This window comes from Achromobacter sp. 1012554356 (genome assembly GCF_059760815.1).
The window spans coordinates 56,226-103,235 of sequence record NZ_JCBANC010000019.1; the positions used below are offsets into that span (position 1 = coordinate 56,226).

Below are 47,010 nucleotides of genomic sequence, written 5' to 3' on the forward strand. Positions count from 1 at the left end.
TCCCGCGCCGGGAGACATGATCACGCAGTCGAAGGTGCAAGCCATCAAGATCAACGTCACGACGTTTGATGAAATGGTCCGCGACTTTGGCCCGCCCCGCACGCAGGACATCAACAAGCAGGGTCTGCGGACGGCGTCGTGGTTCTATTTCAACAACAGCGAGTTCGGCGCCATGCAGGATCAGCGCACCCTGACGGTGACCTACAACAAGGACGGCACGGTCAAGGAATACCTGAACGCGTCCGCGGGCGAAAGGGACGGCGCGCAAAAGGCGCGATAGCGCGTTCGTCGCGAAGGCGCGCGGCTCCGGTCACGATACTTGGCGATTGGCAGCGCACCATCTCGGAAAGCGGCACGCGGCACGAACACTGAATCACTGCTGCGGCGCCGCCTTCAACGCATTCGCCCGAATCTGCTCCGATCGCTGACGCTGTTCGTTCCGAATCGGGATGCAGTCCACCACCAGCACCTCTTCGCCGGTCCGCAGGTCGATGACCTTGGTGGCGCGGTACAGGTTGCTGGGCGGGCCGCGGTCCAGGCAGGCGCGCTTGGCGCCGGAGCTTGCCCGGAACAGCTCGGGCACACCTTCGTAATGCGGGTTCGGCACGCTCCATTTGCCGCTCATGTCCTGGGTCCGCACCACATACTGGCCAAAGGCCGGACCGCTGCACAGCAGGATGGCCAACGCGCAGGCGGCGCCAATGGCGGTTCTCATGGCGGACGATCCTTTAAGGACGACGGGTAGGGCAGCGTAGCAGCGCGCCGCCGCCTTCGCCGTCCGCCATATGGATGAGGATTACCTCACCAGCTGTACGCCGATCACGATCATCAGGATGCCGACGCACGCATCCAGCACACGCCACGCGGCGGCATTGGCGAAGACGGGCCGAAGCAGGCGCGCGCCGTATCCCAACGCGAAGAAAAAGCAGAACGACGCGCAGATTGCCCCCGCAGCAAAGGCCAGCTTGCGGCCTTCGTACTGGCTGGATATGGAGCCCAGCAGGACCACGGTGTCCAGATAGACATGCGGGTTCAACCACGTGAGTGCAAGGCACGTCGCCAGCGCGGCGTATGGGCTATTCGCCTGACGGGACGAGGGCGACAAATGGGCGTGCTGCGTGCGAAACGCCGAATGCAGGCTGCGCGCCGCGTAAACAAAGAGAAATAGGGCGCCGCCATAACGCATGGCCGGTTCCAGCCAGGGCAGCAGGCCGACCGCGATGCCAAAGCCCGCCACGCCCGCCGCGATCAAGATGGCGTCGGACAGCGCGCAGGTCAGGCAGATCACGAAGACGTGTTCCTTGCGCAAGCCCTGTCGCAGCACAAAGGCGTTCTGCGCGCCGATTGCGACGATGAGGCTGAGGCCAAGGAGAAATCCGGGGATGAAAGCGGTGGTCATGCTGCAACGTCTGGCAAGGCACAAGGGGCGCTCAGACTAGCGCTAGCCGCGTGATTAGAAAAACTAAATATCCTAATCTTTGATTAGTACAGCTAATTGAACGAGCCTGCCCGCATCTCGTCCATGCGCTTCCCGAAGCCTCGCTCGTGCCAACGCCAGTTCACGACGCACTGCTCGCGCCCGCCGCCACCAGATGATCCAGCAGCAACGCTGCGGCCGCAGGCAGCGCCGATGCGTTGCGCATGCAGATCGCGAAGCGCCGCCGGCTCCAGGCGTCCTTCAGCGGCAGCACCCGCAGCCCGTGCGCCAATGCATAGGGCGTGGCGACTTCGATGGGCGCCACGCTGATGGCCAATCCCGCCAGCACGACGCGAAAGGCCGAATCGAAGTTGCTGACCGTGACGCGGTGCCGCAGCGCCTTGCCGCTGTCGTTGGCGGCCGTTTGCAGCATGCGCAGGACGGCGCCGGCGGCGGGCATGCTCACATGCTCGTATTCCAATGCGTCTTCAAAGAAGACGGCTTCGCGGTCGGCGAGCGGATGGCCCGGCGCGGTGACGATCGCCAGGCGGTCGCCCCGGTACGGACGCCGTTCCAGTCCATGAAAGTCCGCTGCATCCCAGCAGATGCCCAGGCTGGCGATGCCTTCCCGGACGCCGCGCACGACCTCCTGGCTGACGCGTTCCTCCATGTCGACCCGAATGTTGCGGTGGGGCGCGGCCTGAAGGAAGGCCGCGATGTCCTCGGCCAGGGATTCGGCGAGGACCGATGCGGTGGCCAGGATCCGCACCTGTCCCTTTACGCCGCTGGCGTAGGCGGACATGTCGCGTTCGATGCGCTCGGAGCTGGCGAGGATGGCGCGCGCGTGCTCCAGCAGCGTTTCGCCGGCTTCGGTGGGCTCGACCCCCCGGCGCTTGCGCGTGAGCAGTTTGGCGCCTACGGTGTCCTCAAGCTGCGCGAGCCGCTTGCTGATGGCCGACCCCACGATGTTGGCGCGCTGGCCGGCGCGGGCAATGTTGCCGGTCTCGCAGACGGAGATGAAGAGACGCAGGGTGGTGATGTCGAGGTCGCGCATGGCGGTCGCCCAGGTTGATATTCCGAAACGGAATTTTAAGCGTTCCAAAATACTGCTTGTGGGCGGATTGAGAATATCTAAACTGGGGTTTCTCTTCTCATCGCCGAATTGCCATGCCCCTCCAAGAACCCTCCTGTCGCCCGTCGGCCGTCACGATCCGTGAAGTGGGGCTACGCGATGGCCTGCAGAGCCTGTCCGTCGTGATGCCTACGCAGACCAAACTCGACTGGATCGACGCGGCCTACGCGGCGGGCCAGCGCGAGATCGAAGTGGGCTCCTTTGTGCCCGCCCGCCTGCTGCCGCAATTGGCGGACACGGCGGAACTGATCGCCCATGCCACGCGGCTTTCCGGCCTGTCGGTGTCCGTGCTGGTGCCCAACCTGAAGGGCGCCGAACTGGCGCTGGCCAGCGGTGCTCACCTGATGCTGGTGCCGCTCTCGGCCAGCCACGCGCACAGCCTGGCGAACCTGCGCAAGACCCCCGAGGAGGTGGTGACGATGGTCGGCCAGATGCGCGCGGCGCGCGACGCGGCGGGCTCGTCCATGCTGATCGAGGGCGGCGTCGGAACGGCTTTTGGCTGCACCTTGCAGGGTGAAGTGCGCCAGGACGAAGTGCTGCGGCTCATGCAGGCGCTGCTGGATGCCGGCGCCGACCGCGTCAGTCTGGCCGATACGGTGGGATATGCCGATCCGGCGTCGGTGGGGCGATTGTTCGAAGCCGCGCGCCGCATCGCGGGCGATCGTTTGTGCTGCGCCCACTTTCACGACACACGCGGGCTGGGGCTGGCGAATGTGCTGGCCGCGCTGGACACCGGGGTGGCGCGGTTTGACGCCTGCCTGGCGGGCATCGGCGGCTGTCCGCACGCGCCGGGCGCCAGCGGCAACGTCAGCACGGAGGATCTGGTGTTCATGCTGCAAAGCATGGGCATCGAGACCGGCATCGACTTGCCCCGCCTGCTGGACTTGCGCGAAGCCGCCGCTGGCTGGCTGCCCGACCAGCCGCTGCACGGCGCGCTGTGGCGCGCCGGCCTGCCCAAGACCTATCCTGCACGCAGCGGCCAGCCGGCCTGAGCGTGCGCATTACGCATCAACATCGAGCCTTTCCATGCAAAACGCCGCCACTCCCCCGTCCTCCCGTCCCTTGCCCCTTGCCGGCCTGCGCGTCGTGGAGTTCACCCACATGGTCATGGGGCCCACCTGTGGGATGGTGCTGGCCGATCTGGGCGCCGAAGTCATCAAGGTCGAACCCGTGCGAGGCGACCGCACGCGTCATCTGCTGGGCGTGGGCGCGGGATTCTTTCCGATGTTCAACCGGAACAAGAAGAGCATCGCGCTGGACATCCAGAGTCCGGCGGGCGCCGAGGTGGCGCGCAAGCTGGCCGCCAGCGCCGACGTGGTGGCGGAAAACTTCCGGCCCGGCACGATGGCAAAATTCGGCCTGGACTACACCTCGCTGTCCAAAGAGAATCCGCGCCTCATCTACGTCAGCCACAAGGGGTTTCTGCCGGGCCCTTATGCGATGCGCACGGCCCTGGACGAGGTCGTGCAGATGATGGGCGGGCTGGCCTACATGACCGGACGGCCGGGCGATCCGGTGCGCGCCGGCACCAGTGTGAACGACATCATGGGCGGCATGTTTGGCGCCATCGGCGCGATGGCGGCACTGATCCAGCGCGGCATCACCGGGCGCGGCCAGGAGGTGCAGTCGGCGCTGTTCGAGAACAACGTGTTTCTCGTGGGCCAGCACATGCTGCAGTACGCGATCACGGGCCAGCCGTCCGCGCCGATGCCCGAGCGGGTATCGGCCTGGGCGCTCTATGACGTCTTCACGGTCAAGGACGGCGAGCAGATCTTCCTGGCGGCGGTGAGCGACGCGCAGTGGGTGACGTTCTGCGATGCCTTCGGATTCGACGATCTGAAAAACGACCCGGCGATGGCCACGAACAATGACCGGGTGCTGCTGCGGCCCACGCTGCTGGCGGATCTGCGCAAGCGGCTGGTGCATTACCGCGCGGCGGAGCTCGCAGCCGTGTTCGAACGCATCGGCCTGCCGTTCGCCCCCATCGTCAAGCCGGAGGAGCTGTACGACGATCCGCACCTGCGCGCCACCGGTGGGCTGGCCGACATCCGTTTACCTGACGGCGAGCGGGCCGGCCAGACCGCGGGCGCCGCCCTGTTTCCGCTGATGATGGACGGGCATCGCCTTGGCGTGCGGCGCGATCCGCCTGTGCTGGGCGCGGACACCGACGCGCTCCTGCAAGGGTTGGGGTACGACGCCGGACAGATCGAAGCGTTGCGCGCGCAGGGCGCCGCAGCGTGAGGTGGTGGCGCGCGCGTCAGGTTTGCAGCATGCCGCGCCGCGCCTGAGCAGTTGATAAAGCCGTTGCAGTAAACGGCCGCGCAAGTCGGCCGATACAAAAACCATCAGGAGACAGACATGGGCAATCAACGTGCGGGCGGGCGCTGGAGCCGCCGCCAGGTGCTGGGCGCGCTGGGCGCCGCCGTGCTGGGTGTGCCCGGCGTGACGTGGGCGCAGTCGGACCGGCCGGTGAAATTCATCCTGCCTGTGGGCGTGGGATCCGGGGTGGACACGATCACCCGGGCGGCGGGACCTGCCTTGTCCACCGCGTTGGGCCATACCGTCGTGGTCGAAAACCAGCCTGGCGCGGGCGGCATCGTGGGCACCTCGGCACTGGTGCGGTCGGCGCCTGACGGCTACACGCTCAGCATGGTGTCGAACAACCATGTGATCTTCCCGAGCGTCTACAAGAGCCTGCCCTTCGACCCGCTGGCCGACATCACGCCGATCAGCATGGTGGGCATGACGCCGTTCCTGGTGGTCGCCAATCCGCAGAAGATTGCCGCGAACGACATCAAGGGGCTGACTGCGCTCTTGAAAAGTCAGCCTGGCCGCTACAACTACGCGTCGTCGGGCAATGGCACGATCCTGCACCTGGCCGCGGAAATGTATGTGCAGCAGGCGGAGGTGAAGGCGCGGCATATCCCGTATAAGGGCGTGGGACCGATGATGGCCGATCTGATCGGCGGGCAGGTCGACTTCGGCGTGCTGTCGCTGCCGTCCGTCCTGCCGCAGATCAAGAGTGGCGCGCTCAAGGCGCTGGGCGCCTGTGGCGCAGAGCGCATGGCGGCGCTGCCCGACCTGCCGACGCTGCGCGAGCAGGGTCTGGCGGACTACGAAATCGGCGGGTGGTTCGCGGCGGTCGGACCGGCGAAGCTGCCGCAGGCGGACGTGCGCCGCATCTTTGACGCGTTGGGCCGCGCCTTCAATTCGCCGGAGGTGAAGCAGGCGATGGCGACCCAGAACAACCGTATCGTCCTGATGCCGCCGGAGCAGACGGTGGCGTACTTCCGTTCGGAAATGACGAAGTACGCGTCCGTCGTCAAAGGCGCGGGCCTGGAACTGATGTAGCCCGCGACCAGCGGCAGGTCAGCTGCCGTTGCTCTTGCCGTGGCCGTTTGGGTCGGCCGCGCGCAGCAGGCCGTACAGCTTGTCTTTCAGGTGCAGTTTTTCTTTTTTAAGCACCTCGATCGCGGCGCCCGAGGACGGCTTGATGCCGTCCTCCATGTTCTGGATTTCCTGATCCAGATCGTTATGCCGCTGGAACAGCGCCGAAAAGTGAGCGTTTTCGGACTTGAGTTGGGTAATCAGCTCGCGGTATTCAGGGAACATAAAGGCCTCTTGAGGAACCGGTTGACGGGACCGACGATGCGCCTGGCTCGACGCGATCATCAGCGTCAAAGCCCATGACACGCCAACGCCATCGCCTTGTCAACCTTGCGGACCAAACCGCCGCTGGCTGCCGTTGACCCTGCGCAAGGCGGGCAAGAAATGAGCCATTCTGTCGTGCGCGTTCACGTTTCTTTACAGAATGGTCTGTCCCCGGCGATACACTCGCTTCCCCTTGGACTGTCCCAGATCCCCAATGAACAAGCGCGCACCGGTCTATCGCAGAGTGATGGATCTTTTCAAGCAGGACGGCCGGATCCATCCCGGCACGGGAATGATGAGCGGCGTGATTGCGCTGTTTCTGGCCATTCTGTCAGTGCTGGGTGTGCTGGCGTTTCACTTTCCCGCTTACCTGACCACGCCCGAGCTGCGCAGCTTCTACTCGGTGGAAGCGATGCGCACGCTGCTGTTCGGCGCGCTGCTGGTGTCGGGCTCGATTGCGCTGGCCAACACCGTGCTGGGACGGCAGCGCTGGCTCAACATTGCGGCGTTCGTGCTGGTGTGCTGCGCGGTCGCTGCAGGCGGCAGCCAAGTGGCCGTTAGCGCCACCAATACTGGCGGCCATCCGTATCTTGGGCTTGATTGGTTCATTCTGGACTTGCTGGCGTCAAGCACCGTCTTCATCATTTTCGAGAAGCTGACGCCGCTGTACCCGGGCCAGCCGGTGTTTCGCGGCGAATGGCAGGTGGACATGAAGCACTTCCTGTTCAATCACCTGTCGGTGGGCGCGGTGCTGCTCTGCATCAACTTCTTCATTCACCGCCTGTTTTCATGGGCGGCGTACGAGCCGCTGCAACAGGCCATCCAGTCGATGCCGTATCTGCTGGAGCTGTTCGTGGCGGTGCTGGTGGCGGACCTGGCGCAATACGCCGCGCACCGCATTTATCACGAGGTGCCGTTCATGTGGCGCTTCCATGCCGTGCACCACAGCACGCGCACGCTGGATTGGCTGGCCGGCTCGCGCCTGCACATCGTTGAACTGCTGATCACGCGCGTGGCCGTGCTGGGCGTGCTGTTCGTCCTGGGCTTTTCGAAGGCCGTGCTCGATGCCTACATCATCATCGTGGGATTCCAGGCGGTGCTGATCCATTCCAACGTGAAGCTGCCGTGGGGCTGGCTGCGCTACATCATCGTGACGCCGGACTTCCATCACTGGCATCACTCGTCCGATACCGAGGCGATCGACAAGAACTACGCCGCGCACTTTTCATTTATCGACTATCTGTTCGGCACCGCGGTGCGCGGGGCGGGAAACCGGCTGCCGCAGAACTACGGGATCCTGGACAACGACATGCCAGGAACATTCCTGGCGCAGCAGGCGTATCCCTTCGCCCGCAAGCAGAAGTGACAAAGGCCCAGGCAAATGCCTGGGCCTTTTTTCATCGCTGTCTCAGCGTGGTCTGGCCGGCAAGCCGGCCGCGCAACCTTACTTGGCCGCCTTGAAGGCCGAGTACGAGGCCATCAGATTGCGGTAGTCGGGGATGTGGTTGGCGAACAGGGTGCCCAGGCCTTCCACGTCGTTGCGCCAGTCGCGGTGCAGTTCGCAAGCCACGCCGAACCACGACATCAGTTGCGCGCCGGCCTGTTCCATGCGGCGCCATGCGGCGTCACGCGTCACTTCGTTGAAGGTGCCCGAGGCATCGGTCACCACGAACACGTCAAAACCTTCTTCGATGGCCGACAGCACGGGGAAGGCGACGCAGACTTCGGTGACGACGCCGGCGATGATCAGTTGCTTCTTGCCGGTGGCCTTGACGGCCTTGACGAAGTCTTCGTTGTCCCAGGCGTTGATGTTGCCGGGGCGGGCGATGTAGGGGGCGTCGGGGAATTTGTCCTTCAGTTCCTGGACCAGCGGGCCGTTGGGGCCGTCTTCGAAACTGGTGGTCAGGATGGTCGGGAGCTTGAAGTATTCGGCCAGGTCGGCCAGGGCCAGCACATTGTTCTTGAATTGGTCGGGCTGGAAGTCGCGCACCAGGGACAGGAGGCCGGCTTGGTGATCCACCAGCAGAACGGCGGCTTGGGACTTGTCGAGCTTCACGTAGGGGCGGGTCATGGCTGATTCCTTGGTCAATTCAGGTTTTGCGCGGTGTTGCGCGGTGGTTTGGGCAACGCTGAGTGCGTAGGAAGGATATTAATTTCAGGACGACCGCGCCGGTAGACGGGAATTTCGACTCTCAGCGTTCTATTTATCGGACAATGTATGGACGGGTTGTAGGGTGGGGATGCCGTGGCGCGTCTGCGTTGCGGCTTCGCAGCGCGCGTTTTCACGATACGCGTCTCCCATGAAATCCAACAGCTCACGGACGGCAGGCAGAAGGCCACGCCGCGACGGAAACACGGCATGGACACTGCCGGGCTCGGGTTGCCAGGGCGCGCCCACGGGCACAAGGGTGCCCGCATCAAGTTCCTCGCGAATCATCAGGAGGGGCAGGGCGACGACGCCCACGCCCCGCAGTGCGGCCTGCTTCAGCGCCAGCATGTCGTCCGTGACGAGGCGGGGCATGAAAGGCACCGCCAGGCGCGCGTTCTCCGGTCCCATCAGGCGCCATTGGCATTCCCGCTGCTCGGTCCCGAGCGCCATCGTCGGCTGCCGGCTGATGCGCTGCAGGTCGCCGGGATCGGGCAGTGTGCGCGCCAGGGCGGGGCTGGCGACCAGGCTCTGGCAGCTCAAGCCCAGGTTTTTCATGACCAGGTCGCTGCTTTCGATGGGGCCGAAGCGCACCCGTACCGCCAGGTCGAAGCCTTCTCGCAGCACGTCCACCGGCCGGCTGAAGCTCTTCAGGTAGATGTTCACCTTGGGGCACTTTTCCATGAAACGCGCCACCACGTCACCGAGGAAGTAGTAGATGAGCGCAGGCGGCGCGGCGATGCGGATGGTGCCTTGCGGTTCGGCGTGCGTGCGGTCGATGACATCCTGCGCCGCTTCGGCGCCCGCCAGCATCGCCAGGCACTGGTCGTAGTATTCCTGGCCCAGTTCCGTCACCGCGAAGGTACGGGTGGAGCGCTGGATCAGGCGCACGCCAAGGCGTTCCTCCAGCAGCGCGATGCGGCGGCTGAGGCGCGACTTCGGGATATCCAGCGCCCGCCCGGCTGGCGCGAAACCGCCATGTTTGACGACCTCCACGAAGTAATAAAGGTCATTCAGGTCGTGCATGCAAATTCCTCGTGGGTTGTCGGTGGGCCGGTCGAGCATATTACGGCGCGCGGCGCCGATTCCCTATAAAGTCGCCATTACCCACAGGAAGTAGGGAGGAGACGCCATGTCCATCGATCCGCTCGCGCTTGCGCGGGAAATGAAGGCGGCGCAGGACCATGCCACGCCGATTGCGCCCCTGACGGCAAGGCACGCCGGCTTTGGCCTGGCGCAGGCCTACGATGTGGCGGCCAAAGTCCACGAGATGCGCGTGGCGCAAGGCGCGCAGCAAGTCGGCCGCAAGATCGGTTTCACCAATCCGGCGATGTGGGCGGCGTTGGGCGTGGACTTTCCGGTCTGGGGGCGCGTCTACGCGCACACCCTGGTGCAGGCCGACGGCGGCGAGGTCCGCTGCCAGCTCGCTGCGTACGCAGAGCCGCGCATCGAACCCGAGATCGTGCTGCACTTTCATACCGCACCGCCGCAAACGCGCGACCTGACGCAGATTCTGGCCTGCGTGGACTGGATCGCACATGGGTTCGAACTGGTCCAATCGCATTTCCCCGCCTGGCAGTTCCAGGCGGCCGATACGGTGGCGGACAACGCGCTGCACGCCGCGCTTTTCATTGGGGCGCGCGCCGAACCCGCTGAACTCGGGCCCGACTTGCTCGACCGGTTGCAGCGTTTCCAGGTGGCGTTGTCCTGCAATGGCCAGCTGCGCGAGACCGGCAGCGGCGCGAACGTGCTGGGGAACCCGGTGGCCGCGCTGGCGCATCTGATTGATGTGGTCGCGGACCGAGCGGCAACCGACGCAATCCAGGCCGGGGAACTGGTCACGACCGGCACGCTGACGCGCGCCTACCCCGTTCACGCCGGCGAGACCTGGAGCACCGAGCTCGACGGGCTTAGCCTGCCAGGCATGCGGATCGTCTTCGAGGCGTAGAACAATCCGCCGAGGCGGGCGGATGGCTGAGTCTTCAGGCGGCCAGCGCCGTTTCGTCCTTCCAGCGCTGCTTGTCGCGCAGCGGCGGCGCGCCGAACAGACGGCTGTACTCGCGGCTGAACTGCGATGAGCTCTCGTAGCCCACGGCATGCGCGGCCAGCGCCACGCCGGCATCGTCCGTCAGCATCAGCCGCCGCGCCTCTTGCAGCCGCAGGTGCTTCTGGTATTGCAGCGGGCTCATGGCGGTAGCCTGCTTGAAGTGGTGGTGCAGCGACGACACGCTCATGTGGACGTCGCGCGCGATTTCTTCGACTCGCAGCGGCTGCGCGAAGTTGTCGCGCAGGATGCGGATCGCCTTGGCCACGCGGTTGAGCTGGCTGTCCTGCAGCACCGTCTGGCGCAGTACGACGCCCTGGCCGTTCATCAGCAGGCGGTACAACAGTTCGCGCTTGATCATCGGCGCCAGGATCGGAATGTCCCGCGGCGTGTCCAGCAGCCGCAGCAGCCGCAGCACCACGTCCAGCAGGGTGCTGCCCAGCGGATTGATGCAAAGCGCGCGCGAGGCTTCGGCGGGCACCAGCGGCGGCAGGTTTTCGTCGCTGATCAGCGCGGTGATCTCCTCGGGGTTCAAATCCAGCCGCAAGCCCAGATAGGGCAGCGTCGGGCTGGCGACCGACACCTTGGCCACCACGGGCAGATCCACCGACGAGATCAGGAAATGGAAGGGATCGTATTCGTAGGTCTCGTCGCCGATGAACAGGCGCTTCGATCCCTGCGCAATGACCGCCAGCGCCGCCTTCTGCAGGCCCGGTTTGGCGCCCGACGGCTGCGACAGCCGGTGCAGGTACAGGCCCTCGATCGGCGTATCCAGCGCCCCTTCCAGGGTGCCGGTCATGCGCTCGAGCGTACAGAGCAGCTCGGACCGCCCCAGTTCGCAGGCGGCGTCCTGGGCGGCGCTGGCGGACGCAAGGGATCGGGCAGAATTCAGAGACATCGAGGGGCTCCCGGGGCGCGCCGCCCGTAAACCAGATGGGCGATGGCGGCAGAGGATTGGGTGTCCGCCAGTGTATTGCCATCTTGCGCGGTTCGCGGTGGCCGGTACAGGGGAATGGAGGATTAGGCAGGAATCCCGGAGAAAACGACGGGTCGCGCCGCATCGGCCGCCTCGCCGGAGAATCAGGCAAAAAAAGGGCAGGATCAAGCAGCGTGCGCGCAGCTCGCCGGACGCATACTGTCCGCACCCCGGCAGGCTGCCGCAGCGGTCCCACTCCGGGATCCGGCGCGCCGGCCAGCCCCTGAAGGAGCACACATGCGATACAAGAAATTCGGCAGCACGGGCCTGTTCGTTTCGGAGCTTTGCCTGGGCACCATGACCTTCGGCGGCGAAGGCGAACTCTGGAGCAAGATCGGCAGCCTGCAACAGGAAGACGCCAACCGGCTGGTCGGCCGCGCGCTGGACGCGGGCGTCAATTTCATCGACACGGCGGATGTGTACTCCGAAGGCCGTTCGGAGATCATCACCGGCCAGGCCTTGCGCGACCTGAAGGTCCCGCGCGAAGACGTCGTGATCGCCACCAAGGTCTTCGGGCAGACGGGCGCGGGCGTCAATGCCCGCGGCAATTCGCGCGTGCACATCCTGGATGGCGTCAAGAAGAGCCTGTCGCGCTTGCAGCTCGACCATATCGACCTGTATCAGATCCACGGCTTCGACCCCGCCACGCCCGTCGAGGAAACCATGCGGGCGCTGGACACGCTGGTGCAGCATGGCCACGTGCGCTATATCGGCGTGTCGAACTGGGCCGCCTGGCAGATCATGAAGGCGCTTGGCATTGCGCAACGCCTGGGACTGGCGCGCTTCGAGTCGCTGCAGGCGTACTACACGATCGCCGGCCGCGATCTGGAGCGGGAACTGGTTCCCATGCTGCAGAGCGAGGGCGTCGGGCTGATGGTGTGGAGCCCGCTGGCCGGCGGCCTGCTCAGCGGCAAGTACAGCCGCGATGGCGAGGCCGAGGCCGGTAGCCGACGCGTTGCGTTCGATTTTCCGCCCGTGGACCGGGAGCGCGCCTACGACAGCATCGACGCGCTGCGGCAAATTGCAGACGCACGCGGCGTCTCGGTCGCGCAGGTGGCGCTGGCCTGGCTGCTGCACCAGCAGGTCGTCACCAGCGTCATCATCGGCGCCAAGCGCGTGGATCAACTGGAGGACAATCTGGCCGCCACGGACATCCGGCTGACGCAGGACGAGCTGGCTGCGCTGGACAAGGTCAGCGCACTGCCGCCGGAGTACCCGGGCTGGATGCACGTGCGCCAGGGCGAATACCGGCGCCAGCAGTTGCGCGAGTCGGGTGCGGCCTGACGCGAGGCGCGATCAACGATGGACCGGCGAGCCAGCGCCGGTCCGCATCCGCTGGACGTCATGCTTTCTCGTGTGGAAGGCCAAGGGCAAACTCCGTACATCAACGGCGGTCGGCCATCTTAGGGTGGCGGTTCTTCACCCCCCGGCTAGTAAAATCGCACCGGTCTCCATCCTTGAAGTTTCAACATGAGCGAGTTTTTCACGTCCGGCGAACTGCTGGCGTTGCGTGAGCACGGCATTGCGGTGTTTGCCGACCGCCTGCTGATCGATGTGCAGCCGCCGATTTCCGACGCCCGCATTGCGGAAATCCAGGCCGTTTGCGAGGGGCCGCTTCCGCCAGCGCTGCTCGACCTGTGGCGGCTCACCGCCGGGGGCGAGCTGGCCTACGATCTGCGCGCGCAGATGGACGGCAACGAAGAGGCCCTGAGCTGGTCCGAGCTGTTCTACGACGGCAGCGACCAGTACCGCGACCTGCAAGGTTGGATCGAGCACGAGCAGGAGTGCGCCGAGGAAGCCGCCGCCGAGGACGGCGCGACGTGGAACGGAAAGCTGCGCTATCTGCCGATAGGCGGCTTCGAATACTGCGACCGCATCTACGTCGCCGTCGAACCTGGGCCGCGCGCAGGCAGCGTGGTCGCATGGAAGCAGGGCCTGCCGGGCTGGACGCATGCCTTGCAGCAGGACGGCATCGCGACCATCGCGCCGGACCTGCACGCCGCGTTTGCCGCGCTGTGCCTGGAAACCGATCCCGAGGAAGACAAGGACAGCACGGGCTTGCGCGTATTGGAGTATCTGGATGAGCGCGTGTCGGATCATGGCATGCCTCAGCCGCTGGCGGACCGCGTGGCCGCCTTCCATCGGCGGGCGTTGGTGGACTGGCGCGGCCCTCTGGAGGACGGAACGCTGGCCGCCAAGCCTGGTCTGGCCGCGCTGGCCTTGCAGCATGCGTTGTCGCACGACGACGCGGCCCTCGTGCGGCGTCTGTCGGCGCAGGGCGTGCGCCTCGATGCGCCGCTGCGCGGCAGCGCCCAGGCGCTGGACGTGGCCTTGATGCAGCACGCGCATGCTGCGGCGCAGGCGCTGCTGGATGCGGGCGCGCCGGTCAGTCCCACCGCCATTCACCGCTTCGATCGCGAACCGCCCGCCGCACTGGTCGCCGCGCTGCTGGCGCGCGGCGCCGAAGCCGATGCGCTGGGTGTCGCGCGCTGCGTCGCGTGCGGATCCCCCGAGGCGGCGCGTCTCATTGCCCACGCCTGCGGTGACGGCATTGCCGAGGCGTACGCCCAGGTGCGCGATTCCATGGCCACCCGTTACCAGGAAGACCTCAAGCGCGTGCGCGCCGGCAAGCTGGGGCACTACCTGGGCGAGGACGGCCTGGCGGCGCGTGTCGCCAACCTGCGGGCGTTTTCGCTATGAATCGCCTGGCCGCCGGGATGATGCTGTGCGTCGTGCAGTGCAGTCCGGCGGCTTGGGCTGCAAGCAAGCCGTCGTTCGACTGCGCCAAGGCCCGGACGGCGGTCGAGAAGGCGATCTGCGCGGATGGCGGGCTGGCCGAACAGGATGCCAGCATTGCAAGACACTTCAGCAAGGCCAGAATGACTTTCGACCCGGCAACGGGCAAGGCGCTGACGGAAGATCAGCGCTGGTTTGTCAAGGTGCGGGACGAGGCCTACGCGTCACCGCCCGGCGGCGACGCGCCGCAAAAGGAACTGGCCGACCGGTTGAAGTATCGCGACGCCTTCATGACATCGCTGGTGCTCAAGCGGCGTCAGGGCTTTGAAGGTGATTGGGAAAACCTGGCGGGCGGCATTTCAATCAAACGGCAGCCGGATGGCAGCTTGGCGTTCGACGGCTCTGCGGCGCATCCCGAAAATGGCCGCTGGGTGTGCGATGTCCGCGGCGTGGGCGCGGTCAAGAACAACGCGCTGGTCGTCGAGACGGTCGATGCCGAGGGCTGGTCCCTGACGTTGTCGCGCAAGGGGTACGGCCTTGTGCTGGCCGAAATCCCGCCGGCAGGCGCCGCTGACGCGGCCGGCCGGCCGTATTGCGGTCTTAACGGCGCGCTGGGCGGCGTTTACTATCCCGTCTCAAGGCCCTGATCGGCGCGGCACCACCGCGTCTAGAATGGCATTCCGAATCGCAGTGAACACGTTCTTGTTTTGAAAGGACAGGCGTGACCATCCCGTATCTGCGCCGGCTGACCGCGGTCAGCCGCAGCCCGCAAGCCAACCGCCATCTTGCCTATCTGCTGACCTTTACCGCCGGCGCCGTCAACGCGGGCGGCTTCCTGGCGGTCCAGCAGTACACCTCCCATATGTCCGGCATCGTGTCCATGATGGCCGACCACATGGCGCTCGGCGGGGTGATCGTGGTGCTGCAAGGTCTGGCGGCGCTGTTGTCGTTCATGGCGGGGGCGGCCAGCTCTGCCTTCCTGATCAACTTCGGACGCAGATCTCGGCTGGCCAGCGAATACGCGATGCCGCTGCTGCTCGAGGCCGTGCTGCTGCTCATCTTTGGCCTGCTGGGCGCAAACCTTGAGACCTTGCGCTGGTTCTACGTACCCGGCACGGTGATGCTGCTCTGCTACATCATGGGCCTGCAGAACGCGATGATCACCAAGGTATCCCGGTCCGAAATCCGCACCACGCACGTGACGGGCATGGTGACCGACATCGGCATCGAGCTCGGCAAGCTCTTCTACTGGAACGTTGCCAAGGGCGACCCGCAGGCCATGCCGCGGGTGCTGGCCGACCGCGGCAAGCTTATCGTGCTGAGCCTGATGGTGACCTTGTTCTTCGTGGGTGGCGTGACGGGCGCGTATTCGTTTTTCAACTTCGGCTTCGGCTCCACGTGGCCGCTGGCGCTATTGCTGATGCTGCTGGCAGCGGTGCCGATCCTGGACGACATTCGCAGCTTCATGCACCGTGCGTAGCGGTCTCCTCGTTACCGCTTCGATTTGACCGCAGCGGAATGGCTCAGAAACACCTGCAGCGCCGCCAGCGTTTCATAGTGCAGGCGTTCGAAACGGGCGTCCTTGGCTGGGTCGTTAATGGCGTGACCCTTGGCGTCCAGCGAATAGGGTTCGCCCAGCAATCGGCCGATGTCGACCTGGTAGTAACTGGATACTCCATACGGACGCTTGCCGTCGATGTAGGGCATGGGCCAGAAGCGGTCCCCTTCGCGCAAAACCGCGCCCAGCGCCTGATCATCCACTTCGCGCCAGACTGCGGCGCGCAGCAGAATCAGATGCTCCTTGCGCAGATTGAACGTCCCCTTCGCATCCACGCCGCTTTCCGGAAAATCGAAGGCCTCGCGCATCTCAGCCGGCACTTCATAGCGGCCGGGTTGCAGCCTGCCGACCGATTGCACATAGCGCGGGACCAGACGGCAGACTTCAGCCAGCCGCCGGATGACCAGCGCATCGTCGGCCGTCTTCAGGGCGCTGCGTGCAGTGGCAAGCGTATCGGCGCCGCCGAGCAGCGGTTGCTCGAAATCGATGCCGGGCGCGCCGGATTCGACCGGCATCCATTGCACACGCAGCAGGCGCACCAAAGCGGCATGCTGTGGGGTGTAAGCCAGGCCGGCCTCTGGCGCCGCATATACCTGGCGAATGATGGCATCGCGGCCAGGCGATGCCAGGGCGCGCAACGGCGCGGCGATCAGGCTGCCAAGCATCAGCAGCAGGGGACGACGGTTCATGGGGTCTCCGGGCGCAACGGCCCTATTGCGGCAGGCTTGCCAATTGTGTTTCGGTGAATGCGTAGCCCGGCTGCACCCGTAGCGCGGCTTCGTAGGAATTGCGGGCGTCGGCCAGGCGGCCAAGCCGGCGCTGAAGGTTGCCCTGGTTCGTCAGAATCAGGGCGCTGGCCGGCTTGGCGCGTACCGCTTTTTCATAGGCGTCCAGCGCTTCGTCGTGGCGGTTCATTGAATCCAGTAGCGACGCCTGCAGGTTGTAGCCAATGCTCCAGTCAGGAAATCTTGCGATCAGCGCCTGCGTGGTCACCAGCGCGTTGGGCAGGTCCGCGCGTTCGGCCTGGGCACCCGCCTTGTTGATGTACGCCCACTTATTGCCGGGATCCAGCGCGATCGACTGCTCGAACAGTGCGAGGGCCGCCGCCATGTTGCCTTGCTGACCTTGCAGCTTTCCCAGGAACAGCCTGATGTCGGCGTTGGCCGGTTCCAGCCGCGCCATGTCTTCGGCGATGCGCTGCGCCTCCTGGCGATTGCCGGCCCGCAGCGCCGCGGAAACTTGCGAGTTCTGCGCCTGCAGGGCAGGGGGCCACTGCTGGATGCGCGCACGCAGCGCGTCGTTCTCCGTCCGCAGCGCCGTGAGGTAGGCGTCGTCCAACTGCGACGCGTCCTGGGCATGGGCCGGCGGGCTCGCCAGAACGCTGGCGAGTAGCAACGATGAGAAGAGACGGATGCGAAGCGCTGCAAGCATGAGAAGGTCCGCGGGACGTCATGTCGGGTCCATACGATACCGGAACCTTCACGGGCGAAGGACTGGCAGGGCGGCCGCGCCCGTCATTTCAGACCGGCACTACAATGCCCGAGCGCGCATTGCGTGCGATCAAGCGCCCCGGCAAGGGTGGCGGGTACGCTGATCCCGGTGCCGTCCGGGTGCGAAACATCACGGTGCAATTGCGACACGTACTCATAGGAGGAGCAGACAAGTCATGGACGCGGAATTCTGGCTGGAACGTTGGCGCGAAGGGCGCACGCATTTTCATCAGGCTCGGATCACGCCGCTATTGCAGAAATATTGGCCAACGCTCGACGTCGCCGCAGGCGGCAAGGTGCTGGTCCCGCTGTGCGGCAAGTCGCTGGACATGGTGTGGCTGGCCGCGCAGGGCCATCAGGTGCTGGGCGCGGAGCTGTCGCAGCTTGCGGTGGAGCAGTTCTTCACAGAAAACGAACTGCGGCCGGTCAAGCACGAATCGGCATATGGCACGCATTACGTCGCCGGCAACATCGAGATCGTCTGCGGAGACATCTTCAAGATGGACGCGCAGGTGCTGTCGCATTGCGTGGGCGTGTATGACCGCGCGGCGCTCGTCGCGCTGCCGGACGCGATGCGGGCAAACTACGTGCGCCACGTTTACGGGCAATTGTCGCCGTCGTACCGCGGCCTGCTTATTACCCTGGACTATCCCCAAGACGAGATGGCTGGCCCCCCGTTTTCCGTGGTGGACAGCGAAGTGCAGGCGATCTTCTCAAGCGTGTCGCCCGCCGTCATCATCGACCGCCGCGACATCCTCGATAAGGAACCCAAGTTTCAGTCCGCCGGCGTCAGCCGCCTGGACACGGTGGTTTACCGATTGGGCGTGCAGGCCTGACGCTCTGCGTTACCGCCGTGAAAAAGCCCGTTCAATCGAACGGGCTCTTTTTTTCGTGAGCGTTTTACGGGCTAGGTCATCAACCAGCCACCGGCCACGTCCAGCACCTGCCCGGTCACGAACCTGGCCTGATCGGACGCGAAGAACAGGCACGCGTCCGCCACTTCCTCGGGCGTGCCCAGGCGCCGCAGCGCGGTCACGGCCGCCACCGCGTCGTTGATTTCCTGCGGCACGCTTTTCAGCAGGGGCGTGCTGATCCGGCCCGGCGCCAGCGCATTCACGGTCACCTGATGCTCGCCCAGCTCGGCTGCCCAGTGCCGCGTCAACCCGATCAGCCCCGCCTTGGTGGCCGCATAATGCGCCGCCACGATATCGCAGTACGCCCGGCCGGCCACCGACGACATATTGATGACGCGGCCCTGCCGCGCCTGCACCATATGTGGCGTGGCCAGGCGCGTCATGTAGAACACGCTGTTCAGGTTTACCGCGACGACATTGTTCCACTCCGCGGGCGGCATTTCCCAGACCTTCAGCGCGCGGCCGTTTGTCTTGGGCGAGATGCCGACGTTGTTGACCAGGATGGTCGCGGCGCCCAGCTCACGCGTGATGCGGTCATAGGCGGCCTGGCACTGATCGAAATGCGCGACATCGGTGGGCACGAAGCACACGTCGTGGCCGCGTTTCTGAAGTTCCTTCTCAAAGGCCTGGCCGGCCTGCGCGTTGAAGTCGATGAGACCCACGCGGCCGCCTTCGGCCAGGAACGCGTCGACGATGGCCGACCCGATGCCGCCCACCGCGCCCGTGACGATGATGGTCTGGCCGGTAAAGCGCGCGCTCATGGCTGCACCTGCAGCATGATCTTGCCGATGTGTTTGCTGCTTTCCATCAGCGCGTGAGCGCGAGCGGCCTCGGCCAGCGGAAAGACCTTGTGGATCAAGGGCAGGCACTGTCCCTGCTCCATGAGCGGCAGCACCTTCTGCGCCAGCGCCTGTGCGATGGCGCCCTTGTCCTCGTCGGAACGCGGGCGCAGCGTGGATCCGGTGAATTGCAGCCGCTTGGTCATGATGGGCAGGGCGTCGATCTCGGCCTTGCTGCCTTCCAGGAACGCGATCTGCACCAGCCGCCCGTTCAGGGCCAGCAGCCGCAGGTTCTTGTTGATGTAGGCGCCGCCCACCATGTCCAGGATCACGTCGACGCCGGCTTTGCCCGTGCCTTCGTTCACGGCGGCCTCGAAGTCCGCGTCACGGTGTTGCACGGCATGATGTGCGCCGGCCTTCAGGCAGGCATCCGCCTTTTGCGCGTTGCCCACGGTGGTCCAGACCTCTGCACCGAATGCGCGCGCGAGCTGGATCGCCGTCAATCCGATGCCGCTCGAGCCGCCGTGGACGAGAAACCTTTCGCCCGCGGCCAGGCGTGCGCGGTCAAACACGTTGGTCCAGACGGTGAAGTAGTTTTCGGGAATGGCCGCCGCGGTCAGCAGGTCCAGCCCGCGCGGCACCGGCAGGCAATGGCGCTCGTCGGCCAGGCAATACTGGGCATACCCGCCGCCCGGCGTCAGTGCGCAGACCTGGTCGCCCACCTTCCAGTCCCGCACGTCGGGACCGGCCGCCACGATGGTGCCGGAGACTTCCAGGCCCAGATAGGGCGAGGCGCCCGCGGGCGGGGGATAGGACCCCGAGCGCTGCAGCACGTCCGGGCGGTTGACGCCCGCGTAGGCCACTTCGATCAGCACCTGGCGGCGCGTGGGCGTTTCCATGTCGCGTTCGGCGATGCGCATGCAATCGGGCGCGCCGCCCTTGCCATGGTCGATGAATGTGCAGCGTAAAGACATGAGACGTTTGTCCTTGGATTTCAGTGGCCCAGATAGGCCTTCTTGACGTGAGGGTCGCTGAGCAGCTCCGCGCCCGTGCCCGTGCGCACGATTGCGCCGTTTTCCAGCACATAGCCGCGATCCGCCAGCCGCAGCGTGCGAAACACGTTCTGCTCCACCAGCAGCACCGTCACGCCATGCGAGGTGACGTCGCGGATGATGTCGAACATCTGTTGCACCAGCAGCGGCGACAGCCCCAGCGACGGTTCGTCGAACACCAGCAGTTTCGGGTCCGCCATCATGCCGCGCGCTTGTACGACCCCATCAGCAGGTTGTCCCGCACGGTGAAGTGCGGAAAGAGCTGGCGTCCTTCGGGAATCATGGTGATCCCGGCATCCACGATGTCGTAGGGTTCGCGGTTCGTCAGGTCCTGGCCTTCGAATTCCACCTTGCCCTGCGTGGCGGCGATCACGCCGCACAGCGTCTTGAGCGTGGTCGTCTTGCCCGCCCCGTTGGCGCCGATCAGCGTGACGATCTCGCCTGCGTTAACCTCGAAATTCAGGCCGGTGAGCACCTGGCTCTTGCCATAGCCCGACGTCAGATTCGACACCTTAAGCATCCTGATACTCCTTGCCCAGATAGGCTTCGATGACGGCCGGGTTCTCAACCACGTCCTTGGGGGAGCCGCTGACCAGCACGCCCCCTTCGTTCAGGACGATGATGCGGTCGGACAGCGCCATCGTGGCCTGCATCATGTGTTCGATCAGCAGCACTGAAACACCCGAATCGCGGATGCGCCGGATCATCTGGATGGATTTCTCGATGTCCGTGGGATTCAGGCCCGCCATCACTTCATCCAGCAGCAGGATGCGCGGCTTGATCGCCAGCGCACGCGCCACTTCCAGACGCTTCATCCCGCCCACGGTGAGGCTGCGCGCCTCGGTGTTCAGGTACTTCACAAGGTCGGTCTGCTCAGCCACCTTCAGCGCGATCTGCTCGGCTTCGTCGCGGTCTGATGTGTGGATGAACGCGCCCAGCATGATGTTTTCCAGCACCGTCAGCCCCGTGAACGGCTTGGCGATCTGGAACGTGCGGCCCAGGCCCTTGTGCGCGAAGGCGTCGGGCGTCTTGCAGGTGACCCAGTTGCCTTGCTCGTCGCGCATCGTGATGTCGCCCTTGTCCGGCGACAGAAAGCCCGACAGCAGGTTGAACACCGTGGTCTTGCCGGCGCCGTTCGGCCCGATCATGCCCAGGATTTCGTGCTGGTTGAGCGTCAGCGATACGTCGTTGGTGGCGCGCAGGCCGCCGAAGCTCTTGAACAGCCCCTCCGCCTTCAAGACGGGCTGCTCCGTGCGAGTGGCGTTGCGGATGCGGATCTCGTCGGCCAGCTTACGTTTGGCGGGCGGCGTGCCCAGATAAGGCAGGCGCGCCAGCATGCGCTCGATGAAGGGGCCGAATGCGCCCGCCAGACCGCGCGGGATGGTCAGCACCACCGCGACCAGGATCAGGCCGTAGATCAGCCCGTGCATGCCATTGCCCACGCTGCTGAGCCAGCCGCGCGCCAGTTCCGCGATCGGCAGCACCAGGAAGGTGCCCGCGATCGGACCCGATACCGTGCCCAGCCCGCCGATCAGCGCAAACATCGCGACCTGGATGGACAGCTCCAGCGAAAACGCGGAACTGGGATCGACGAAGGTCAGGTAGGTGATGTGGAACGTGCCGATGATGCTGGTCAGGACGGCGGACACCACGGCGGCGATGATCTTCACACGCACGGTGTGGATGCCCACTGCCAGCGCGGCATCTTCGCGCTCGCGGATTGCGATCAGATAATGACCGATGCGCGACTTGCGGATGTACCACGAGACCCACGTCACCATCACGAACAAACCGAACGCAATGATGACGTAGTTGATCTTCTCGCGGAACACGATCCACGCCCAGCCGATGTTCAAGGGCAGGCTGATGCCGCTTGAACCGCCGGTCCAGCTTTCCTCGTGGATGACCAAGAGGCGCACCACTTCCAGGATGGCAATGGTTGCCAGCGCAAAGAAGGGCCCCCGCAGGCGCAGCGTGGGATAGCTGATCAGGATGGCAACGGCCGCGGAAATGGCCGCACCCGCGAACATGCCGATCCACGGCGAGATGCCGAAGTTCTGCGTCAGCAGGGTGGCCGTGTAGCCGCCGATGCCATAGAACACCGCGTGGCCGAGGGACAACTGGCCGGCGTAGCCGCCCACGATGTTCCAGGCGACCGACAGCGCGGAAAACACGAACAGCAAAACAAAGAGGTTGGTCCAGAAGGGCGTACCCATGACGACGGGCACGAGGAACATCGTGATCAGCAGGATGAGGCTGACGTAGGCTTTGGGGTGTCGAAAGTCGGGAAACACGTCTTGCTCCTTGTTGTTCTGGTCACTCTGTACCGACACCGAACAGACCGTTCGGCTTCAGGACAAGGATTAAGAGGAAGATCCCGAAATAGACGACCTCCTTCAGGTCGGGCGCAATATAGAAGCCCGCCAGCGTGTCGACGATGCCGATGATCATGGAGCCGGCGACGGCGCCGTACAGGCTTCCCAGGCCGCCCAGCACCACGATCACGAACGCCGTCAGCACGAAGTAGGTGCCCACCGTGGGGAACACCGGGTACTGCGGCGCCAGCAACCCCGCGGCGATGCCGACGAATGCCGTGCCCAGCCCGAAGGCGATGGCGTAGACGTTGTTGACGTTCACGCCCATCAGGGTGGCGGCATAGCGGTGCTGCGCCACGGCCCGCAGCGCGCGGCCCAGGTAGGTGCGGTGCATGAACAGGTGCAGCAGCACGGCCAGCGTCAGCCCGATGACAAACGTGACGAGTTGGCCCGTGACCATCGAGAACGGACCGACTTCGATGGCGTTGGTGCCCAGTTCGACCGGCGCGCGATAGACGTTGGCGCCAAAGATCACCAGCGCGAGGTTCAGCAGGATGGTGGACACGCCCACCGTGGCGAAGATCTGGATGTGTTGATCAGCATGAAGCAGCGGCTGGATGATGCCCTTCTGCGTCAGCGCACCCAGCGCGAACAGAATGACGGCGACCGGAATCAGACCCGCGTAGGGATGGACGCCGAACTGCGCCGCGATCAGATAGACCATGTACATGCCGATCATCAGGAACTCGCCGTGCGCAAAGTTCACGACGCGCACGACGCCGAAAATGAGCGTCAGCCCCAGGCTGATGATCGTGTATGCGCCGCCCAGCAACAGGCCGTTGATGACCAGTTGAATGAATAATTCCATTGTGCAACCTCTAAGTGCGGGAAGCGCCCCGTCCCTGTCCCGCAGCGTCCAGGGGCGGGGCGCTCAGGCCCCGGGTATGACCGGCCGCGCCGGGAGCGTGAGGCTCCGGCGCCCGGCCGCTGGCATCGCGCTCTATTTTTTGAAGATGGGCTTGCCGAGAGCGAGGTTTTCCGGGCCGATGGTGACGAGCTTGCCGTCTTGCCACTGCATCACGTAGAAGGTCGAGGCGTTGTTCTGCCCGTCTTCGCCGAAGTCGAAGCCCCAGCCGTTGGCCGTCTGGCCGGCGGGCTTCTTGTAGGCCAGCACCGCGGCGCGGATCTTGTCCTTGTCCGTGGACTTGGCGTTGCCGATGGCTTCAAAGAAAGCCTTGGCGCCCACGTAGTTGGTCAGGCTGTGGCCGGATTGCGGATCGCTCTTGTAGGTGGACTTGTAGGCTTCGAGGAACTTGTCCAGGCCCGGCGCGCCGGCCGGATTGATGGACGATTGCGGGAAGTCCAGGTCGAACACGCCGTTCATGTCGGCGCCCACGGCCTTGGCGGTGTCGGCCAGCGAATAGCCGCCGCCCGCGCCGATCACGACCTTGGGCTTGAAGGCCGCCGCGCGCGCCTGGCTGAAGAACAGGATGGCGTCGTTCTGGTAGGCCGTCTGCAACACCACGTCGGCCTTCGCGCCCTTCAGGCGCAGGATCAGCGAAGACAGGTCGACGGTCTTGGCCGAGTAGGGCAGAACCTCCACCACGTTGTAGCCAAGTTCCTGCGCGCGCTTCTTTTCGGTGGCCGCCACGTCGGTGCCATACGGGCCGTCTTCGTGGATGATGCCGATCTTGATGTCCTTCGGGTTCAGGCCCATGCCCGGCGCGATGGTGTCATGCAACGCGTTCACCACCGACACGCCGTACAGCGCGGTGTTGGGGTTGCTGCGGAACAAATACTTGTAGTTGCGCGTGGTGATCTTGTGCGCGGTGGCCCCCAGCTCGAAATAGGGCACGCCCGCCAGCTCCGTCACGGGCGAGGCCGCGTACGAAATGCCGGACGCGTAACTGCCGAACACCCCGACCACGTTGGCCGAGATCAGGCGCTTGGTCTCGGACACCGCCTGGGTCGGGTCGACAGCGTCGGCCTTGATGATTTCGATCTTCTCGCCGTTGATCCCCCCGGCGGCGTTGATCTCGTTAACGGCCAATTCCAGACCGCGATAGCTTTCCTGTCCAAGCAGCGCAAGCGCGCCGCTGAACGGGAAGAGGGCGCCCACCTTCATGTCGGCCGCTGCGGTGCCGCTTGCCAGCGCGCCGCACACACCCAGCGCCAAAACAATTTTGTTGAACTTGAACACTGTCTACGCTCCTTTGTCGGTATGGAATGCGGACTGGATACTAAGTTCCGTCCGTCTTTTGCTATATATGATATATGTGCCGGCGGGGCGAGAAACCCTCGCCTTGGATTCTAGTGGCGGTCGCTGCATGCCGAATCAGGGAATTCCCTGAAACCGCATGAATAAAGCCTTAGCGGCCGATACTAGGGAAAAATGCACACATGATTCCGCCAGGCGAACGGCGCTTTTTGGACGACGCCGCAGCCGCGTGACGGATCACAGGATAGCTGGTTTTATCATATATCGTATATGATGATCCGCACTTATAAGAAGGATCCTAGGAGACAAGCGCATGTTTGAGGAAGTGGATTTCACCGGCAAGAAAGTGCTCATCACGGCCGGCGCCGACGGGCTCGGCCTGGAAATGGCCAAGGTTTTTCACCACGCGGGCGCCACCGTGTTCGTGTGCGACGTCAACGAGGAACGGCTGGCTGCTGTGCCCACGGAACTGCCCGGTGTGCAGGTGGCGCGGGCCGACGTTTCCGACGAAGCGAGTGTGGAACAGCTCTTTGCCGCTGTCCGCCAAACGCTCGGCGGCCTGGATATCCTGATCAACAACGCTGGCGTTGCCGGACCCACGGGTTTCGTCGAAACGCTTTCCAAGGCTGATTGGGACCGCACCCTTGCTGTCAACATCACGGGCCAGTTCCTGTGCGCGCGCAAGGCCATTGCCCTGCTCAAGGAATCGAAGGCCGGCGTGATGATCAACCTGTCTTCGGCGGCAGGGCATCTCGGCTTTGCCGGCCGGTCGGTCTATTCCGCATCCAAATGGGCGGTGATCGGGTTCACCAAGTCGCTCGCGATCGAACTCGGCGGTTATGGCATTCGCGTCAATGCCATCCTGCCCGGCGCGGTCGAAGGCCCCCGGATCCGCGCGGTCATCGCTGCCAAAGCCGATACGCTGGGCCGGCCGGTCGAAGAGATCGCCGCGCAGTACGAAAATCAGGCTGTGCTCGGCCGCATGGTCACCGCGCGGGACATCGCCAACATGGTGCTGTTCAACGCCAGCGAAGCGGCGCGCAGCGTCACCGGCCAGGCGATTGTCGTGGACGGCTTTACGCAGAAGCTGTACTGATGGGCGCGGACATCACGCCGCGGCGTGCCGCCATCATCGGAACGGGGCTGATCGGGCAGGGGTGGGCCATCGTTTTTGCGCGCATGGGCTGGGAGGTGCGGCTTCATGATGTGAACGCCGCCATGCTTGCCGAGGCGCGCGCGCTCATCCTGCAGCAGCTTCGCGTGCTGGAAACGCAGGGCCTGCTCGACGACGCGGACGCCATCGTCGACCGTGTGCAGATATCGGCCAGCCTGCATGAGGCATTGCAGGGAGCCAGCTACGTCCAGGAGAATTCCCCGGAAAACGTCGAGATCAAGCGCGCGCTGTTTTCCGAACTGGACGCCCTGGCCGAACCGCACGCCATCATTGGCAGCTCCACGTCCAGCATCCCGGCCAGCCAGTTCACCGAGCATCTCGCGGGCAGGCACCGGTGCCTCGTGGCGCATCCGGTCAATCCGCCGTACCTGATCCCGGTGGTCGAGCTGTGTCCGGCGCCTTGGACCAGCCCCGAAGCGCTGTCCGGCGCGCGCGACGTGATGGCGGGCATCGGCCAGAAGCCCGTGCTGGTGCGGCGCGAAATCGAAGGCTTCATTCTGAACCGCCTGCAAGGCGCGCTGCTGCAGGAAGCCTTCCGGCTGGCAAGCCAGGGTATCGCCAGCGCCGAAGACATCGACACCACGGTCAAGGACGGCCTGGGTCTGCGCTGGTCCTTCATGGGTCCCTTTGAAACCATCGACCTGAACGCGCCGGGCGGCCTCGCGGATTACTGCCGCCGATACGGCGGGCTCTATCAGTCGATTGGCGCAAGCCAAGGCGATTGCGTGGTCTGGGAAGGCGCGCTGGTCGACGCGCTGTCGGACGAGCGGCGGGCCTTGCTGCCCGAGGAAGAACTTGCGTCGCGCCGCTTCTGGCGCGACGAAAAGCTGATGCGCCTCATGCGTCACAAACAACACGGAGACAACAATGGCTAAGCCCAAACAGAAAGTCGTCATCACTTGCGCCGTGACGGGCGCCATCCACACGCCCAGCATGTCGCCGCACCTGCCGGTCACCGCCGACGAGATCGCCGAGGCGGCCATTGGTGCGGCAAAGGCCGGCGCCGCCGTCCTGCACCTGCATGCGCGCGATCCGCAGACGGGCAAGCCTTCGCAGGATCCGGCGCTGTTCAAGCCTTTCCTTGAGCGCATCAAACGCGAGACCGACGCCATCATCAACATCACCACCGGCGGCAGTCCGCACATGACGGTGGAGGAGCGCATGCGGCCGGCCACGACGTTCCAGCCGGAGCTGGCGTCGCTGAACATGGGTTCCATGAACTTTGGCCTCTTTCCGATGCTGGACCGATTCTCGGAGTTCAAGCACGACTGGGAGCGCGAGCATCTGGAAAACAGCCGCTCGCTGATCTTCCGCAACACGTATCAGGACATTGAATCCATCCTGACGCTGGGCAACGCCAACGGCACGCGTTTCGAGTTCGAGTGCTACGACATCAGCCATCTCTACAACCTGGCCCATTTCGTGGACCGCGGCCTGGTCAAGTCTCCGCCCTTCATCCAATCGGTGTTCGGCATCCTGGGCGGCATCGGCCCGCACCCGGAAGACCTGATGCACATGAAGCGCACGGCGGACCGCCTCTTTGGCAACGACTATGAATGGTCGATCCTGGGCGCCGGCCGCAATCAGATGCCGCTGGCAACCATCGGCGCGGCCATGGGGTCCAACGTGCGGGTGGGCCTTGAAGACTCGCTGTGGATCGGACCGGGGCAACTGGCCGAATCCAATCGCGTGCAGGTGGAGCGCATCCGCGGCATTCTCGAGGCGCTGAATCTCGAGGTCGCCACGCCGGACGAAGCGCGCGCCAAGCTGGGATTGAAGGGCAAGGACAACGTCGCGTTCTGATGCCGCGGGCGGGCAGGGCGGCTGGCGGGCGTCAAACCCGCCAGCGCCTGCCGGCTGCAGAGGGTGTCAGGCGTGACGGCGCAGCGCGGCGGCCAGCGTGGTCACATCCAGCGTGCGGTCAAAGTTGGCGGCATGGCGCGCCTTCAGGCTGAGGTCCGCCGCCAGCGACAGTTCCGCATCGGACGGATCGCCGGCCGCGCCAAGTTCGCGCAGCGTGACCGGCAGACCGACCTGGGCGTACCACTGCTTCAGATCGGCCAGCATGCCGTCGTTGCGGTTCTCCAGGTCGAGCTGCACCAGTAAGCCCACCGCCACCTGCAGGCCGTGCAACGCCGTTGCGATGCCGTCGATCTTTGGCAGTCCGCGCGTCAAGGCGTGGGCAATGGACAGGCCGCCGCTTTCAAATCCAAGACCGCTCATGAGGATCATCGCTTCCACCACGCGCTCGAAGGCGGGCGTGGGCTGGCCGGTTCCGGCCACGGCCACGGCGTCCGCGCCGTCCGCCAGCAGCGTGCGCAGGCACCCGTCGGCGATGAGCTGGGCCGTCAATAGCGGCGCCGCGTCGTACATGTTCTTGCCGCCATTGCGCTGGCACTGCTCGGCTTCGAACTTCTTGGAGATCGCGTCGCCCAGTCCTGCCCGGAAAAAATGCACCGGCGCGGTCGCGACGATGGCGGTGTCGACCAGCACGATGGTGGGATTGAACAGCATGTGCTCGACGGCCAGGAGGTTGTGATGCGCATCGTAAAGCACGTAATTCTTGCTGGTGGGCGCGTCGTTGGATGCCACAGTCGGGACGGTGATCAGGTGGCAATGCGACGACTTGGCCACGGCCTTGCCGGCATCCAGCGACTTGCCCCCGCCCACCGCAATCACCATGTCGATGTTCGCGGGCGCAGCCTGCGCGCGCAATCCGTCGATGACTTCCGGTGTCAGGTCGCCTTCGACGATCAGCGGCGCAAGCGCCACGCCATGCTGGGCGCACAGCGCCTCGATTCTCGGACCCAACACGCCATGGACATAGCTGTCGATGACCAGCGCAGCGCGCGTTCCGAACAGCGCCGCGTATTGTCCCAGCGCGTCCAGGGCGCCCGACCCCTGGATGTAGCGGCTGGGCGCTCCGAAAATCTTCAGCATGGCGTCTCCCTATTTGCGTGCCCCGGGGGGGCGGTAGTCGAGTTCTTTTTCCCGTTCGACCAGCCAGTCGATCATGATCTTTCCGCCCCAGACCAGATCGGCCTGGATGGCGTTGCGTGCGGCTTCCGAATCACGCGCTTCCAGGGCCTCGATGACGGCCTCGTGTCGGTGCTCGTTTTCGGAATAGTCCAGGCCCGCGGTCTTGACGTGAAATACCTTGAGGATGGGGCCGGTGATGACCCAGAACGACTCAACGGTGTTGCGCAGGATGGGCTTGTTGCTGGCTTCCAGGATGGCGAAGTGGAACTTGCGGTTCAGGTAGCTGGCGCGCTTGGGATCGGTGGACGTGCACGAGATGAAATCCCGCTGCAGCGCGATCAGGTTGTCGAGTTGCTTGCGCGTGATGTTTTGCGCGGCCTCGGCGGCGCCCATGCCTTCAAGGTGGAAGCGGATCTGCTGGATCTCCCGCAGCTTTTCCGAGTTGACGTACGGCACGTATACCGCCGTGGCCGCCTGCATCTCCAGTCCTTGCTCGCTGATGAGCCGGAAGATGGCCTCGCGCACCGGCGTGATGGACACGCCCATTTCCTGCGCCAGCTCACCAATGATCAGGCGCTCGCCAGGTTCGTACTGCCCGTTGATCAGGGCGTTACGGATTTCGTTGTAGACCCTGACGGAAAGGTTCTCTTTTTTGACCGGTTTGAGGCTGGGCATGGCGTTTCTGGCTTGCTGTATGGAAGGTGCGGGTGAATCCAGGAGCGATTCTAGCCCGCCGTAGCAAATTCGAGCGCAATGGGTATATTATATATCATATATCCATACAACAGGAGGAGGCGCGATGCGCAAGGATCAGGAGGCCCCTACCGCAGGGGAAGTCGCGATGCTGCGGGAGAAGGCCCGCCATATCAGGTTGGAGACAATCCGCCTCATCGAAATCGCCAAGGTCGGACACTACAGTTCTGTGTTCTCGTGCGCCGAGATCTTCGCGGCGCTTTACTACGACGTGATGCGCCTGCGCCCGGGCGAGCCGCAGTGGCCGGATCGCGACCGCTTCCTCATGGGCAAGGGTCACGCTGCCGTCGGCCTGTTCCCCGTGCTGGCCGATCTGGGCTTTATCGATCATGCGCTGCTGGACGGCTACACGCGGTTGGGCAGCCCCCTGGGTGATCACCCCGACATGAGCAAGGTGCCGGGCGTCGACTTCAGCTCGGGTTCCATCGGTCACGCGCTGTCCAATGGCGTGGGCATGGCGGTGGGCGGCCGGATGAACAAGCGTGACTTCAGCGTCTTCGTCATGCTGGGCGACGGCGAAATGCAGGAAGGGCAGGTATGGGAAGCCGCGCTTTTCGCCGCGCACAACCGCTTGTCCCGCCTCATCGCCATCATCGACCGCAACGGCTATCAGCTCGACGGCAAGGTCGACGACGTCATGGGAGTGGAGTCGTTGAAGGAAAAGTGGCTGGCGTTCGGCTGGGAGGTCCACGAAGTCGATGGCCACAACCTTTCCGAACTCACCGCAGTGCTGCGCCGCCTGCGCGCCGACGATGCGCGCGCCAAGCCCGCATGCGTGATCGCCCGCACCATCAAGGGCAAGGGTGTGTCCTATATGGAAACCGAGCCGGGCTGGCACCTGGGCTACCTGGCCCCGCAAGATGCGCAAAGCGCTGTCGAAGAAATCCTCTCCCGCGAGATCTGAATGGCACAGGCACAAGTACTCTCTCCCGATTCCTGGCAGTACCGCGCTCTCAACGCGGTGAACCCGGGGCTGTCCTATCTCTCCGACGGGTTGATCGAACTGGTGAAGGCCGGCCATCCGGTCGTCGCCGGATCGGCCGACCTGCAATATTCGAACGGGTTGAACCGTTTCGCCGAGGCCTATCCCGACCGCTACGTGCAGTTCGGCATCTCTGAGCAGAACATGGTGTCGGCGGCGGCCGGGCTTGCCACGACAGGCATGATGCCGTTCGTCGCCACGTTCGCGTCGTTCCTCGGGTTGCTGTGCTGCGAACAGATCCGGATGGACGTCGCCTACACGCGCCTTCCGGTCCGCCTGATCGGCCATCACACCGGCATCAGCCTGGGTTTCTACGGCACCTCGCACCACGCCACCGAAGACATCTCCACCATGCGCGCGCTGGCTGGCCTGACCGTGGTGTCCCCCGCGGACGGCCCGCAGCTGGCGGCTGCCATCAAGGCATCCGCCAACTGGCCCGAGCCCATCTATTTCCGTATCGGCCGCGGGCGCGATCCGCAGGTCTACGAAGACAACACGCCGTTCGAATTCGGCCGCGCCATCGTCCACGAAGTCGGAAGCGACCTGACGCTGATCGCCTGCGGCATCACGGTGCACGGCGCGCTGGCCGCCGCCCGGCAGTTGCGAGAAGAGGGCCTGTCGGTGGGCGTGATCGATATGCCGACGATCAAGCCGCTGGACCGCGACGCCATCCTTACGGCCGCCGGGCAGTCGCGTCGGCTGATGACGGTCGAAGAGCACAATGTGCTGGGCGGCCTGGGTTCGGCGGTGGCCGAGGTGTTGGCCGACGCGGGCACCGGCACGCGCCTGCGCCGTCATGGCATCTATGACGAATACAGCCTCATTGCGCCGCCCACCACGCTGTACGCCCATTACAAGCTTGACGCCGAAGGTATTGCCGGCGTCGCGCGCGAATTCATCCAGCATTGATCCGGAGACATCCATGAAGGAAATCAGCGGCACCACGCGCCTGTTCGGCATCCTGGCCGACCCCATCCATCACGTGAAGACGCCGCAGCGTATGAACGAACACTTCACCAAGATCGGTTTCGATGGCGTCTGCGTGCCGTTTCACGCGCGGCCCGACAACTTGGCGGCCGTGGTCGAAGGCCTGCGCCGCCTGGAAAACCTGGGCGGCGTGATCGTCACGGTGCCGCACAAGACCGCCATCCTGGAACTGGCCGACGACGCCACGCCCGTCGCACGCAAGATCGGTGCGGCCAATGTGCTGCGGCGCGAGGCCGACGGGCGTCTCGTGGCGCACATGCTGGACGGCGAAGGGTTCGTGCGGGGCCTGCGCAGCTGCGGCGTCGCACCCGAAGGCAAGAGCGTCTATCTGGCTGGCGCGGGCGGCGCGGCCAATGCGATCGGCTTCGCGCTGGTGCAGGCCGGCGTCTCGCGTCTGACCATCGCCAACCGCACGCCTGCCAAGGCCGAGGACCTCAAGGCCCGCATCCTGTCGCTGCATCCGGACGCGCAGATCGCCGTGGGCAATGCGGACCCGTCCGGCCATGACCTGGTCGTCAATGGCACGTCGCTGGGCATGAAAGAGGGCGATCCGTTGCCGCTGGACGTCAGCCGCCTGACGCCGGACCAACTGGTCTGCGAGGTCATCATGCAGCCCAAGGACACGGCGCTGCTCGTGGCGGCGCAGGCGCGCGGCTGCAAGATTCATTACGGCGCGCCGATGCTGGCCTGCCAGATCGAACTGATGGTGGAAACGCTGGGCGTGACGTCCGCCCGCTAGGCGGCGCTGCACACATTCGGTAGACAACGATGGGCGACTACGATTTCATCATCGCGGGCGGCGGAACCGCCGGCTGCATCCTGGCGAACCGCCTCAGCGCGGACGGCAGTTATCGCGTACTGCTGCTGGAGGCCGGCCACGAGGCACGCAGCATGTGGATTCCCATTCCGGCTGGCTTTTCGAAGCTGCTGGTCGATCCGCAATACAACTGGCGCTTTGCCACCGAACCCGAGGACAACGTCCACGGCCGGGTCATCGCGGTGCCGCGCGGCAAGGGGTTGGGCGGATCCACGCTGATCAACGGCATGATCTACGTGCGCGGCCAGCCTCAGGATTACGACGGATGGGTGGCCGCGGGCGCCGCCGGCTGGGGGCGCGATGTGGCCGAGCGCATCTACCGCAAGATCGAGAACTATGCGCCCGGCGGCGAGAACCGTGGCAAGGACGGCCCGATGCACCTCGAAGAGGTTGCCGAGCGCTTTCCCGTGTCAGAGGCCTTCCTGCAGGCCGCGCGCGAAGACGGCCAGCCGTTCAATCCGGATTACAACAGCGGCGACCAGGAAGGCGTGGGCTACTACCAGGTGCTCCAGCATCGCGGCCGGCGCTGGAGCGTGGTGGACGGCTACCTGAAACCGGCGGCTGGACGGCGCAACCTCAGCGTGGAATGCGGTGCGCATGTCACGCGGCTGGTCTTCGAAGGCAAGCGCTGCGTGGGTGTGGTCTACCGCAAGAACGGGCAGGAACACACCGTGCGCGCAAGCCGCGAAACGCTAGTCTGCATGGGGGCGGTGCAATCCCCGCAATTGCTGGAGTTGTCCGGCGTGGGCAATCCGGCCTTGCTGGCCTCGCACGGCATCGGCGTGGTGCACGCGCAAGCGGCAGTGGGCGAAAACTACATCGACCACTTCGCCACGCGCATGAACTGGCGCGTCAAGAACACCGTAACCTTGAATGAAATGTCGCGCGGCTGGCGGCTGGCGCAGCAGGTGGCGCGCTATTACATGAGCCGCAAAGGCATTCTGACGCTGGGTACCGGGTTGGTGCACGGCTTCGTGAAGAGCGCGCCGGGGTTGCCCACGCCCGATGTGCAGTTCTTCTTCGTGCACGCCAGCTACGCCAACGCCGCCGAACGCATCCTGGACCGCCATCCTGGCATGACGATCGGGGTGGCGCAGTTGCGCCCCGAGTCCGTCGGGTCCATCCATATCAAGTCGCCCGATCCGCTGGTCGGGCCCGCGATCCGGCCCAACTTCCTGTCCGCGCAGGTCGACCGCGACTGCCTGGTGGGCGGCATGCAAGCGGCCCGGCGCATCGTGGGCCAGCCCGCCCTGCAACGCTACGTGCAGGCCGAGGTCAGCCCCGGCTCGCAGGTGGACAGTGATGACGCATGGCTGGACTTTGCGCGGCGCAACGGACAGACCATCTACCACCCCATCGGCACCTGCCGCATGGGTACGGACGTCGCGGCCGTGACAGACGAGCGGCTGCGCGTCAACGGGCTGACGGGCCTGCGTGTCGTGGATGCGTCGGTCATGCCGAAGATGGTTTCCGGCAACACGCAGGCCGCGGTCATGATGGTGGCTGAGCGTGGCGCCGAAATGATCCTCGAAGACGCGGCGCAGGCGTAAGACGCGTCGGTGGAACAAAGCGCGGTGGCTTCCGGTCAGCGCGCTTTTTTTCGCTTGCAGGCGCCCGGCATGCGCCTTGCTAACGTCCGGCGGCGGCTGCAGACTGCAGGTTCGGCTGCACCAACGGAAAGGAGACCGTATGACCTACGACCTTTGGTATTGGGATGGCATCCCCGGACGGGGAGAATTCGTGCGCCTGGCGCTGGAAGCGGGCGGTATTTCGTATCGGGAACGCGCCCGCGATCCGGGCGCCGACGAAAGCGCGTTGATCGATGACATGCAATCCGCCCGCAAGCACCCGCCTTTTGCGCCGCCGTATCTGGTGGCCGGAAAAATGACGCTGGGGCAGACCGCCAATATCCTGCTTTTCCTCGGCGAAAAGCATGGCCTTGCTCCCGAGTCGCTCGAAGGCCGCTTATGGGTGAATCAGTTGCAGCTCACGATTGCCGATATGGTGGCTGAAGCGCACGATACCCATCACCCCATTTCCGCCAGCGATTATTACGAAGACCAGAAGGAAGAGGCCGTCCGCCGCGCCAAGGTCTTTCGCGAAGAGCGCATTCCGAAGTTTCTCGGGTATTTCGAGCGGTTGCTGGATGGACCGCAAGCCTGGCTGGCGGGCGGCGCAAAATGGACTTACGTCGATTTGTCCCTGTATCACCTCGTCGATGGGCTTCTATTCGCGTTTCCCAAACGCATGTCCACCGTCGCCGCGCATTATCCAAATGTCTTTGCGCTGCACGAGCGGGTAACTGCCCTGCCCGAACTTCAAGCCTATTTTTCAAGCGGCCGGCGCCTGCCGTTTGGCGAAGGCATCTTCCGCCAGTATCGCGAGCTGGACGCGGCTTGAACCCGGGATTACCCGAGTGTGCGTCGTGGCGACGCTTTGAATTCTTTTTAAAAGGGACATCAAGGAATACATCGGGACGTGATAATTTCTGGGATTAAGTGGTTTCTATTCGATACATAAAAAAATACGTGTACCAGGCACGCCGGCAAACTCAAACCCTGGAGGTCACATGCTTTGGCATCCTCTTGGCCGCTTTATCCGTGGATACCGCAGTACCGATAAAAACGACCTGCTGGGACAAATAAACGCCATTCACAGATCCCAGGCGGTCATCGAATTTGATTTGAACGGCCACATTTTGATGGCCAATCAGAATTTCCTGGACACCACGGGCTATTCGCTCGATGAGATCCAGGGGCGGCATCACCGCATGTTCATCGATCCTGATGAGCGCGGGTCGCCGCAATATGCAGCCTTTTGGGAAAGGCTGGGACAGGGCGCGCATGATGCCGGGCGCTATCGGCGGATTCGCAAGGACGGCTCGGACGTCTGGTTGCAGGCGTCCTATAACCCCATCTTTGACAAGCGCGGACGCCCGGTGAAGGTGATCAAGTACGCCACCGACATCACCGACCAGCAAAACCGCCAGGCGGACTCCGAAGGCCAGCTTGCAGCCATCTCCAAGGTCCAGGCGATCATCGAGTTCGACCTGGACGGCACTATCCTCCGGGCCAACGACCTGTTTCTTGGCGCGGTGGGATATCGCGCTGACGAGGTACTGGGCCGGCACCACAGCATCTTCGTGCCACCCGAAGAAGCCCGAAGCACCGCATACAAGGATTTCTGGCGCCGGCTGCGCAATGGCGAGCACGACACCGGCCAGTACATGCGCTTGGGCAAGGGCGGCCGCCAGGTCTGGATCGAAGCCAGCTACAACCCCATCCTCGACGCGCAGGGCCGCCCATTCAAGGTCGTGAAGTTTGCCACCGACATCACCAAGCGCTTTACGGCGGCGCAAACGCTGCGCGTCGCCGTGCAGGGCCTGACTGAAAACGCCGAAAGAGCGCGGCAGGCCAACAGCCTTGCCCGTGACGCCAGCCGCATTGCTGAAACGGGCGGCGATACGATGCGCGACGTCGTGTCCACCATGGAAGCCATCACCGGCAGCTCGCGCCGCATTTCCGAGATCATCGGGGTGATGGACGGCATTGCATTCCAGACCAATATCCTTGCGCTGAATGCGGCCGTCGAGGCCGCCCGTGCGGGCGAGCACGGCAAAGGCTTCGCGGTCGTGGCGTCAGAGGTCCGCAACCTGGCGCAAAGCAGTGCGGCGGCGGCCAAGGAAATCAAGGCCCTCATCACGACGTCGGTGGCGCAGGTGGAGGGCGGCGCGGTGCAGGTCCAGTCCGCGGGCGGCACGATGGAGGGCATCGTCGCCTCGTCTCGCCGCGTGACCGAAATCATGGGTCAAGTCGTTGATGTGTCGCTGGCGCAATCGGACAAGCTTGCCGGTGTGACCGAAGACCTCACCGAAACCCACGTCGAGACCGCAAGGCGATTGCGCGCCGCCTAGTGGGCAGGGCGGCCGCCCTGCCTGCGCGGCGCCAGCACGCGAGTGCGCTATAAAGACGGCATTGCCGATCATTCGTGGCCCGCGCGGGCAGTTTCCGCCGCGGGCCGCGCCATTTGCCCCGACGTGTCCATGACTGAATCCGAAGCCCTCGCGCTTGCCACGCACCGCCACTACAAGGGCGGCCTGTACCGCTATATCGGCACCGCCCGCCATTCCGAAACCGAGGAGTCCATGGTGGTGTACGAACACCTCTGGCCTCACGCGCGCGGCCTGTGGGTGCGCCCGGCCGATCTGTTTTTCGGGCAGCTTGCCGACGGCTCGGCCCGCTTCGCGGCCCTTCACCCAGCGGAGTAAGCGCGTGACCTATTTCCATCGGCGCACGCGTGCGGCCAACACATCACCGGCACGTCCCGCGCCGCGTGCGCAAGCGGCCTTGACGCACGCGCTGCAAGCGTTGGGCGGCCCCTTCATCGTCGCCGACCTGGAAACGACCGGCCTGTCCACCTCAAGCTGCGAAATTCTTGAATTTGCGGCAGTCAGAGTCGGCGAGGGCGGTGCGGTGGTCAACGAGTACACGCAAGTCGTGCGCACCTGCGGCCGTGTCCCTTCCTTCATTTCCCGCCTTACCGGCATCACGCAGGCCGAAGTCGATCGCGACGGCATTCCGGTCGCGCAGGCCTTCTCGTCGTTCCTGAATTTTGTCGAGGATCTGCCGGTGTTCTTCCATAACGCCTCGTTCGACCGGCGCTTCCTCAGCGCGGCTGCGGACCAGACGGGGCTGCCATTCCCGAACGCCACGCACTGCACGTTGGCGCTTGCGCGCCGCGCGTGGCCCGAGTTGCCTTCGCACAAGCTCGACATTCTGGCGCGACACGTCGGCGCCTCGCAGCCGACCCACCGGGCCTTGGCCGACGTGCGGACGACGGTTGCGGTCGCGTTGGCCGCCAGCGCTCGCCTGGCCACGGCGTAGCGGGGCGCCATTCCTGTGGGGGTTCCGATGTCCGACCTGGAAGCAATCCGGCTCGCCGTGCGTCAGTTCACGGCTGAACGCGAATGGCAGCAGTTCCATTCGCCCAAGAATCTGGCGATGGCGCTGGCAGGGGAAACGGGCGAGCTGGTCTCGCTGTTCCAGTGGCTGGATGAAGACGAGTCGCGCAATCTGCCCGCCGCCCGGCTTGCGGACGCCGCGGACGAGATCGCCGATGTGCAGATGTACCTGGTCGCGTTGGCGGACCAGTTGGGCATTGATATCGCGCAGGCCGTTGCCGGCAAGATGGTGAAGAACGCCCAGAAATACCCGGCCGATGCGTTCCGGCGCAGCGCGCGCAAATACAACGAGCCGCCGGAAGAATAACGCCGGTCCGCGCAGCCGCCCGGACCGGCGCAGCGCGTTCAGATCACTTTCTGTTCGTGGTGCACTTGGGGCGGCTCAACGAAAAAGCCGCCGACAAGCTTGCGCCACTCCTGGAAATCGGCCGACTCCCGGAAATCCACCATGTGGTTTTCGACCGTCTCCCAGTCCACCACCAGTGTGTAGCGCTGCGGCTGCTCGATGCTGCGGTACAGTTCCATGCCATGGCAGCCCTTGGCGCGCAGAAACAGCGGCTTCGCCTGGGTAACACCGGCTTCGAACAGCGCTTCCTGTCCTTCGCGGACGTGGATGCTGGCAATCTCCTGAATCATGGCTTGGTCTCCGATTGAAGGTGGGTGGGCAAGGCGGGAGTAGTATGGCCGAAAACTTCGCCACAAGCCCGCTTCATGAATCACCGAGCCGTCACATTGACTCGTCTCATTTCCATTCGCCTCCTTTGGTATGTCGGCGTTGGCGTCATTGCCTTGATGTCCTTGTGCCTGCATACGCAATTCGGCGTCGCGGTGCTGCTGTCTGCCATCGCCATCTATATTCCGCTGTCGATGCTGGGCTTGCCGCTCGTTGCCTGGCTGTGTTTGTCGCGCCGCACGCGTGGCCCGGCGTCCGGATTGCCGCCCGCCTGGCCCGCATATCTCGCCGGCGTCACCGGCATTGTGCTGCTGGCAAGCTATCAGGTGCTTGCCAATCTGTACGTGGCTGAATGCGGATTTCTGCTTGTGCTGGTGGCCGTGGACCTGATGCTGGCGCGTCGCGAGACCGGCTGGCTGCTACGCCTGGCGCGTTAGATATCACGCGTGAGCCTCACGCGACCGGTCCCATCCTTTGAGCTGAAAGCCGCCCGCAAGCGAGGCTTGACGGACGCATCGCGTCATCCATACGCATGGTCGCGCGAGGCCGGCATCTCCACTTTCAGGTCTGTGTAATTCGCGAGTCCATCCTCCAGAAAGACCCGGTCGTTCGTTTAACCGATACCGACCTGCCTAGGACGGCGCAATCATTCCGTACCAATACGAAAGTCCCACGCCCTGCCCAGGCAGGGGCGCAGTTCCTGGGTAGTAACGGTCCGCGCCGGTCGGTCTCCGGCACCTGTGCATCCGTGCAGACGGATCAGGAGGAGCTCAAATGAAAAAGCTCGCAGCAGTCGCCGCGTTGTCATTGTTCGCCGCATCGGCTTACGCCACTGGCCCGGGCCAGGTCGGAGGCTCGGTGACCGGCCACGTCGGCGCCATCAACGGTACGGCTTCATCCATTTCCACCGGCAGCTCGGTGGTCGCCACCCAGGTCAACGGCTACGGCTCGTCGAGCCAGACATCGTTCGGCAGCACGGGCGGCATCGCGGAGGTCGGCGGATCGTTCAGCCGCGACGGCACGCAAGTTGTCACCAGTACGCGGCAGTACGCCAATAGCGAATCGTACGGGCATGTGTCGGGCAACGCACCGATCATGGTCGGCGACAGCATCGCCAACGGCGGCGCGACGTTTGGCAAGACGGACACGAGCGCGTCGGCGACGGGCTCGTTCCACGCGGCAAATATCGGCGCGTTCGGGTCGATACACGGCATCGGCTCAGTGGGCCATGTCGTTGGGTTCAATCGCTGACCCAATTATCCGGACGGCTTCGGCCGTCCGGGCGAGGGGACATCATGAAGAGCATAGTTTTAGCCATCTCCCTGTCGCTCGCCGCCATGTCGGCGGGGGCGCAGACCAGCACGTCCAGTTCCACGACGTCGGCATCGTCCGGGTCGACCAACGCGGGCAACAACCAGGGCATCACACTGAATTCAAGCAATAGCGGGACCAGCACGTTGCGCAGCGCGCCGCCGGTTGGCGGCCAGAGCTTCTACGGCTCGTTCTCGTCGGACAGCTGCATGGTGTCGGCGGGCGGCGGCGGTTCGGTGGTGGGCTTCGGAATGAACGTTGCGATTCCGATCGAAGACCAGAAATGCAGCCTGCGCCGCAACTTCGAGCGCACGATGCAGGCGGCGGCATCGACCAAGGACGCGGATCGCTCGCGGCGTCTGGAAACCGCGGCCATCGACATCCTGTGCCAGACCGACGATCGCACCAAGGCGGCGCTGGTGGCGCAGGGGCTCTGCACCAACCCTGCGCTGACAACAGCGGACCATCGGTTCGACAGTGGCGCCGTGGCGCAGGTCGGGCCGCAGACGCCGGTTCAGACAGCGGGCGCCGCGCCCGTGCAGCCGCAGGCGCCGATGACGCCGGTCACGCAGGGCTATCCGGTGCTGTCGGCCCGAAGCGCCGCGTTCACCGCGCCGCCGCTGCGCAACCCTCGACTGGAACGGCAGCAATTTGCCGACCTGTACTCTCCCGGCTGATGCGGCCAGCGCATGACGGCGATCAGGGCGCGGCAGGCGGCGGGACCGCGACGGGCGCAGGCGCCTGCGCCGGTTCCGGCGCCGACGCTAGCAGCATGGTCGGCGGGGACGACACTTCAAGCTTGGCCTCGTCCAGACGCTTGAGCACCGTGAACAGCAGCGCGCTGCGCACACCGTACGCTGCACGCGGCGACGACACATAGCCCCTTGCATTGAAGATCAGATGGCCTGCGTCGATACCGTCCAGGAAGACGTTGGGCGCCGGCGACTCCAGCACGTCCTCGTGATCCGCCAACGCCTGCAGCATCAGTTCGCGCACCTGCTCGGCGTCCGTCGACAGGGGCATGGGCAGCTTGATCTGCACCAGACCAAGCGGATTGGATCGCGTCACGTTGCGCACCGTTTTCGTCACGAATTCGGAATTCGGCACGATCACCGTGGAACGGTCGCCCATCTGGATCTCGGTGGCGCGCACATTGATGCGCAGGATGTCGCCTTCGACGCCGCCCAGCGACACCCAGTCGCCCACCTTCACCGGCCGCTCGGCCAGCAGGATCAGTCCCGACACGAAGTTCTGCACGACCGCCTGAAGACCGAAACCGATACCCACCGACAGCGCGCTCGCGATCCACGCGACCCGTTCCAGTCCGATCCCGGCGGCCGACAGCGACAACGCCACGGCCAGCACGAAGCCGCCGTAGCCGAACAGCGTCGCGGCGGACAACTGCATGCCCGGATCCAGTTCCGTGGTGGGCAGATAGCGGTTGGACAGCCAGCGCTTGAGCATCTTCACGCTCAGCAGCGAAAGCGCCAGTACGATCAATGCCTGCAGCACCGCGCCGGGCCGGATTTGCGCCTCGCCGATCGCCAGGCCCTTGCGAAGCTGGTCGAAGCGCTGCACCAGATCCATCGGCGCCTCGCCAAACGGCGCCAGCACCAGAATGATGGCAAGCAGCCCGATCGCCACGCGGCCCAGGCCGGACAGCAGTACCGCGGCCTGATCGCGCATGCTGGGCCCATCGCCTTCCGCGCTGTCCCGGTGCGCCGTGCCCAGCAAGGTGCTGAAACCGTCCTCGACCAGCGTCGAGGCCAGATAGGCGGAAGCCAGCACGATCAGCACCCACAGCACCTGCTTGACCAGGAAGCTGCCGAATGCCACGTAGCCCAACAGCAGGCTGGCAAGGCTGACGATCAGCACCGTCCAGATGGCGGCCAGCATCAGCGAGACCCAAAGCGGAACCGGCGTTTCGCTGTCCTGCATGACCTGACGGCGCAGGCGGCGGCTGATGGACAGCACGGCAGCGAGCATCGCCATGCTTAGCACGCCCACGATGCCGGTCAGGGTGATGGTCGTCGTCAGACTGGCGTCCAGCAGCACGGGCAATCGTTCTGCGAGCCAGATCAGGACCACCAGCACGCCCAGCGTGCCGGGAAGCCAGCGCAGGCGGTTCGCCACGATATCGCTGACCGGCGGCAGGCGCCACGAAGGACGGTTGGTCGACAGCAGCGCGTAGCCCATCCCCGACACGAATCCGCCGAAACAGACCGTGGCCACCAGATTGGTCAGGAGCGAATCGGTGCTGTCCGAAAGCTGCGATCGCCAGTCCAGGCCGGTCTGGATCAGCAGGGCAATCACGCCGGGGGTGGCGACCGACAAGGCCACCAAGGCCACGGCCAGGAACGAACGCCGCAGCCGGCCGGGCGGCACGCGCGTCGCGGTCAGCTGCAGCAGATACCGGCCAACCCAGACGCGCAGGGCAATCGCCAGACCCGCCACGACCGCCAGCAGCAGCCAACCCCATTTCGGCGTCTGCCCCACGGCGGTGGACAGGTCGTCGCGCAATGCCTCAAGCCGCCCAAGGTCGCGGGGAAACTCCTGGCGGAATTCGGTCCAGAACTGGCCAGAGAGGAAGGAGTCGCGACGTTCGCCCAAGCGCGCCTGAAACTGCTTGCGCCGCTGGGCTGAAATCTGTTCGGCCGTCTGGCCGGCATCCACCGATAGCAGCCGCGCCAGCTTGATCTGCGCGTCCAGCGCGCGGCTGTTCTTTTCCAGTTGCGCCCGCTGCGCCGCCACATCGGGCGCTTCCTTGGCTCCGTCCGGCGGTGCGCCCAGTTCGCTCAGTCGTGCGGTCACGCTGGCCAGTTGCGGTGTCAGCGCTTCAGTTGCGGCGTCCGCCTTGGACTGAATGTCCAGCGCCTCGCCGCGCTGCTTGAGCAGCACGGCGTCGTCCGTTTCGTCGGGGACCCGCTTGCGGATTTCGTCAATCTGCTTGCGCGCCGCGCCGAGCACAGCCTCGGTATCCGCAGGGGCGGCGGGCGGCGCGGCAAAGGCGGGCAGAAAGCAGAACACCAGCAGCAGCGCAGCAAGCAGCGCCGCCAGGTTGGGCGCGCGGACGAGGCGCGCGCGAAAGGGCAGAGGGTGCGTGGTCGGGATCATGTTTCTGGAGCGAGTTCCTCGCATGGAGGCGGCAGCATAACAAGCCGCCGCCTCGCCCGTTGCAACAAAAAACTCGCCTTGCGTCCCCGTATTTTCAGCGGCCGCCGCCTAGGGTCTGGCCTAGGCTTGCGGGCCGTGAAATGGGGGCCGCATCCGGGCGCCGGCACCCTGTGGCCGGCCAGCCATGGCGGCGCGCGCAACCCATGTTTACCAGCCGAACGTTTGGATTCACTTCGGCTGGCGCTCGGGCGTGCGTGCAGCCCGAATCCGGGGCTTGCCCAGCACGGCGTCGCAGACCTGCAGCCATGCGCGAGCAGCAAAGGACAGATAGCCGGACTGCAGCCAGATATGGCCGACTTCCCACTGGATGCCGGACTTCGCAAGCTTCGCGGTGCTGAGGCCCCGCGTTTTCATCCGCTGTATCAGCGGCTCGGGCAGCAGGGCCACGCCTAGTCCGGCCGACGCCATCGCCACCAGAAAATCCCAGTGCGCGCTTTGCGCGGCGATGCTGGGCTGCAATCCCGCCTCCGCAAACGCCTGCCGCAGCCGCCGGGTGATCGCGAAATCGTCGGTGGGAATCAGCAGCCGGGCTTCGCGCAACGCGCTCAGCGGCAGCGAGGTCTTTCCGGCCCACGGCGCGTCGGGCGGTCCGATCACCCATATGGGATAGCTGCCAAACGCCTGCGCGGTCAGGCCGCCATCGGGTGCAATCGGCAGGATGGTGGCGCCGACCTCCAGTTCGCCGCTGGCCACCAGGCCTTCCACCGCCTGACCCGTGCCTTCGCGCAGTGTCAGGTGGATGCCAGGATGCAATTCGCGGAACCGTTTCACCACCGGCGTGAACAGCAGATTGATCATTGGCGGGATGCCCACCTCCAGCGCCCCGCGCCCCAGTTCTGCGGTCTGGCGCAACTCTTCCGATAGTTGGCGCATGGTTTCCAGCACCTGCAGGCCGCGCTGGTACATAACCCGGCCGGTATCGGTGGGACGGGCAGTATGCCCATCGCGGATAAGAAGCAGTGTGCCGGCTTCTTCTTCCAGCTGCCGGATCATCTTGCTGACTGTGGACTGCGTGACGAACAGCGTTTTGGCCGCCTGCGTGAAGCTGGCATGTCGGACGGTTTCGACGAAATACCGCAATGCGCGCACGTCCATGGGAAAGCTGACCCTCCGCGCCGTGCGCGAGAAAAATCCAAATGATGAAAAAAACGACTGAATTGGATGATTTTAAGTCATTACGAGATTTGCTCCCGCCTTCCTATACTGCCGAAAAATCGTCCCAACGCCCGTATCCACGGCGCTTGGGACCTCGGGAAACGCCGCGTCAGACGGTGCCCGGGCGCCGCAGACCACTGTCGCTACGCCCGGCCCTAAGCCGCCAGCCTTTGAATTTGGAGACACCATGCCTTTCGACCGGATCCGCAACGCCGACCTGCACGCCAGGATCACCTCAGCCGAACAGGCCGCCTTACTGGTTCAGGACGGAATGACCGTCGGAATGAGCGGATTCACCCGGGCCGGCGACTGTAAATCGGTGCCGGCCGCGCTGGCGGCACGCGCCGAGCGCGAACCGCTGGCCATCACCTTGATCACGGGCGCGTCGCTCGGTCACGACACCGACAAGATGCTGGCGCAGGCCAATGCATTGGCACGGCGTCTGCCGTTCCAGGTCGACACGACCCTTCGCCGCAAGATCAATCAAGGCGAAATCGCCTTCATCGACCAGCACTTGTCCGAGACGGTGGAACAACTGCGGGCGGGTCATCTGGGGCCTATCAACGTGGCCATCATCGAGGCCGCCGCCATTACCGAATCCGGCGCGATCGTGCCGACGATGTCGGTGGGCAACTCCGCGTCGTTCGTTCAGCAGGCCGACAAGATCATCGTCGAGCTGAATCTGAGCGTGCCCGCCGCCATCGAAGGCCTGCACGACATCTACATTCCTGGCGACCGTCCCGCCCGTCAGCCCATCGCCCTGGTTTCGGCAGACCAGCGCATCGGCCAGACCTGCATCGAGGTCGATCCCGACCGCATTGCCGCCATCGTCATCACGCAGGAGCCCGACAGCCCCTCCAACGCGCTGCCGCCCGATGCCGAGACCAACGCGATCGCAGGACATATCAACCAATTCCTGCGCGGCGAAGTCGACGCCGGCCGCCTGACCAACGCGCTGCTGCCGTTGCAGGCAGGGATCGGCACCATCGCCAACGCGGTCCTCCACGGGTTCGAATCGTCTGACTTTGAGAACCTGGTCATGTACTCCGAAGTGCTGCAGGACAGCGCTATTGAATTGCTCGACCAGGGCAAGCTGGCATTCGCATCGGCGTCGTCCATCACCGTGTCCAAGCCCGTGTACGAGAAGATACTCGCCAACATGGAGCACTACCGCCAACGCATCGTGCTGCGTCCGCAAGAAATCAGCAACGCGCCCGAAATCGTGCGGCGCCTCGGCATCATCGCCATCAACACGGCGCTGGAGTTCGACATCTACGGCAACGTGAACTCCACGCACGTCGGCGGCACGCACATGATGAACGGCATCGGCGGCTCGGGCGATTTCGCGCGCAACGCCCATCTTGCGATCTTCGTGTCCAAGTCGATGGCCAAGAATGGCGACATCTCCAGCGTGGTGCCGATGGTGTCCCATGTCGACCACACGGAGCACGATGTTGACGTGCTGGTCACCGAATGCGGTCTCGCTGACCTGCGCGGTCTGGCGCCGCGCGAGCGCGCCCGCGCCATCATCCAGAACTGCGTGCATCCTTCGTATCGGGACGCGCTTCAAGACTACTTCGATCGCGCGTGCGCACGCGGCGGCCAAACACCGCATCTGCTCGAAGAGGCCTTCTCGTGGCACCAGCGGTTCAATGAAACCGACTCCATGCAACCTGTCGCGGTGTCGGCGCGCAAGGCGGCCTGAAGCAGGACTACAGATTGACTGCCGCCGTCGCGGCGTCCGCCTGGGCTTTCGAGCGAAGCGAACCCAGGCTGTCAAGGCAATGTCCTGCCGGGCGCTGCGTTTTGGTCAAGGTAGAGCTGCTGCCCGCCGCTTTACCTTTTTTTTCGCCTGGGCCCTAGCTTTCGTCCTCGGGCTTTGATGTCACCAGTGTCTGGCGCGACATTTCCAACTCATCGCGCAGCCATTGCTTGAACGCGTTCAGCGGCGCCCAGTCCCGCAAGCTCGGCCGATACACCAGGTGGTAGGTCTGCCCCAGTTCGTAATGCACGCGTACGGGCGACACCTGTACAAGCCGCCCGGCACAGAGTGCATCCGCCGCCAGCAGTTCGCGGCCGAGCGTGATGCCCAGCCCCTGCTCGGCAGCCTGCAGCATCATCCCCGCGTCATTGAACGACGCCACTGGCGTGACCGGCGTTGGAAACCCGGCTGCCGCGAACCAATGCTGCCAGAGCTCGCGTTCGCCAAGCAAAGGTTGGCGTGCCAGCGTTTCGGGCGAATTGTCGGGCAGGGCGGCCATCGTTTCGGGCGAAGCCAGCACGATCAGCGGCAACGGTATGTCAAATAGCGGCTCCGACTCAACACCGGCCCACGGTCCTTGCCCGATCCGCAGCGCTGCATGAAAGCCGTCCCGCGCCAAGTCGACCAGTTGCTGGGACGTCTCGATCTCCAGCGCCAGTTCCGGATGCCGGGCGCGCCACCGCGCCATGCGCGGCAACAGCCAGCGCTGCGCAAACGACGGCAATACCGACACGCGCAGCCGTTGTTCGCGCCCGCTCGCCGCCGCACTCGCCGCCATCAGACCTTCATCGAGCAACGCCATGGCGCCTTGCACGCTACATAGCAGCGCCGCGCCGGCGGAGTTCAACACAATGCCGCGGCCGCTGCGCTCGAAAAGCGGAAAGCCGATCTGCTCCTCCAGCACCTTGATCTGCTGGCTCACGGCGCTATGTGTCAGATGCAGCCGCTCAGCGGCAGCACGCAGGTTCTGCAGTTCCGCGACGACGCGAAAAGCAGGAAGGGTATTCAGCGGCAAGCGCATGGCGGACCTACTAAGAAAATTGTTGGTCATCGTAGCTTACCAATGGGGCCAAAACAATTGGATTTTCGAATGGTAATTGGGCGATTACGCTTACCAAAACGGAATATAAGGAGCCCGTTATGACCGCGCAATCTTTCATTCAGACGCCTCCCGTGGTCTGCACACCCCGCCAACCGCTGCCTGCCGCCGCGCCAGCCACGTCCGCGCCAGATGCTTCTGCACCCGGGGCGGCTGCAACCGTGGCGGTGCTGGAAACCGCGCAAGCACCCGATCGCGGCTTGCTCGCTCGGCTGTGGAATACCTACCTCGCCCACCGCAACGCGGCGCGCATGCGCAACATTGCCCAAGACATGGACCCTCACATGCTCAACGACGTGGGCGCACCCCAATGGCTGGTCAACGAAGCTACCGTCCGCCGCGAATTGACCCGGCTTCGCCATGTGGATTTCATCCGTTGGTAACATCGCGCCAGGGCACCTTGGCATGCGAAACGCCGCGCCTTGCGGCTCGTCCATATGTAGAGCGGCGAAAAAAGGCTTCTCCGAATGTCTCCATCTCGCACAAGGGGAGGGCCCCCAGCAGCACCCTCCGCCTTCCCAGGTCAGCGGGCGTGGCTGCTCGATTGCTCCCTCTATATATATAGAAGCAGCCTTTCCCTCAAAGCCGCGAGCCGGTCGCCATAGGGGACGTATTGCGACCAATCCAGCCGCCGAACCAATAATTTGCGACATCGGCGTGACAGCGCAAAATTCTGTGCTATAGTCTCGCTCCTTCGCAGCTCAGACAGTTTTGAGACGCGAAGCCAAGCAAGTGCAACAGGCGAAGCGGGGCAAC

At 64.7% G+C, this 47,010-nt stretch carries 47 protein-coding genes and 2 pseudogenes (1 of these 49 cut by a window edge); 28 read left to right on the top strand and 21 right to left on the bottom strand.

All coding sequences use genetic code 11. The features are described from left to right. Positions 1 to 280 carry the 3' portion of a hypothetical protein gene (locus AC6LJW_RS12300; RefSeq protein ID WP_498087450.1) on the top strand. It extends 50 nt beyond the left edge of the window, so the window shows 280 of its 330 coding nt (coding positions 51–330); its start codon lies off the left edge, out of view; it ends in the stop codon at positions 278 to 280. Between the two features lie 93 nt (positions 281 to 373). Here AC6LJW_RS12300 and AC6LJW_RS12305 read toward each other — a convergent pair whose 3' ends face one another. The 3 genes from AC6LJW_RS12305 to AC6LJW_RS12315 all read right to left on the bottom strand — a co-directional run bounded on the left by AC6LJW_RS12305 (position 374) and on the right by AC6LJW_RS12315 (position 2,471). Continuing rightward, positions 374 to 715 (bottom strand): hypothetical protein, encoded by a 342-nt coding sequence (locus AC6LJW_RS12305; protein WP_056570702.1) that lies wholly within the window; start codon positions 713 to 715, stop codon positions 374 to 376. Between the two features lie 81 nt (positions 716 to 796). Beyond that, on the bottom strand, positions 797 to 1,399 hold the full coding sequence (locus AC6LJW_RS12310; RefSeq protein ID WP_498087451.1) for a LysE/ArgO family amino acid transporter: 603 nt from the start codon (positions 1,397 to 1,399) through the stop codon (positions 797 to 799). 160 nt (positions 1,400 to 1,559) lie between these two features. After that, complete coding sequence (locus AC6LJW_RS12315; protein WP_056570698.1) at positions 1,560 to 2,471, bottom strand: LysR family transcriptional regulator; 912 nt, start codon at positions 2,469 to 2,471, stop codon at positions 1,560 to 1,562. A gap of 113 nt (positions 2,472 to 2,584) precedes the next feature. Here AC6LJW_RS12315 and AC6LJW_RS12320 point away from each other — a divergent pair, with 113 nt between their 5' ends. The 3 genes from AC6LJW_RS12320 to AC6LJW_RS12330 all read left to right on the top strand — a co-directional run bounded on the left by AC6LJW_RS12320 (position 2,585) and on the right by AC6LJW_RS12330 (position 5,900). Further along, a complete protein-coding gene (locus AC6LJW_RS12320) occupies positions 2,585 to 3,541 on the top strand; it encodes a hydroxymethylglutaryl-CoA lyase (RefSeq protein WP_498087452.1) in 957 nt (318 codons plus the stop codon). Positions 3,542 to 3,575: 34 nt separating this feature from the next. After that, on the top strand, positions 3,576 to 4,790 hold the full coding sequence (locus AC6LJW_RS12325) for a CaiB/BaiF CoA transferase family protein (RefSeq protein WP_056570694.1): 1,215 nt from the start codon (positions 3,576 to 3,578) through the stop codon (positions 4,788 to 4,790). A 117-nt stretch (positions 4,791 to 4,907) separates the two neighbouring features. Then, positions 4,908 to 5,900, top strand: a complete 993-nt coding sequence (locus AC6LJW_RS12330) for a Bug family tripartite tricarboxylate transporter substrate binding protein (RefSeq protein ID WP_498087453.1) — start codon at positions 4,908 to 4,910, stop codon at positions 5,898 to 5,900. Between the two features lie 18 nt (positions 5,901 to 5,918). Here the strand turns inward: AC6LJW_RS12330 and AC6LJW_RS12335 are convergent, their stop codons facing one another. Beyond that, positions 5,919 to 6,161 carry an HP1242/YdcH family protein gene (locus AC6LJW_RS12335; RefSeq protein WP_056570690.1) on the bottom strand — a complete coding sequence of 81 codons (243 nt, stop codon included), beginning with the start codon at positions 6,159 to 6,161 and terminating at the stop codon, positions 5,919 to 5,921. 253 nt (positions 6,162 to 6,414) lie between these two features. Between AC6LJW_RS12335 and AC6LJW_RS12340 the strand changes: the two genes are divergently transcribed. After that, on the top strand, positions 6,415 to 7,566 hold the full coding sequence (locus AC6LJW_RS12340; RefSeq protein WP_056570688.1) for a sterol desaturase family protein: 1,152 nt from the start codon (positions 6,415 to 6,417) through the stop codon (positions 7,564 to 7,566). A gap of 78 nt (positions 7,567 to 7,644) precedes the next feature. Here AC6LJW_RS12340 and ycaC read toward each other — a convergent pair whose 3' ends face one another. Continuing rightward, positions 7,645 to 8,271 (bottom strand): isochorismate family cysteine hydrolase YcaC, encoded by a 627-nt coding sequence (gene ycaC, locus AC6LJW_RS12345; protein ID WP_056570984.1) that lies wholly within the window; start codon positions 8,269 to 8,271, stop codon positions 7,645 to 7,647. A gap of 129 nt (positions 8,272 to 8,400) precedes the next feature. Further along, the gene (locus AC6LJW_RS12350) at positions 8,401 to 9,372 is read right to left on the bottom strand and encodes a LysR substrate-binding domain-containing protein (protein WP_056570686.1); all 972 of its coding nucleotides are present in this window, start codon (positions 9,370 to 9,372) and stop codon (positions 8,401 to 8,403) included. Between the two features lie 106 nt (positions 9,373 to 9,478). Here AC6LJW_RS12350 and AC6LJW_RS12355 point away from each other — a divergent pair, with 106 nt between their 5' ends. Further along, the gene (locus AC6LJW_RS12355) at positions 9,479 to 10,294 is read left to right on the top strand and encodes a 2-keto-4-pentenoate hydratase (RefSeq protein WP_056570684.1); all 816 of its coding nucleotides are present in this window, start codon (positions 9,479 to 9,481) and stop codon (positions 10,292 to 10,294) included. A 34-nt stretch (positions 10,295 to 10,328) separates the two neighbouring features. Here the strand turns inward: AC6LJW_RS12355 and AC6LJW_RS12360 are convergent, their stop codons facing one another. After that, positions 10,329 to 11,288 carry an AraC family transcriptional regulator gene (locus AC6LJW_RS12360; RefSeq protein WP_427984839.1) on the bottom strand — a complete coding sequence of 320 codons (960 nt, stop codon included), beginning with the start codon at positions 11,286 to 11,288 and terminating at the stop codon, positions 10,329 to 10,331. A 315-nt stretch (positions 11,289 to 11,603) separates the two neighbouring features. On the opposite strand from AC6LJW_RS12360, the gene AC6LJW_RS12365 reads away from it, so the two are divergent. The 4 genes and pseudogenes from AC6LJW_RS12365 to AC6LJW_RS12380 form a co-directional block, all read left to right on the top strand. Continuing rightward, entirely contained in the window at positions 11,604 to 12,650 is a 1,047-nt protein-coding gene (locus tag AC6LJW_RS12365; protein WP_056570681.1) for an aldo/keto reductase, read from the top strand. Positions 12,651 to 12,836: 186 nt separating this feature from the next. Beyond that, complete coding sequence (locus AC6LJW_RS12370) at positions 12,837 to 14,066, top strand: SMI1/KNR4 family protein (RefSeq protein ID WP_498087454.1); 1,230 nt, start codon at positions 12,837 to 12,839, stop codon at positions 14,064 to 14,066. Continuing rightward, the gene (locus tag AC6LJW_RS12375) at positions 14,063 to 14,749 is read left to right on the top strand and encodes a lysozyme inhibitor LprI family protein (RefSeq protein ID WP_498087455.1); all 687 of its coding nucleotides are present in this window, start codon (positions 14,063 to 14,065) and stop codon (positions 14,747 to 14,749) included. Before AC6LJW_RS12370 ends, AC6LJW_RS12375 begins: the two co-directional genes overlap by 4 nt. A 74-nt stretch (positions 14,750 to 14,823) precedes the next feature. After that, positions 14,824 to 15,576, top strand: a pseudogene (locus tag AC6LJW_RS12380) (YoaK family protein); the annotation flags it as partial. Between the two features lie 17 nt (positions 15,577 to 15,593). On the opposite strand, the gene AC6LJW_RS12385 reads toward AC6LJW_RS12380, so the two are convergent. Together AC6LJW_RS12385 and AC6LJW_RS12390 are read right to left on the bottom strand one after the other, a co-directional pair. Then, on the bottom strand, positions 15,594 to 16,349 hold the full coding sequence (locus AC6LJW_RS12385; protein ID WP_498087456.1) for a hypothetical protein: 756 nt from the start codon (positions 16,347 to 16,349) through the stop codon (positions 15,594 to 15,596). A 22-nt stretch (positions 16,350 to 16,371) separates the two neighbouring features. Then, positions 16,372 to 17,091, bottom strand: coding sequence for a tetratricopeptide repeat protein (locus AC6LJW_RS12390; protein ID WP_056570672.1), 720 nt, complete (start codon positions 17,089 to 17,091; stop codon positions 16,372 to 16,374). A gap of 235 nt (positions 17,092 to 17,326) precedes the next feature. Here AC6LJW_RS12390 and AC6LJW_RS12395 point away from each other — a divergent pair, with 235 nt between their 5' ends. Further along, the gene (locus AC6LJW_RS12395) at positions 17,327 to 17,986 is read left to right on the top strand and encodes a thiopurine S-methyltransferase (protein WP_427984833.1); all 660 of its coding nucleotides are present in this window, start codon (positions 17,327 to 17,329) and stop codon (positions 17,984 to 17,986) included. Positions 17,987 to 18,057: 71 nt separating this feature from the next. Here the strand turns inward: AC6LJW_RS12395 and AC6LJW_RS12400 are convergent, their stop codons facing one another. From AC6LJW_RS12400 to AC6LJW_RS12425, 6 genes and pseudogenes are all read right to left on the bottom strand, one after another. Beyond that, on the bottom strand, positions 18,058 to 18,825 hold the full coding sequence (locus tag AC6LJW_RS12400; RefSeq protein ID WP_427984831.1) for an SDR family oxidoreductase: 768 nt from the start codon (positions 18,823 to 18,825) through the stop codon (positions 18,058 to 18,060). Next, positions 18,822 to 19,817, bottom strand: a complete 996-nt coding sequence (locus AC6LJW_RS12405) for an NAD(P)H-quinone oxidoreductase (protein WP_498087457.1) — start codon at positions 19,815 to 19,817, stop codon at positions 18,822 to 18,824. The genes AC6LJW_RS12400 and AC6LJW_RS12405 overlap by 4 nt, the downstream gene beginning before the upstream one ends. A gap of 20 nt (positions 19,818 to 19,837) precedes the next feature. Then, positions 19,838 to 20,415: pseudogene (locus tag AC6LJW_RS12410) on the bottom strand (ABC transporter ATP-binding protein). Next, complete coding sequence (locus AC6LJW_RS12415; protein WP_427984828.1) at positions 20,408 to 22,189, bottom strand: branched-chain amino acid ABC transporter ATP-binding protein/permease; 1,782 nt, start codon at positions 22,187 to 22,189, stop codon at positions 20,408 to 20,410. Before AC6LJW_RS12415 ends, AC6LJW_RS12410 begins: the two are co-directional and overlap by 8 nt. Before the next feature lie 22 nt (positions 22,190 to 22,211). Continuing rightward, complete coding sequence (locus AC6LJW_RS12420) at positions 22,212 to 23,078, bottom strand: branched-chain amino acid ABC transporter permease (RefSeq protein ID WP_105240093.1); 867 nt, start codon at positions 23,076 to 23,078, stop codon at positions 22,212 to 22,214. Between the two features lie 132 nt (positions 23,079 to 23,210). After that, complete coding sequence (locus AC6LJW_RS12425; protein WP_056570658.1) at positions 23,211 to 24,410, bottom strand: ABC transporter substrate-binding protein; 1,200 nt, start codon at positions 24,408 to 24,410, stop codon at positions 23,211 to 23,213. Between the two features lie 331 nt (positions 24,411 to 24,741). Here AC6LJW_RS12425 and AC6LJW_RS12430 point away from each other — a divergent pair, with 331 nt between their 5' ends. Genes AC6LJW_RS12430 through kce form a run of 3 tightly spaced genes read left to right on the top strand, consistent with a single transcriptional unit; the run spans position 24,742 to position 27,405 of the window. Beyond that, positions 24,742 to 25,524: an SDR family oxidoreductase gene (locus AC6LJW_RS12430; protein WP_056570656.1), complete on the top strand. Its 783-nt coding sequence runs from the start codon at positions 24,742 to 24,744 to the stop codon at positions 25,522 to 25,524. Continuing rightward, entirely contained in the window at positions 25,524 to 26,477 is a 954-nt protein-coding gene (locus tag AC6LJW_RS12435) for a 3-hydroxyacyl-CoA dehydrogenase (RefSeq protein ID WP_498087458.1), read from the top strand. The genes AC6LJW_RS12430 and AC6LJW_RS12435 overlap by 1 nt, the downstream gene beginning before the upstream one ends. Continuing rightward, complete coding sequence (kce, locus tag AC6LJW_RS12440; protein ID WP_056570653.1) at positions 26,470 to 27,405, top strand: 3,5-dioxohexanoate:acetyl-CoA acetone transferase; 936 nt, start codon at positions 26,470 to 26,472, stop codon at positions 27,403 to 27,405. Before AC6LJW_RS12435 ends, kce begins: the two co-directional genes overlap by 8 nt. Positions 27,406 to 27,471: 66 nt before the next feature. On the opposite strand, the gene AC6LJW_RS12445 is transcribed toward kce, so the two are convergent. Both AC6LJW_RS12445 and AC6LJW_RS12450 read right to left on the bottom strand, forming a co-directional pair. Then, a complete protein-coding gene (locus tag AC6LJW_RS12445; protein WP_056570650.1) occupies positions 27,472 to 28,542 on the bottom strand; it encodes a glycerol dehydrogenase in 1,071 nt (356 codons plus the stop codon). 9 nt (positions 28,543 to 28,551) lie between these two features. Further along, positions 28,552 to 29,256 (bottom strand): GntR family transcriptional regulator, encoded by a 705-nt coding sequence (locus AC6LJW_RS12450; RefSeq protein WP_056570648.1) that lies wholly within the window; start codon positions 29,254 to 29,256, stop codon positions 28,552 to 28,554. A 124-nt stretch (positions 29,257 to 29,380) separates the two neighbouring features. On the opposite strand from AC6LJW_RS12450, the gene AC6LJW_RS12455 reads away from it, so the two are divergent. The 9 genes from AC6LJW_RS12455 (at position 29,381) to AC6LJW_RS12495 (ending at position 37,387) form a co-directional block, all read left to right on the top strand. Next, on the top strand, positions 29,381 to 30,238 hold the full coding sequence (locus AC6LJW_RS12455) for a transketolase (RefSeq protein WP_056570646.1): 858 nt from the start codon (positions 29,381 to 29,383) through the stop codon (positions 30,236 to 30,238). After that, positions 30,239 to 31,225, top strand: coding sequence for a transketolase family protein (locus AC6LJW_RS12460; protein WP_056570644.1), 987 nt, complete (start codon positions 30,239 to 30,241; stop codon positions 31,223 to 31,225). 13 nt (positions 31,226 to 31,238) lie between these two features. Further along, a complete protein-coding gene (locus AC6LJW_RS12465; protein ID WP_056570642.1) occupies positions 31,239 to 32,042 on the top strand; it encodes a shikimate dehydrogenase family protein in 804 nt (267 codons plus the stop codon). Between the two features lie 29 nt (positions 32,043 to 32,071). Beyond that, positions 32,072 to 33,670: a GMC family oxidoreductase gene (locus tag AC6LJW_RS12470; protein ID WP_498087459.1), complete on the top strand. Its 1,599-nt coding sequence runs from the start codon at positions 32,072 to 32,074 to the stop codon at positions 33,668 to 33,670. Between the two features lie 139 nt (positions 33,671 to 33,809). After that, entirely contained in the window at positions 33,810 to 34,520 is a 711-nt protein-coding gene (locus AC6LJW_RS12475; protein WP_498087465.1) for a glutathione S-transferase, read from the top strand. A 169-nt stretch (positions 34,521 to 34,689) separates the two neighbouring features. Beyond that, positions 34,690 to 36,033, top strand: coding sequence for a PAS domain-containing protein (locus tag AC6LJW_RS12480; RefSeq protein ID WP_498087460.1), 1,344 nt, complete (start codon positions 34,690 to 34,692; stop codon positions 36,031 to 36,033). Between the two features lie 129 nt (positions 36,034 to 36,162). Further along, a complete protein-coding gene (locus AC6LJW_RS12485) occupies positions 36,163 to 36,387 on the top strand; it encodes a DUF1653 domain-containing protein (protein ID WP_056570982.1) in 225 nt (74 codons plus the stop codon). 79 nt (positions 36,388 to 36,466) lie between these two features. Further along, positions 36,467 to 37,003, top strand: coding sequence for a 3'-5' exonuclease (locus AC6LJW_RS12490; protein WP_498087466.1), 537 nt, complete (start codon positions 36,467 to 36,469; stop codon positions 37,001 to 37,003). A gap of 27 nt (positions 37,004 to 37,030) precedes the next feature. Then, positions 37,031 to 37,387: a nucleotide pyrophosphohydrolase gene (locus tag AC6LJW_RS12495; RefSeq protein ID WP_105240080.1), complete on the top strand. Its 357-nt coding sequence runs from the start codon at positions 37,031 to 37,033 to the stop codon at positions 37,385 to 37,387. Between the two features lie 38 nt (positions 37,388 to 37,425). Here the strand turns inward: AC6LJW_RS12495 and AC6LJW_RS12500 are convergent, their stop codons facing one another. Beyond that, positions 37,426 to 37,716: an antibiotic biosynthesis monooxygenase family protein gene (locus tag AC6LJW_RS12500; protein ID WP_056570634.1), complete on the bottom strand. Its 291-nt coding sequence runs from the start codon at positions 37,714 to 37,716 to the stop codon at positions 37,426 to 37,428. 96 nt (positions 37,717 to 37,812) lie between these two features. Between AC6LJW_RS12500 and AC6LJW_RS12505 the strand changes: the two genes are divergently transcribed. The 3 genes from AC6LJW_RS12505 to AC6LJW_RS12515 all read left to right on the top strand — a co-directional run bounded on the left by AC6LJW_RS12505 (position 37,813) and on the right by AC6LJW_RS12515 (position 39,741). Next, the gene (locus tag AC6LJW_RS12505) at positions 37,813 to 38,190 is read left to right on the top strand and encodes a hypothetical protein (protein WP_498087461.1); all 378 of its coding nucleotides are present in this window, start codon (positions 37,813 to 37,815) and stop codon (positions 38,188 to 38,190) included. Positions 38,191 to 38,527: 337 nt separating this feature from the next. Continuing rightward, positions 38,528 to 39,004, top strand: a complete 477-nt coding sequence (locus tag AC6LJW_RS12510) for a hypothetical protein (RefSeq protein WP_498087462.1) — start codon at positions 38,528 to 38,530, stop codon at positions 39,002 to 39,004. 44 nt (positions 39,005 to 39,048) lie between these two features. Continuing rightward, positions 39,049 to 39,741 carry a hypothetical protein gene (locus tag AC6LJW_RS12515; RefSeq protein WP_056570628.1) on the top strand — a complete coding sequence of 231 codons (693 nt, stop codon included), beginning with the start codon at positions 39,049 to 39,051 and terminating at the stop codon, positions 39,739 to 39,741. 22 nt (positions 39,742 to 39,763) lie between these two features. On the opposite strand, the gene AC6LJW_RS12520 is transcribed toward AC6LJW_RS12515, so the two are convergent. Together AC6LJW_RS12520 and AC6LJW_RS12525 are read right to left on the bottom strand one after the other, a co-directional pair. Further along, positions 39,764 to 42,178: a DUF3772 domain-containing protein gene (locus tag AC6LJW_RS12520; protein ID WP_056570626.1), complete on the bottom strand. Its 2,415-nt coding sequence runs from the start codon at positions 42,176 to 42,178 to the stop codon at positions 39,764 to 39,766. A gap of 228 nt (positions 42,179 to 42,406) precedes the next feature. Next, on the bottom strand, positions 42,407 to 43,333 hold the full coding sequence (locus AC6LJW_RS12525) for a LysR family transcriptional regulator (RefSeq protein ID WP_498087463.1): 927 nt from the start codon (positions 43,331 to 43,333) through the stop codon (positions 42,407 to 42,409). 247 nt (positions 43,334 to 43,580) lie between these two features. On the opposite strand from AC6LJW_RS12525, the gene scpC reads away from it, so the two are divergent. Then, a complete protein-coding gene (gene scpC, locus AC6LJW_RS12530; RefSeq protein ID WP_056570622.1) occupies positions 43,581 to 45,098 on the top strand; it encodes a succinyl-CoA:acetate CoA-transferase ScpC in 1,518 nt (505 codons plus the stop codon). Between the two features lie 154 nt (positions 45,099 to 45,252). Here the strand turns inward: scpC and AC6LJW_RS12535 are convergent, their stop codons facing one another. Further along, on the bottom strand, positions 45,253 to 46,176 hold the full coding sequence (locus tag AC6LJW_RS12535) for a LysR substrate-binding domain-containing protein (protein ID WP_498087467.1): 924 nt from the start codon (positions 46,174 to 46,176) through the stop codon (positions 45,253 to 45,255). Between the two features lie 119 nt (positions 46,177 to 46,295). Here AC6LJW_RS12535 and AC6LJW_RS12540 point away from each other — a divergent pair, with 119 nt between their 5' ends. Next, complete coding sequence (locus AC6LJW_RS12540; protein WP_498087464.1) at positions 46,296 to 46,637, top strand: hypothetical protein; 342 nt, start codon at positions 46,296 to 46,298, stop codon at positions 46,635 to 46,637. Positions 46,638 to 47,010: the final 373 nt, after the last annotated feature.

Bases quoted from the DNA above. Each gene is read 5' to 3' on its own strand.
- ycaC (WP_056570984.1), bottom strand. From the start codon at position 8,271: ATGACCCGCCCCTACGTGAAGCTCGACAAGTCCCAAGCCGCCGTTCTG.
- AC6LJW_RS12405 (WP_498087457.1), bottom strand. From the start codon at position 19,817: ATGTCTTTACGCTGCACATTCATCGACCATGGCAAGGGCGGCGCGCCC.
- AC6LJW_RS12315 (WP_056570698.1), bottom strand. From the start codon at position 2,471: ATGCGCGACCTCGACATCACCACCCTGCGTCTCTTCATCTCCGTCTGC.
- AC6LJW_RS12370 (WP_498087454.1), top strand. From the start codon at position 12,837: ATGAGCGAGTTTTTCACGTCCGGCGAACTGCTGGCGTTGCGTGAGCAC.
- AC6LJW_RS12390 (WP_056570672.1), bottom strand. From the start codon at position 17,091: ATGCTTGCAGCGCTTCGCATCCGTCTCTTCTCATCGTTGCTACTCGCC.
- AC6LJW_RS12430 (WP_056570656.1), top strand. From the start codon at position 24,742: ATGTTTGAGGAAGTGGATTTCACCGGCAAGAAAGTGCTCATCACGGCC.
- AC6LJW_RS12330 (WP_498087453.1), top strand. From the start codon at position 4,908: ATGGGCAATCAACGTGCGGGCGGGCGCTGGAGCCGCCGCCAGGTGCTG.
- AC6LJW_RS12515 (WP_056570628.1), top strand. From the start codon at position 39,049: ATGAAGAGCATAGTTTTAGCCATCTCCCTGTCGCTCGCCGCCATGTCG.
- AC6LJW_RS12535 (WP_498087467.1), bottom strand. From the start codon at position 46,176: ATGCGCTTGCCGCTGAATACCCTTCCTGCTTTTCGCGTCGTCGCGGAA.
- AC6LJW_RS12335 (WP_056570690.1), bottom strand. From the start codon at position 6,161: ATGTTCCCTGAATACCGCGAGCTGATTACCCAACTCAAGTCCGAAAAC.
- AC6LJW_RS12495 (WP_105240080.1), top strand. From the start codon at position 37,031: ATGTCCGACCTGGAAGCAATCCGGCTCGCCGTGCGTCAGTTCACGGCT.
- AC6LJW_RS12310 (WP_498087451.1), bottom strand. From the start codon at position 1,399: ATGACCACCGCTTTCATCCCCGGATTTCTCCTTGGCCTCAGCCTCATC.
- AC6LJW_RS12480 (WP_498087460.1), top strand. From the start codon at position 34,690: ATGCTTTGGCATCCTCTTGGCCGCTTTATCCGTGGATACCGCAGTACC.
- AC6LJW_RS12475 (WP_498087465.1), top strand. From the start codon at position 33,810: ATGACCTACGACCTTTGGTATTGGGATGGCATCCCCGGACGGGGAGAA.
- AC6LJW_RS12355 (WP_056570684.1), top strand. From the start codon at position 9,479: ATGTCCATCGATCCGCTCGCGCTTGCGCGGGAAATGAAGGCGGCGCAG.
- AC6LJW_RS12485 (WP_056570982.1), top strand. From the start codon at position 36,163: ATGACTGAATCCGAAGCCCTCGCGCTTGCCACGCACCGCCACTACAAG.
- AC6LJW_RS12510 (WP_498087462.1), top strand. From the start codon at position 38,528: ATGAAAAAGCTCGCAGCAGTCGCCGCGTTGTCATTGTTCGCCGCATCG.
- AC6LJW_RS12385 (WP_498087456.1), bottom strand. From the start codon at position 16,349: ATGAACCGTCGTCCCCTGCTGCTGATGCTTGGCAGCCTGATCGCCGCG.
- AC6LJW_RS12340 (WP_056570688.1), top strand. From the start codon at position 6,415: ATGAACAAGCGCGCACCGGTCTATCGCAGAGTGATGGATCTTTTCAAG.
- scpC (WP_056570622.1), top strand. From the start codon at position 43,581: ATGCCTTTCGACCGGATCCGCAACGCCGACCTGCACGCCAGGATCACC.
- AC6LJW_RS12360 (WP_427984839.1), bottom strand. From the start codon at position 11,288: ATGTCTCTGAATTCTGCCCGATCCCTTGCGTCCGCCAGCGCCGCCCAG.
- AC6LJW_RS12450 (WP_056570648.1), bottom strand. From the start codon at position 29,256: ATGCCCAGCCTCAAACCGGTCAAAAAAGAGAACCTTTCCGTCAGGGTC.
- AC6LJW_RS12420 (WP_105240093.1), bottom strand. From the start codon at position 23,078: ATGGAATTATTCATTCAACTGGTCATCAACGGCCTGTTGCTGGGCGGC.
- AC6LJW_RS12520 (WP_056570626.1), bottom strand. From the start codon at position 42,178: ATGATCCCGACCACGCACCCTCTGCCCTTTCGCGCGCGCCTCGTCCGC.
- AC6LJW_RS12350 (WP_056570686.1), bottom strand. From the start codon at position 9,372: ATGCACGACCTGAATGACCTTTATTACTTCGTGGAGGTCGTCAAACAT.
- AC6LJW_RS12525 (WP_498087463.1), bottom strand. From the start codon at position 43,333: ATGGACGTGCGCGCATTGCGGTATTTCGTCGAAACCGTCCGACATGCC.
- AC6LJW_RS12400 (WP_427984831.1), bottom strand. From the start codon at position 18,825: ATGAGCGCGCGCTTTACCGGCCAGACCATCATCGTCACGGGCGCGGTG.
- AC6LJW_RS12465 (WP_056570642.1), top strand. From the start codon at position 31,239: ATGAAGGAAATCAGCGGCACCACGCGCCTGTTCGGCATCCTGGCCGAC.
- AC6LJW_RS12325 (WP_056570694.1), top strand. From the start codon at position 3,576: ATGCAAAACGCCGCCACTCCCCCGTCCTCCCGTCCCTTGCCCCTTGCC.
- AC6LJW_RS12460 (WP_056570644.1), top strand. From the start codon at position 30,239: ATGGCACAGGCACAAGTACTCTCTCCCGATTCCTGGCAGTACCGCGCT.
- AC6LJW_RS12435 (WP_498087458.1), top strand. From the start codon at position 25,524: ATGGGCGCGGACATCACGCCGCGGCGTGCCGCCATCATCGGAACGGGG.
- AC6LJW_RS12500 (WP_056570634.1), bottom strand. From the start codon at position 37,716: ATGATTCAGGAGATTGCCAGCATCCACGTCCGCGAAGGACAGGAAGCG.
- kce (WP_056570653.1), top strand. From the start codon at position 26,470: ATGGCTAAGCCCAAACAGAAAGTCGTCATCACTTGCGCCGTGACGGGC.
- AC6LJW_RS12455 (WP_056570646.1), top strand. From the start codon at position 29,381: ATGCGCAAGGATCAGGAGGCCCCTACCGCAGGGGAAGTCGCGATGCTG.
- AC6LJW_RS12365 (WP_056570681.1), top strand. From the start codon at position 11,604: ATGCGATACAAGAAATTCGGCAGCACGGGCCTGTTCGTTTCGGAGCTT.
- AC6LJW_RS12305 (WP_056570702.1), bottom strand. From the start codon at position 715: ATGAGAACCGCCATTGGCGCCGCCTGCGCGTTGGCCATCCTGCTGTGC.
- AC6LJW_RS12470 (WP_498087459.1), top strand. From the start codon at position 32,072: ATGGGCGACTACGATTTCATCATCGCGGGCGGCGGAACCGCCGGCTGC.
- AC6LJW_RS12375 (WP_498087455.1), top strand. From the start codon at position 14,063: ATGAATCGCCTGGCCGCCGGGATGATGCTGTGCGTCGTGCAGTGCAGT.
- AC6LJW_RS12320 (WP_498087452.1), top strand. From the start codon at position 2,585: ATGCCCCTCCAAGAACCCTCCTGTCGCCCGTCGGCCGTCACGATCCGT.
- AC6LJW_RS12445 (WP_056570650.1), bottom strand. From the start codon at position 28,542: ATGCTGAAGATTTTCGGAGCGCCCAGCCGCTACATCCAGGGGTCGGGC.
- AC6LJW_RS12540 (WP_498087464.1), top strand. From the start codon at position 46,296: ATGACCGCGCAATCTTTCATTCAGACGCCTCCCGTGGTCTGCACACCC.
- AC6LJW_RS12395 (WP_427984833.1), top strand. From the start codon at position 17,327: ATGGACGCGGAATTCTGGCTGGAACGTTGGCGCGAAGGGCGCACGCAT.